Annotated in this window: 45 protein-coding genes and 4 pseudogenes; 22 read left to right on the forward strand and 27 right to left on the reverse strand. The window is 71.1% G+C overall.

Features of this window, described 5'->3' with window-relative positions:
- From DY245_RS05210 to DY245_RS05225, 4 genes are all read left to right on the forward strand, one after another.
- Positions 1–212 (forward strand): NAD-binding protein (locus tag DY245_RS05210; RefSeq protein WP_181923527.1); only part of this gene is annotated, 212 nt, incomplete at its 5' end.
- Positions 213–216: 4 nt separating this feature from the next.
- The gene (locus tag DY245_RS05215) at positions 217–1,332 is read left to right on the forward strand and encodes a thiamine pyrophosphate-binding protein (protein WP_128504001.1); all 1,116 of its coding nucleotides are present in this window, start codon (positions 217–219) and stop codon (positions 1,330–1,332) included.
- A gap of 209 nt (positions 1,333–1,541) precedes the next feature.
- Positions 1,542–2,999 carry a catalase gene (locus tag DY245_RS05220; protein ID WP_128504087.1) on the forward strand — a complete coding sequence of 486 codons (1,458 nt, stop codon included), beginning with the start codon at positions 1,542–1,544 and terminating at the stop codon, positions 2,997–2,999.
- Between the two features lie 518 nt (positions 3,000–3,517).
- The gene (locus DY245_RS05225; protein WP_128504003.1) at positions 3,518–4,261 is read left to right on the forward strand and encodes a hypothetical protein; all 744 of its coding nucleotides are present in this window, start codon (positions 3,518–3,520) and stop codon (positions 4,259–4,261) included.
- On the opposite strand, the gene DY245_RS05230 is transcribed toward DY245_RS05225, so the two are convergent.
- Positions 4,236–5,141 carry a helix-turn-helix transcriptional regulator gene (locus tag DY245_RS05230; RefSeq protein ID WP_128504005.1) on the reverse strand — a complete coding sequence of 302 codons (906 nt, stop codon included), beginning with the start codon at positions 5,139–5,141 and terminating at the stop codon, positions 4,236–4,238. The two genes, DY245_RS05225 and DY245_RS05230, sit on opposite strands and share 26 nt — an antisense overlap.
- Positions 5,142–5,253: 112 nt before the next feature.
- On the opposite strand from DY245_RS05230, the gene DY245_RS05235 reads away from it, so the two are divergent.
- From DY245_RS05235 to DY245_RS05245, 3 genes are all read left to right on the forward strand, one after another.
- Complete coding sequence (locus DY245_RS05235; protein WP_128504007.1) at positions 5,254–5,838, forward strand: short chain dehydrogenase; 585 nt, start codon at positions 5,254–5,256, stop codon at positions 5,836–5,838.
- A 118-nt stretch (positions 5,839–5,956) separates the two neighbouring features.
- Positions 5,957–6,517, forward strand: a complete 561-nt coding sequence (locus DY245_RS05240) for a GNAT family N-acetyltransferase (protein ID WP_244942842.1) — start codon at positions 5,957–5,959, stop codon at positions 6,515–6,517.
- A gap of 65 nt (positions 6,518–6,582) precedes the next feature.
- The gene (locus DY245_RS05245; RefSeq protein ID WP_128504009.1) at positions 6,583–6,963 is read left to right on the forward strand and encodes an MmcQ/YjbR family DNA-binding protein; all 381 of its coding nucleotides are present in this window, start codon (positions 6,583–6,585) and stop codon (positions 6,961–6,963) included.
- Positions 6,964–6,985: 22 nt separating this feature from the next.
- Here DY245_RS05245 and DY245_RS05250 read toward each other — a convergent pair whose 3' ends face one another.
- Entirely contained in the window at positions 6,986–8,026 is a 1,041-nt protein-coding gene (locus tag DY245_RS05250) for a hypothetical protein (RefSeq protein ID WP_128504011.1), read from the reverse strand.
- Positions 8,027–8,160: 134 nt separating this feature from the next.
- Here DY245_RS05250 and DY245_RS45810 point away from each other — a divergent pair, with 134 nt between their 5' ends.
- Positions 8,161–8,403: an NUDIX hydrolase gene (locus DY245_RS45810; protein WP_244942843.1), complete on the forward strand. Its 243-nt coding sequence runs from the start codon at positions 8,161–8,163 to the stop codon at positions 8,401–8,403.
- A 31-nt stretch (positions 8,404–8,434) separates the two neighbouring features.
- Here the strand turns inward: DY245_RS45810 and DY245_RS05260 are convergent, their stop codons facing one another.
- From DY245_RS05260 to DY245_RS45820, 3 genes and pseudogenes are all read right to left on the reverse strand, one after another.
- Positions 8,435–10,075, reverse strand: coding sequence for an AMP-binding protein (locus DY245_RS05260; protein ID WP_128504014.1), 1,641 nt, complete (start codon positions 10,073–10,075; stop codon positions 8,435–8,437).
- Positions 10,072–10,416 (reverse strand): annotated as a pseudogene (locus DY245_RS45815) (AMP-binding enzyme); the annotation flags it as partial. The gene DY245_RS05260 and the pseudogene DY245_RS45815, both read right to left, overlap by 4 nt.
- A 144-nt stretch (positions 10,417–10,560) precedes the next feature.
- Positions 10,561–10,980 (reverse strand): annotated as a pseudogene (locus tag DY245_RS45820) (transposase); the annotation flags it as partial.
- Positions 10,981–11,044: 64 nt separating this feature from the next.
- On the opposite strand from DY245_RS45820, the gene DY245_RS48630 reads away from it, so the two are divergent.
- A complete protein-coding gene (locus DY245_RS48630) occupies positions 11,045–11,389 on the forward strand; it encodes a methylation-associated defense system protein MAD7 family protein (protein ID WP_128504018.1) in 345 nt (114 codons plus the stop codon).
- A 204-nt stretch (positions 11,390–11,593) separates the two neighbouring features.
- Here the strand turns inward: DY245_RS48630 and DY245_RS05275 are convergent, their stop codons facing one another.
- A complete protein-coding gene (locus DY245_RS05275; RefSeq protein WP_128504020.1) occupies positions 11,594–12,037 on the reverse strand; it encodes a MarR family winged helix-turn-helix transcriptional regulator in 444 nt (147 codons plus the stop codon).
- 101 nt (positions 12,038–12,138) lie between these two features.
- Between DY245_RS05275 and DY245_RS05280 the strand changes: the two genes are divergently transcribed.
- The gene (locus DY245_RS05280) at positions 12,139–12,531 is read left to right on the forward strand and encodes a nuclear transport factor 2 family protein (RefSeq protein WP_128504022.1); all 393 of its coding nucleotides are present in this window, start codon (positions 12,139–12,141) and stop codon (positions 12,529–12,531) included.
- Between the two features lie 610 nt (positions 12,532–13,141).
- On the opposite strand, the gene DY245_RS05290 is transcribed toward DY245_RS05280, so the two are convergent.
- Positions 13,142–13,705 carry a CHAP domain-containing protein gene (locus tag DY245_RS05290; RefSeq protein WP_128504026.1) on the reverse strand — a complete coding sequence of 188 codons (564 nt, stop codon included), beginning with the start codon at positions 13,703–13,705 and terminating at the stop codon, positions 13,142–13,144.
- A 1,251-nt stretch (positions 13,706–14,956) separates the two neighbouring features.
- Between DY245_RS05290 and DY245_RS05295 the strand changes: the two genes are divergently transcribed.
- A complete protein-coding gene (locus tag DY245_RS05295) occupies positions 14,957–15,352 on the forward strand; it encodes a hypothetical protein (RefSeq protein WP_128504028.1) in 396 nt (131 codons plus the stop codon).
- Between the two features lie 18 nt (positions 15,353–15,370).
- Positions 15,371–16,018, forward strand: a complete 648-nt coding sequence (locus DY245_RS05300) for a hypothetical protein (RefSeq protein ID WP_128504030.1) — start codon at positions 15,371–15,373, stop codon at positions 16,016–16,018.
- Positions 16,019–16,278: 260 nt separating this feature from the next.
- On the opposite strand, the gene DY245_RS05305 is transcribed toward DY245_RS05300, so the two are convergent.
- The 3 genes from DY245_RS05305 to DY245_RS05315 form a co-directional block, all read right to left on the reverse strand.
- Positions 16,279–17,055: a PE-PPE domain-containing protein gene (locus DY245_RS05305; protein WP_128504032.1), complete on the reverse strand. Its 777-nt coding sequence runs from the start codon at positions 17,053–17,055 to the stop codon at positions 16,279–16,281.
- A gap of 195 nt (positions 17,056–17,250) precedes the next feature.
- Positions 17,251–17,982 carry a DUF6585 family protein gene (locus tag DY245_RS05310; protein WP_128504034.1) on the reverse strand — a complete coding sequence of 244 codons (732 nt, stop codon included), beginning with the start codon at positions 17,980–17,982 and terminating at the stop codon, positions 17,251–17,253.
- A complete protein-coding gene (locus tag DY245_RS05315; RefSeq protein ID WP_128504036.1) occupies positions 17,979–19,049 on the reverse strand; it encodes an AfsR/SARP family transcriptional regulator in 1,071 nt (356 codons plus the stop codon). Before DY245_RS05315 ends, DY245_RS05310 begins: the two co-directional genes overlap by 4 nt.
- A gap of 162 nt (positions 19,050–19,211) precedes the next feature.
- Here DY245_RS05315 and DY245_RS05320 point away from each other — a divergent pair, with 162 nt between their 5' ends.
- The gene (locus DY245_RS05320; RefSeq protein WP_128504038.1) at positions 19,212–21,578 is read left to right on the forward strand and encodes a helix-turn-helix domain-containing protein; all 2,367 of its coding nucleotides are present in this window, start codon (positions 19,212–19,214) and stop codon (positions 21,576–21,578) included.
- Positions 21,579–22,351: 773 nt separating this feature from the next.
- Here DY245_RS05320 and DY245_RS05325 read toward each other — a convergent pair.
- Together DY245_RS05325 and DY245_RS05330 are read right to left on the reverse strand one after the other, a co-directional pair.
- Positions 22,352–23,893 (reverse strand): AMP-binding protein, encoded by a 1,542-nt coding sequence (locus DY245_RS05325; protein WP_128504041.1) that lies wholly within the window; start codon positions 23,891–23,893, stop codon positions 22,352–22,354.
- A gap of 126 nt (positions 23,894–24,019) precedes the next feature.
- Positions 24,020–25,246 (reverse strand): annotated as a pseudogene (locus DY245_RS05330) (AMP-binding protein); the annotation flags it as partial.
- Positions 25,247–25,315: 69 nt separating this feature from the next.
- Here DY245_RS05330 and DY245_RS05335 point away from each other — a divergent pair.
- Positions 25,316–26,254, forward strand: coding sequence for a helix-turn-helix transcriptional regulator (locus DY245_RS05335; RefSeq protein WP_128504045.1), 939 nt, complete (start codon positions 25,316–25,318; stop codon positions 26,252–26,254).
- 45 nt (positions 26,255–26,299) lie between these two features.
- Here the strand turns inward: DY245_RS05335 and dmpI are convergent, their stop codons facing one another.
- The gene (dmpI, locus tag DY245_RS05340; RefSeq protein WP_280524952.1) at positions 26,300–26,503 is read right to left on the reverse strand and encodes a 4-oxalocrotonate tautomerase DmpI; all 204 of its coding nucleotides are present in this window, start codon (positions 26,501–26,503) and stop codon (positions 26,300–26,302) included.
- Positions 26,504–26,656: 153 nt separating this feature from the next.
- Entirely contained in the window at positions 26,657–27,616 is a 960-nt protein-coding gene (locus DY245_RS05345; RefSeq protein WP_128504050.1) for a LysR family transcriptional regulator, read from the reverse strand.
- 90 nt (positions 27,617–27,706) lie between these two features.
- Here DY245_RS05345 and DY245_RS05350 point away from each other — a divergent pair, with 90 nt between their 5' ends.
- Positions 27,707–28,258 (forward strand): GNAT family N-acetyltransferase, encoded by a 552-nt coding sequence (locus DY245_RS05350; protein WP_128504052.1) that lies wholly within the window; start codon positions 27,707–27,709, stop codon positions 28,256–28,258.
- 123 nt (positions 28,259–28,381) lie between these two features.
- Here the strand turns inward: DY245_RS05350 and DY245_RS05355 are convergent.
- The 8 genes and pseudogenes from DY245_RS05355 to DY245_RS05385 all read right to left on the reverse strand — a co-directional run.
- Positions 28,382–29,489, reverse strand: a 1,108-nt coding sequence (locus tag DY245_RS05355; protein ID WP_244942844.1) for a GNAT family N-acetyltransferase, incomplete at its 5' end; no start/stop codon positions are given.
- A 1-nt stretch (position 29,490) separates the two neighbouring features.
- Positions 29,491–29,703: pseudogene (locus DY245_RS48635) on the reverse strand (GNAT family N-acetyltransferase); the annotation flags it as partial.
- A gap of 162 nt (positions 29,704–29,865) precedes the next feature.
- Positions 29,866–31,026 carry a winged helix DNA-binding domain-containing protein gene (locus DY245_RS05360; protein ID WP_128504054.1) on the reverse strand — a complete coding sequence of 387 codons (1,161 nt, stop codon included), beginning with the start codon at positions 31,024–31,026 and terminating at the stop codon, positions 29,866–29,868.
- Positions 31,027–31,082: 56 nt separating this feature from the next.
- The gene (locus DY245_RS05365) at positions 31,083–32,324 is read right to left on the reverse strand and encodes an XdhC family protein (RefSeq protein ID WP_128504056.1); all 1,242 of its coding nucleotides are present in this window, start codon (positions 32,322–32,324) and stop codon (positions 31,083–31,085) included.
- Positions 32,325–32,365: 41 nt separating this feature from the next.
- Positions 32,366–33,853 (reverse strand): NCS2 family permease, encoded by a 1,488-nt coding sequence (locus DY245_RS05370; protein ID WP_128504059.1) that lies wholly within the window; start codon positions 33,851–33,853, stop codon positions 32,366–32,368.
- Positions 33,854–34,098: 245 nt separating this feature from the next.
- A complete protein-coding gene (locus DY245_RS05375) occupies positions 34,099–36,513 on the reverse strand; it encodes a xanthine dehydrogenase family protein molybdopterin-binding subunit (RefSeq protein ID WP_128504061.1) in 2,415 nt (804 codons plus the stop codon).
- Position 36,514: 1 nt separating this feature from the next.
- Entirely contained in the window at positions 36,515–37,114 is a 600-nt protein-coding gene (locus tag DY245_RS05380; protein WP_128504063.1) for a (2Fe-2S)-binding protein, read from the reverse strand.
- Positions 37,105–37,992 carry an FAD binding domain-containing protein gene (locus DY245_RS05385; RefSeq protein WP_128504065.1) on the reverse strand — a complete coding sequence of 296 codons (888 nt, stop codon included), beginning with the start codon at positions 37,990–37,992 and terminating at the stop codon, positions 37,105–37,107. The genes DY245_RS05380 and DY245_RS05385 overlap by 10 nt, the downstream gene beginning before the upstream one ends.
- 277 nt (positions 37,993–38,269) lie before the next feature.
- Here DY245_RS05385 and DY245_RS05395 point away from each other — a divergent pair, with 277 nt between their 5' ends.
- From DY245_RS05395 to DY245_RS05405, 3 genes are all read left to right on the forward strand, one after another.
- On the forward strand, positions 38,270–39,931 hold the full coding sequence (locus DY245_RS05395) for a PucR family transcriptional regulator (RefSeq protein WP_128504070.1): 1,662 nt from the start codon (positions 38,270–38,272) through the stop codon (positions 39,929–39,931).
- 343 nt (positions 39,932–40,274) lie between these two features.
- A complete protein-coding gene (locus DY245_RS05400) occupies positions 40,275–41,129 on the forward strand; it encodes a hypothetical protein (protein ID WP_244942845.1) in 855 nt (284 codons plus the stop codon).
- A 400-nt stretch (positions 41,130–41,529) separates the two neighbouring features.
- Positions 41,530–42,405 carry a hypothetical protein gene (locus DY245_RS05405; protein WP_181923530.1) on the forward strand — a complete coding sequence of 292 codons (876 nt, stop codon included), beginning with the start codon at positions 41,530–41,532 and terminating at the stop codon, positions 42,403–42,405.
- 17 nt (positions 42,406–42,422) lie between these two features.
- Here the strand turns inward: DY245_RS05405 and DY245_RS05410 are convergent, their stop codons facing one another.
- Positions 42,423–43,121 (reverse strand): GntR family transcriptional regulator, encoded by a 699-nt coding sequence (locus tag DY245_RS05410; protein ID WP_128504072.1) that lies wholly within the window; start codon positions 43,119–43,121, stop codon positions 42,423–42,425.
- A 174-nt stretch (positions 43,122–43,295) separates the two neighbouring features.
- Here DY245_RS05410 and DY245_RS05415 point away from each other — a divergent pair, with 174 nt between their 5' ends.
- Positions 43,296–44,135, forward strand: a complete 840-nt coding sequence (locus DY245_RS05415) for a (2Fe-2S)-binding protein (protein WP_128504074.1) — start codon at positions 43,296–43,298, stop codon at positions 44,133–44,135.
- Positions 44,136–44,330: 195 nt separating this feature from the next.
- Positions 44,331–45,422 carry a DUF2637 domain-containing protein gene (locus DY245_RS05420; protein ID WP_128504076.1) on the forward strand — a complete coding sequence of 364 codons (1,092 nt, stop codon included), beginning with the start codon at positions 44,331–44,333 and terminating at the stop codon, positions 45,420–45,422.
- A gap of 40 nt (positions 45,423–45,462) precedes the next feature.
- On the opposite strand, the gene DY245_RS05425 is transcribed toward DY245_RS05420, so the two are convergent.
- The gene (locus DY245_RS05425; RefSeq protein ID WP_128504095.1) at positions 45,463–45,840 is read right to left on the reverse strand and encodes an ATP-binding protein; all 378 of its coding nucleotides are present in this window, start codon (positions 45,838–45,840) and stop codon (positions 45,463–45,465) included.
- Between the two features lie 290 nt (positions 45,841–46,130).
- On the opposite strand from DY245_RS05425, the gene DY245_RS05430 reads away from it, so the two are divergent.
- Positions 46,131–49,268: an alpha-mannosidase gene (locus tag DY245_RS05430; RefSeq protein WP_128504078.1), complete on the forward strand. Its 3,138-nt coding sequence runs from the start codon at positions 46,131–46,133 to the stop codon at positions 49,266–49,268.
- Between the two features lie 14 nt (positions 49,269–49,282).
- Here DY245_RS05430 and DY245_RS05435 read toward each other — a convergent pair whose 3' ends face one another.
- Complete coding sequence (locus DY245_RS05435) at positions 49,283–51,025, reverse strand: pyruvate dehydrogenase (protein WP_128504081.1); 1,743 nt, start codon at positions 51,023–51,025, stop codon at positions 49,283–49,285.
- 90 nt (positions 51,026–51,115) lie between these two features.
- Positions 51,116–52,462, reverse strand: coding sequence for a protein phosphatase 2C domain-containing protein (locus tag DY245_RS05440; RefSeq protein WP_128504083.1), 1,347 nt, complete (start codon positions 52,460–52,462; stop codon positions 51,116–51,118).
- A gap of 544 nt (positions 52,463–53,006) precedes the next feature.
- On the opposite strand from DY245_RS05440, the gene DY245_RS05445 reads away from it, so the two are divergent.
- Entirely contained in the window at positions 53,007–53,489 is a 483-nt protein-coding gene (locus DY245_RS05445; protein WP_128504085.1) for a DUF456 domain-containing protein, read from the forward strand.
- 3 nt (positions 53,490–53,492) lie between these two features.
- Here DY245_RS05445 and DY245_RS05450 read toward each other — a convergent pair.
- Positions 53,493–54,214, reverse strand: a 722-nt coding sequence (locus tag DY245_RS05450) for a DNA-3-methyladenine glycosylase family protein (RefSeq protein ID WP_280524951.1), incomplete at its 5' end; no start/stop codon positions are given.

Below are 54,214 nucleotides of genomic sequence, written 5' to 3' on the forward strand. Positions count from 1 at the left end.
GCGACTTCAAGCCCGGCTTCCGCATCGACCTGCACCACAAGGACATGGGCATCGTCACCGACGCCGCCCGCACCGTCGGCGCCACCCTCCCCGTCGGCACCCTCGTCGCAAGCCTCGTCGCCTCCCTCCGCGCCCAAGGCGACGGCAGCCTCGACCACTCCGCCCTCCTACGCGGCGTCGAACGCCTCTCCGGACACACCACCGAAAGCTGAGTCCATGGCGGCGCAGCGGATTCCCGCCATACAGGCGGCCGTCCAGATCATGAAGGACGAGGGCGTCGATATCGCCTTCGGCTGCCCGGGTGCCGCCCTCCTCCCGCTGTACGCGGCGATGGAGGAGGTTGGCGGCATCGAGCATCTGTCGGTGCGCCATGAAGAGGCCGCCACGCACATGGCTGACGGCTGGGCACGTACGAGCGGGAAGGCCGGTGTCGCCGCGGTGGCCGCGGGTCCGGGGGCGGCGCGGCTGATCACCGGGCTGTACGCGGCCCAGCAGGACGCGGTCCCGCTGGTGTGCATCACCGGTCGGGCGGGGGCCGGCCCACTCCGGCCGGCCGGTCCGCCGCGCCACGAGGCCTACCGGCCGCCGGATCTGCTCCGGCTGGCCGCTCCGGTCACCAAGCGCGCCGAGCGGATCGAGGATCCGGCGCGGATTCCGGGGGCCTTTCGCGAGGCGTTCCGGATCGCGCGGGAGGGCCGTCCCGGCCCGGTGCTGATCGATGTCCCCGCCGATCTGGCCGCGGCGGAGATCGCGTACGACCCCGGGCAGGAGCCCTTGGCCGGTTTCCGGTCCGCACGGTCCGTACGCGGTGGAGCGGTGCGACCGCCTGTCCCGGCGGGCCGCGCCGACCACGCGGATCTCGGCCGCCTGCACATCCCGGGGCCCGGGGCCCTGGCGGAGATCGCCGAGCTCTTCGGGGCGGACTCGTATGTCGTCAGCGGCGCTGCGGGCGTCTGTGCCCGCAGTGGCCCTCCGGGCTGGGAGGTGCCCGCCGCGATCGGTGTCCGCAAGGCGCTGGATGCCCGGGGCGAGCGGGGCGCGGAGGTCGTGGTGGTCATCGACCGGCATGGATTCCCGTTCATGGCCGAGGAGCTGGCGGCCGCGGCCCAGTATGAGGTGCCGTTCGTACTGATCATGCTCACCTCACTCGACCACCATGCGGACTTCACGGACCACGTGAAGCTCGTCGAGGCGTACGGCTGCGCAGGCCGTGATGTCGTCGATCCGGCGGAGCTCCGCTCGGCGGCCGAGTGGGCCCGTAAGGAAGCCGTCTCGACGCGGCGACCGGTCCTCATAGAGGTTCGGGTCGCTATAGAGGTCCGGGTCGCTTAGGGATTCCCGCAAGCTTCCGGGCGGTGGCTGCGCCGACACCTGTCCTGTCGCGCCCAGGCGCGGCCGCCGTCCGGAATACCCACCCGCACACCCACCCCAGGTTTGTTTCAACAAACTGTTGACGTTTGGTCGGAGCTCTTCTTACGCTCCGACATGCGGAAGCCAACTTCCGCGCTCTCGTACGGAAGGTCACCATGTCGAAGCCCACGCTGACGGCGCGCTTTCTCACTACGGAGGCTGGCGCCCCGGTCGCCGACAACCAGAACTCCTCAACCGCCGGCGTCGGCGGCCCGATCATCCTCCAGGACCAGCACCTGCTGGAGAAGCTCGCGCGCTTCAACCGCGAGCGCATCCCGGAGCGTGTCGTGCACGCCCGTGGCTCCGGCGCGTACGGCTACTTCGAGGTGACCGACGACGTCACCGGCTTCACCCGTGCCGACTTCCTGAACACCGTCGGCAAGCGGACCGAGACGTTCATCCGTTTCTCGACCGTCGCCGACAACCTCGGTGGCCCGGACGCGGCCCGTGACCCGCGTGGCTTCGCCCTGAAGTTCTACACGGCAGAGGGTAACTACGACCTCGTCGGCAACAACACCCCGGTGTTCTTCATCAAGGACCCGATCAAGTTCCCCGACTTCATCCACTCGCAAAAGCGCGACCCCTTCACGGGCAAGCAGGAGCCGGACAACGTCTGGGACTTCTGGGCGCACGCCCCCGAGGCCACCCACCAGATCACCTGGCTCATGGGCGACCGCGGTATCCCGGCCTCCTACCGCCATATGAACGGCTACGGCTCGCACACGTACCAGTGGACGAACGCCGAGGGCGAAGCCTTCTTCGTCAAGTACCACTTCAAGACGAATCAGGGCATCCGCTGCCTGAGCAGCGAGCAGGGCGCCGAGCTGGCGGGCAAGGACCCCAACTCGCACCAGACCGACCTGCTGCAGTCCATCGAGCGCGGTGTGTACCCGTCCTGGACGCTGTATGTGCAGATCATGCCGGCGGCCGAGGCGGCGAACTACCGCTTCAACCCGTTCGACCTGACCAAGGTGTGGCCGCACAGCGACTACCCGCTGCAGCGGGTCGGCCGTCTGGTCCTGGACCGCAACCCCGACAACGTCTTCGCCGAGGTCGAGCAGTCGGCCTTCTCGCCGAACAACTTCGTGCCCGGCATCGGCCCGTCCCCGGACAAGATGCTCCAGGGCCGGCTGTTCGCCTACGCCGACGCGCACCGCTACCGCCTGGGCGTCAACCACACCCAGCTGCCGGTGAACGCCCCCAAGGCGACCAAGGCCAACAACTACGGCCGGGACGGTCTGATGGCCACCAACGGCTACGACCGGCACGCCAAGAACTACGAGCCGAACTCCTACGACGGCCCGGCCCAGACGAACGAGGCGCTCTCCGCCCCGCTCGCCGTCTCCGGCTACACCGGCACCCACGAGGCCCCGGCGCACACCAAGGACGACGACTTCTTCCAGGCCGGTGAGCTCTACCGTCTGATGTCAAAGGACGAGAAGAACCGTCTGGTGAACAACATCGCCGGCGGCCTCTCCCAGGTCGGCCGCGACGATGTGATCGAGAAGAACCTCGCCCACTTCCACGCCGCCGACCCGGACTACGGCAAGCGCGTCGAGGCGAAGGTCCGTGAGCTGCGCGAGGACTGACGGGAGGTCGGTTTCCTTGCGCGACCGTACCGGCCGGCCCGTTGAGGGGTGGTCGGCCGGTACGGAGAGGTAGCGCGGGCTCCGCGGTGTGCGGGGAGATTCCAGTGCGGTGGCAGTGCTCGCCCCATAAGGAGGGGCGAGCCGCCTCCCCCGCCGCGGAGCCCGCTTCCTCCCTCGACCCCCACAGACTCCGTCCGACGGTGCGATGTCATGTCGCGCCCAACTCTCGCACTGTCGGACGGGAACCACTGCAGGGCCCGGAATCCGTACGGTCACGGATTCCGGGCCCTGTGTGCGTCGCCCGGTGTGCGTCGCGGGCACGAAGGCGCGCCCTGTGCGCCGTGCGAGGGGACCTTTGTGCGCCGCGGACGCGCCCCTGCATGGGCCCCGGCTCCCCTCGTTTCTCCCCCTGACCCGGCCTGTCACCACAATTCGGCCCCCGGCGCCCTCTTTTGGAGAGAGCATGGGGACACCTGTAGAACCGACCTGCCAGCCGCCCTACCTGCCAGGAGCCGACCATGGCCGACAGCGTGCCGGTGCGGTGCCCCACGTGCCGCCGCGAGAACGCCTTCACCCCGCCCACCTTCCCGTGCGCGTGCGGTGCCCCGCTGACCATGCCCGTGCTGCGCGGCGGGGTGCCCGTCGAGATAGTGCACCGCACCTGGCAGGCCTCCTGGGTGGAGGTGCGCTGCGAGGTGTGCGGACGGCAGGACGAGTGGCCGGCGCCGGAGTCCGGCTGCGCCTGCGGCACGGTCGTCCGGGTCCCCGTCGTCCCCGCGCCCGTCCCGCCGGAGCCCACCTCCCCGTCGCTGGGCGCGCCCGCCCCCAAGCCCGCGCCGGCACAGGCCGCCGACCCTCCGCGCGCCATCCTGCGGCCCGCGTTCCGCCCCGTCACGATCCGTACGGCGCGTGACTGCGTCACCGCCGCCGAGCAGTATCTGAAGTGGCTGGGCTTCGCCGATGCCGCGCGGACGCAGGAGCGCACCGCCTCCGGCGTGGACCTGCGCGGCACGGGTGTGGTCGCCCAGGTCGACCCGACCACCCGCTCCACCAAGCTGCGCGAGATCGAATGCGTCTGGCTCAACGGCCTCAACGACTCGGCCATCGCGGTCTTCTTCTCGCTCGCCGGCTATGCCCGCGACGCCCGGGCCCGCGCCGACGAGCTGCACATCCCGCTGTACGTCATGGATCTCACGGGCACCCCGCAGCCGGTCAACGACCCGGCCGACGAGCTGATCAGGTACGGCGCGGCGGGACGGTGAGCCGGCCGGCCGCGGCTGTCGCGGCCAGCAGCCGCAGGGCAGCGGCCGACGGCGAGCCCGGCTCGGCGTGGTAGATCACCACCCGCTGCCCCGGGTCGTCCGGCAACGTCAGCAGCTCGTCGGTGAGCGTCAGCGGCCCGACGACCGGGTGGCGGTATGCGCGGGTGTGTGTCGCGCAGGTCCGCACCGGATGCGCCGCCCACAGCGTCGCGAACTCCGCGCTCTCCCGGCCGAGTTCGGCGATCAGCCCGGCCGGCCGCGGCGAGTCGGGCCAGCGCCCGGCGATCAGCCGCAGATCGCCCACGGTGTCGCGGAGCTTGCTCTGCCGGTCCGGGTACAGCGCCCGGGTGTGCGGATCGAGGAACATCATCCGGGCGATGTTCGGCCGCTCGGCCGCGCTGCGCTCCGGTGCGTCGAACGGCAGATGCCCGGCGAGCAGCGCATGGCCCGCCCGGTTCCAGGCAAGTACGTCCACGAACCGGCCGAGCACCAGCGCCGGGACGTCCCCCAGCGACTCGATCATGTTCCGTACGGACGGCCGCAGTTGCTCCCCGTCGTCCGCCGCCTCCGGGCGGTCCCCGCCGCGGGCGGGCTGACGTGCAGGCCGGGCCAGCCCGTACAGATGCGCCCGCTCGGTACCGTCCAGCCGCAGCACACGGGCCAGCGCCTCCAGTACGGCGTCCGAGGCGCTGCCGCCGCCGATGCCCTGCTCCAGCCGGGTGTAGTAGCCGACGCTGATCCCTGCCAGCTGTGCCAGCTCCTCACGGCGCAAGCCCGGCACCCTCCGCCGGCCGCCATGGCCGACCAGCCCCATATCGTCCGGTGACAGCCGCGCCCGCCGGCTCCGCAGGAACGCTCCCAACTCCACTGTCCGGTCCATACGTTCAGTGTGCCGGGCGGCGCGCGGCCTGCACCTGGCAGGGGTAGGCACCGCGTTCCTACCCTCAGCAGGGGGCTGGGTGGACGGGCGGCCGCACGGCAGGATCAGCCCCATGAAGATCATCGTGATCGGAGCGACCGGCACCCTCGGCAGCGCCGTGGCCCGGCAACTGGAAGACCACGGCCACCAGGTCGTCCGCGCGGCGCGCCGTGGCCCCGTCCGGGTCGACCTGGAGGACCTGACCTCCGTCGACGCCCTCTTCGCGTCCGTACGGGAGGTGGACGCCGTCATCTGCTGTGCGTCGAGCGGCCGGCTGACCCCGCTGGACTCCCCCTCGGACGCCGACTTCACGGCCGGCCTACAGGGCAAACTCCTCGGCCAGGTCCATCTGGTCCGGCGCGCCCTTCCTCATCTGCGGGACGGCGGCGCCCTCGTCCTCACCAGCGGCACGTTCGAAAAGCCCACACCGGGCGGGGCGTTCGGCGCACTCGTCAACGCCGGCCTGGACGCCTTCGTCAGGGCCGCGGCCATCGAGATGCCACGCGGTCTGCGACTGCACGTGGTCAGCCCCGGCTGGATCGCCGAGACCCTCGCCGGCATGGGCCTGGACCCGTCCGACGGCACACCGGCCGCCGATGTGGCCCGTCGGTACGTCGAGCACATCGACGCTCTCCCCCCGGGAGAACGGCAACCGTGACCATGCTGATCGTGCCGACTCGTGCCGGCCCGTCCGGACCTGCGGTTTTCCGATCCACGGAGAGCGGCACGGCGGAAAACGGGTCGCCGGGCCCGGCCGGACCGGCGACACTGACCCGGTGATCATCCATGGACCGTCGCCCGCCGAACTGCCCGTACTGCGCGATATCGAGCGAGCCGCCGGGGAGCCGTTCCGCGGCCTGGGCATGGCGTCGATCGCGGACGACGAGCCGCCGTCGCTGGAGCAGCTGTCGGGGTTCCTGCGGGCTGGACGACTGCTGGCCGCGTACGAGGAGCGGGAGCCGGCGGGCACGAGCACGAACCGGGACAGGGACACGGCAGGGCCGCCGATCGGCTACCTGCTCTGGGAGCCGGTCGACGGATGCACCCATATCGAGCAGGTGTCGGTCCACCCTGACCATGCCCACCGCCGCATCGGCCGGGCCCTCATCGACCGGGCGGAGCGGGACAGCGGTCCGGGCGCGCTGACGCTGACCACCTTTGCCGAGGTGCCGTGGAACGCGCCGTATTACACCCGGCTCGGCTTCCGGGTGCTCGCCGACGCCGAACTCACACCGGGGCTGCGGGCCATCCGCGCCCATGAGGCGGCGCTGGGGCTGGACCGCTGGCCGAGGGTGTGTATGCGGAGGGAGGCGGGCCGGTCGGACTCCGGGCCGTGACCGGCCGGCCACTGCCCTATCTGACGTTGAGTCAGGTCATGGCTCGGGCCGGACATAATGAGAAGATGATCGACGCGAACGCTCTCCGGTCCGCCTGCCTGGACTTCAACGGCGCGACCGAGGAATTCCCCTTCCCGCGGCACCCGGATGTGTCGACCTTCAAGGTCGGCGGCAAGATCTTCGCACTGTCGACGCTGACGGACCTGCCGCTCACCGTGAGCCTCAAGTGCGAGCCCGAGCTGGCCGAACGGCTGCGCGCGGCGCACCCGGAGGTGGTGCCGGGCTATCACCTCAACAAACGCCACTGGAACACCGTTTCGCTGGACGGCGAGCTGCCCGACCGGCTGATCCTCGACATGATCGAGGATTCCTACGACCTGGTCGTCGCCTCACTGCCGCGCGCACAGCGCCTGTTGCTCGACTGGCCGGGGGAACGTCAGCGCTGAGCGCTTCTCGCGGCAGCCGCCCTCAGCCGGTCTTCAGGCCCAGGCCGTAGAACCTCACGTGGTACGCGTCCATGTACGAGGCCTCGCCGCCGACTATCAGGTCGGCGGGCGTGCGCACCCCCACCGCGCGTGCGGTGGCCACCAGCGTCTCCGCCAGCGCCCGGCCCGACGGCTCACCGGGGCCGCCCGCGTCGATGCGCCACTGCGGGTCATCGTCGTCGGGCCACACCTTCCGGGTTCCGGGGTGTTTGCCGACGGTGCCCCAGCCCAGAGCGGACGGGTCGAAGTCGTCCGGGGCGAAGCATCCGAGCGAGAGCCGGTCGCGGCAGCTCACATCGAACAGGATCGGGGCGCCGCCCTCGGGCAGCTGCCCGTAGACCGGCATCGAGACGGAGGTACCCAGTGCGGTCGTCTCGGCCGGCAGCATGCCCAGGAAGTCGGCGAGCGCGCCGGTCACCGTCTCCCAGCTGCGCGCGTCCCAGCCGCCGGGGAAGCCCAGGCCTCCGTTGGACGGGTCGTTACGGCTGCCGAAGAAGCCGGTGATCGAGTGCTCCTCGCCGATGCCCTGACGCCAGAACCAGTTCTCCACCGGGTCGGTGGGCTGGAGGATCAGCTCGGGACCCGCCTTCCCGGCGCGCAGTTCCAGGGTGTTCGGCCGGTCGCGCCAGCGCAGGAACGGCGTCCCCCACAGCGGTCCGGAGTCGTAGAACGGTCCCAGGCTGCCGTACACCCCCATGATCGATGCCGCGCCGAGCGCCGCGGTCAGTTCGTCCCGCACCGCTCGGAAGGCGGCTGCCTGGCTGCCCGCGTCCGGCTCGGCGAGCCCCACCGGAACGGCCAGTTCGAGATACGCCTCACCCTCGGCGTACCGCTCCTCCATCGCTCCGACCGGGCGCAGCCGCGCGTCGCCCGCGGCACGGCCGGTGCCGATGACCGGCCCACTGGCGGCGTCGGTCCAGGTCCAGCCGAGCCCGGCGACCAGGGCCCGCACTCCCTCCGGGGTCCAGCCACCCGCGTCCGCGCCGGTGAGCCGGCCCGCCAACTCCGCGACACTGTCCACCATTACCGTGTCCCCGTTTCCCCCGTCGGTGCTTCCCCGCTGTTCGTTCACTCCTCCATCCTGCCTGCCGGGTCTGACAATCGCGTGGGGGTGCATTCCGCTCCGCTGCCCGGGGCCGCCCCGCGTAGGCAGCCGCGATGCGTATACCCCGCCAGGCGGCCCGCGTCGCCGTGCTCGCGCCCGACGGCGCGGTCTTCCTCTTCCGGTACGACAACCCCGGCTCCACGGACCCGCTGTGGCCGCCCCGGCTCCCCGGTCCGCTCGCCCCGTGGCGCGGCACGGCCGGCCGCGCCACGGTCCCGGAACCGGTCGATCCGGGGTACGTGCCGAACGCGGCGCCCGGGCCGCACGACCCCGTGCACTCCGGAAAGCGGCTCTGACCCTCGGCAACCCCGGCGGCCCCGCACACCTTCACTGCCGCACGCTGCCCAGCTCCTTCGCCAGCCGCTCGCGCAGCTCGATCTTGCGGACCTTGCCGCTGACCGTCATCGGGAACGCTTCGAGGATGTCGAGGTAGCGCGGCACCTTGAAGTGGGCGAGCCGGGAGCGGCAGTAGCGGGCCAACTCGTCGCGGGTGAGCGGGTCTTCGGGGTCGCGGAGGATGACACAGGCGGCGATCTCCTCGCCGTACTTGTCGTCCGGGACGCCGACGATCTGCACATCGGCGATCTTGGGGTGGGAGTAGAGGAACTCCTCGATCTCGCGCGGGTAGACGTTCTCACCGCCCCTGATGATCATGTCCTTGATGCGGCCGACGATCCGGACATAGCCGTCGTCGTTCATCACCGCGAGGTCGCCGGTGTGCATCCACCGGGCGGCGTCGATGACCTCGGCGGTGCGCTCGGCCTCCTCCCAGTAGCCCAGCATCACGCTGTAGCCGCGGGTGCACAGTTCGCCCGGTGTGCCACGCGGCACGGTCACCCCGCTCGCCGGGTCGACGACCTTGACCTCGATGTGCGGCAGCACCCGTCCGACGGTCGCGGTGCGGCGTTCGAGGTCGTCGTCGCGGCGGGTCTGGGTGGAGACCGGGGAGGTCTCGGTCATGCCGTAGCAGATGGAGACCTCGGCCATGTGCATCTCGGCGACCACCCGCTTCATCACCTCCTCCGGGCAGGGCGAGCCCGCCATGATGCCGGTGCGCAGCGAGGAGAGGTCGTACGAGGCGAAGTCGGGGTGGTTGAGTTCGGCGATGAACATGGTGGGCACGCCGTAGAGCGAGGTGCAGCGCTCGTCCTGGACGGCCCGCAGGGTGGTGGCGGCGTCGAAGGCGGGGGCAGGGATGACGATGCAGGCGCCGTGCGAGGTGATGCCGAGGTTGCCCATGACCATGCCGAAGCAGTGGTAGAAGGGCACCGGCAGACACACCCGGTCGTGTTCGGTGTAGGCGATGGTCTCGGCGACCCAGTAGCCGTTGTTGAGGATGTTGTGGTGGGAGAGGGTGGCGCCCTTGGGGAAGCCGGTGGTGCCCGAGGTGTACTGGATGTTGACCGGGTCGTCGGCGGTCAGGGCCTTTTCGCACTCGGCGAGCCGGGTGTGCGGGACGGCGGCGCCGGCGGCCAGCAGTCCGCCCCAGGTCGGGTCGCCGATGTAGACCACATCGCGCAGCGCCGGGCTCTCGGCGCGCACCTGCTCGATCATCCGGCGGTAGTCGCTGGTCTTGTGGTGGGTGGCGGAGACCAGGACGGTGATACCGGCCTGTTGGAGGACGTACGCCAACTCGTGTACCCGATATGCCGGGTTGACGTTGACGAGAATCGCGCCGATCTTGGCGGTGGCGTACTGGACGAGGACCCATTCGGCGCAGTTGGGCGCCCAGATGCCGACCCGGTCGCCCTTGCCGACGCCCTTGGCGAGCAGGCCGAGGGCCACCTCGTCGACCGCGCGGCCCAGTTCGGTGTAGGTCCAGCGACGGCCGCCGGCCACCTCGACCAGCGCCTCGCGGTCGCCGAACCGGGCGATGGTGCGGGCCAGATCGGCGCCGATGGTGTGCCCGAGCAGCGGCCGCTCGGCGGCCCCGCTGGCGTACGACAGCTCCTTGTGCGACTGGCTCATCGGTGGTTCTCCTCCCAGTACTCGGCACCGCCGTCGCCCTGCGCGATGCGCTCACGCAGTTCGATACGGCGGATCTTGCCGGAGACGGTCTTCGGCAGGTCGGCGAACTCCAGCCGCCGGATGCGCTTGTAGGGGGCCAGGACTTCACGGGAGTGCTCGAAGATCAGCTTTGCGGTCTCCGGGCCGGGCGACCACCCGGCCGTGAGCACGACATACGCCTTGGGCACGGACAGCCGCACCGGATCGGGGGCCGGCACCACAGCGGCCTCGGCGACCGCCTCGCGCTCCAGCAGGGCGCTCTCCAACTCGAACGGTGAGATCTTGTAGTCGGACGCCTTGAACGGACCGCCCTTTTCAGGGGACAGATCTTCACCAATCATCATCCGGGGATCAACCCGTCCCCGGACCTCAAGGGGCGGAAGCAACACTCCGCCCTCCGAGGGTGCCTCCCCCGGCACATCCACCAATGCGTTCATCAGCCGCTCCCAGAAGCCCGACGCCAGCCATCGCTGCCACACACCCGCAGGGTTTCCCGCCGGAGCGGACAAGCCACTCCAAGGACACCCGGTGCGCGCCTTGTACAGCATGGCGTCCAGCGTGCCCCGAGGATCTCGCAGCCGCCTACCCTTTCGATCTACGAAGAGAGGTTCGATCTCCGCCCACGCGTCGTCCGCCAGCAGAGGAACGCGACGAGCACGCTCACGGAACCACGCACTGACGCCGCCATCGCTCCGCACCTTCCTCGGGATCCCGCCCAGGATGATGACCTGGATCTCCAACAGGTCGAGAACCTTGGCCTGTTGCTCCGGTCCCGTGTCGCGCAGCCGGTGCCGGGCCGGTTCGACCAGCTTCTGAAGGTCACGCCCTCGCTGCGCGGCGTCCTCAGCTTCCTGCCGCCACAGCATGGTGTCCTCCAGAAGCTGTACGGTGCGCTGCCGCTCCTTGGCCAACGTGAGGACCGCTTGCTCGATGGCAGCCTTGGCATCCGGGCTCCGCGAGTTCTTCTTCTCCGACGTGGGCCGTGCCACCGGAACGATCACCCCTGGCGCGGGCACCGACGTCGAGACCCAGGCACTGCTGCACCTGGTGGAGCTGGCCGGAGGCCAGATGCAGGACCGGGCGGACAGCGTGGCCCGGGCCGCCGCTGCAGGTGGTCACGGGCGGCTTCACGGGGACGGCCGCGGGCGCCTGACCTTGCCCGCTGCCGTGCCGCTTGGCCTTGAGGACCATCACCCTGCCGTTCCTCGCCGACCAGGATGGCGTCCGGGCCCTGCGTACGATGGCTCGCGACGGCGGGAGACGACGGCATGGTGAGGCCGTGGTACGGAGCCTCTTCGGCCGGCCAACTGGTCAGTTGGGCAGTCACAACCCGGTAGAGAAGTCGGCTCCGGCAAGAACTCCAGACTGTTCACGGGCGGCGTGCGGCCCTTTGGGGTCTTGTCCGGGGGGATGGGCGAAGAGCCCCCTCATGGCTGGGCGAGGCGGATGGTGAGAGTACGGAACTGATCCGTTCGCCTGTCATGTGAACGGGCCTTCGCTTGTGAAGCGGCCCAGGTGGTGGGCGAAGGTTTCGGCTTCGTTTGGTGGCCATGTGGACAGGCTTGTCGTGATGTGGGCAGCCAGACGTGTTCGCAGCTCTTCCACTGCGAGTCGGCCCTGGTCGGTGAGGACGAGCAGGTGTGCCCGTCGGTCGGTGGGGTCTGCCTCGCGGCGGATGAGGCCTGCGGCCTCCAGCCGGGAGGCGCGGCGGGTGACGCCGGAGCGGTCGATTCCGACGTCGGGGGCCAGGTCGGCGGCGCTGCGGGGTCCGGTCCGGGCCAGTTCGCTGAGGACCGGGTACGTCTGTTCGTCCACGCCCTCACCCATGCCCTCGGTGAGCTGTTTGTGCAGCTGTGTGCGCGTGGTGCGCCTGAGCAGGATGGCCAGCGCGTCTGCGATCTCGTGTCCTACTTCGTTCTTCACACCTCCAGAATAGCGTGCGTAGCGCACGCTTCTGCTGCTACAGTGAAGGAGATGCGTGCGAAACGCACGCACTGTTCATTCTTACGCTGAAGGGAAGTCCCATGACTCGTACCGGTATCAAGGCCGCCGTCGCCGACCTGATCTTCAACCGCGACATCACCGTGGAGGAGGCCGCCGACCGTCACTTCACCCCGGAGTACCGCCAGCGCACGGACGGAGAGTGGGCCGACCGTTCCGAGTTCATCGAGCACATCACCCACGTGCGCACCATCGCCGCCGACGGCCACGTCGAGGTTCATGAAGAGCTGCGCGACGGCAGCAGGTACGCCGACCGGCACACCGTCCACATCACGAAGCCGGACGGCTCGACGGTGAGCATGGAGGTGTATGTCTTCGCCGACCTCGCGACCGACGGCCGGTTCAACCGCATCGAGGAGACCACCCTGATGCTCCAGGGCTCCGACACCGATCGCAACATCGGCAGCGCCCGCTAGGTCGCGTCTTCAAATGATCTTGAGTAGTGGATCACGGTCATGTGCTACGTCACCCTGAACTGTCCGATGCAGAGGGGGAGTTCGTCCGGCCGCTGCTGCCCGAGTCCTTGCGGGGGCGGAAACGGCTGGACGATCGCCTGGTGCTCAACGGGTACGGCGGATCCGAAGTGGCGCAGGACGGAAGGGATGCTCTTTCACAGTGATCTGGCGGCCACGAGTGCCCAGTCGGCCGCCGTCACGGGGTGCCGCCTGAGGCTGTCCTGTCCGGCTCTGCTGCGACCGGCGCATGATGTGCCGGCTGAAGTCCCGCCGCCGCAGCTTGTCTCCGCCGACGCCCAACTGGTCACCACGGGCAGACGACGCCGGCTTCGCCTCGCCGGCCACTGGCCCTGGACCAACGTGATCACCAGCGCGCTCGCCCGCCACGCAGCCTTACCCCACCCGGCTGACGAGCAACAACCTCCTGCCTCGACGGCCGGCACGCCCTCCGGAGCCGTGGAAGCCGGCGCCCACCCGGCGCGACAACCGGGCCCGCGGCCTGCCCACCACCGGCGCCACAAGCCGAAACGGCTCGCCGGACGAACCGGCGAACCGTCACGGACAATTGAGGCTAGTTGGTCGGAGAGACGTAGCCGCTGATCTGCATGCCCCAATATGCGCTGTCTCCCACCGCGCCGGGGTATTGGTCGCGGTGGGCGGAGGAGGTTGAAGGATCGTTGGTGACCTCGTTGCCGCCGATGCTCTCGATGGTCCCGTCGTCATTGACCGCCGTGACGATGGCAACGTGATCGGCGTAGCCGTCGCCGTTGTAGTTGAAGACGACTGCGTCACCGACGTGGGGATCCGGATGCAGTCCTGCACCGTACTGTCCGAAGCTGCCGGCCGCCGGGGTCAATCCGTTGACGTTGTAGCCCCCCTGCGCCCAGACCCATGCCGCGAAGTCGGCGCACCAGTTTTCCGGCGAGCCACCTGCGCCCGTACAACTGGAGTTGTACCCTTGTTCGCCCACGCTGTTCGTGTCACAGGCGTGATGGTCGAGGTTCGCGTTCGCGATCGTGACGATGTCGTCGGTCGTGGCCGACGCTGTGCCTGCGGCCAATATGAGGGACGGCACCGCCAGGGCTGCTACCACGATGCCCCTGATGGTTGTGTTACGCGTCTTCCGGGATGTCATGATTTTCCTCTCTGTTTCAGCTGGATTGGACGTAGTCCCGGTGAGTTGGCGCCAGTGATCGGCCGCCGGCGGGGCCTGCTTCAGAGCCCCCGCTCGGCCGGCCCGTCCCGGCTCCGGTCGGCTTGCCGGGCCTGGCGCAGCAGCTCCTGCGACGGACCCTCGACCGGAGCCGGAGCGGCCGCCTCCGCCTTGGTGACCGCCCTTTTGCGTCACCAGACGGCCGGCTCAGCCACCAGCGCGATCAGCGCGGCCCGGAGGATCGGGGCGACGATTGCATGCGGATCCATGGAACGGCTCCCACTCTCAATGGCGGCGCACGTCTCAGTAGTTGCGCGCCGCGACTACGTCAGGCAGGACGTTAGAAACACCCGATGAAGTCGCCGTGAAACGGTGAAGCCGTTACGCCTGCTGGGTCCGCTGGCCCGGGATGCGGCGTCCCCGGCGTCGCCGCTGCCGTCAACGGTGAGCGGCGCCTCCACGAACCGGGGCGGCACGACATCGCCGACCTGATCCTCGGCGGCCTTCCAGTAACGACACGGCGGTGGGAGGTTGGGTGGGCGTCGGAGTGTGACGGGGCGGCAGGGCCTGCCGTGGCGCGGGAAGCGCGGCCTTGCCGGGCGTGGAGGCCGGAGTACCGGTCAGGGCCCGGACCATCAACTCGTGTGCCTGGGCATCACCGGGCACATGCTGCAACGCCACAGCAACGTCGCTCACCGTGGCGTCGCCGTACCCCGCGGACGGCAGGCAACTCGGTAGGTGCAGCCGCAGAGGTACGTCATCGGGCGCCGCGGCAACGGCCGAGCGCATGCTCCGCATCAGGGGAGATTGTGAGGGATTGGGGGGATTCCGCCGCCATGGCCCACATTTTACGGAGCCGACGCGGGCGACTTGCGGGTGCCCTGACTGAACTCCGAAGGCCCCACCCGGCCCACCCCGGTCACTCACGTCCCCTACGACGAGCGCCTCCCTACGCCAATCCCCAACAGTGCCCCGCCGTCTCGAAATGAGCCATGCCGTTCTTCGGCGGCGGTTCGTGCTGAGGGAGCGACTCGTTGGCCGGCCCAGCCGATCCTGGTGGGGGAGCCCCCGTCCATCACGTAGGCCTCCGGTCCCACGCACATCGCGATTTCATCGGCATTTCAGAGCCTCCCGTGATGGTTGGCAGGCAACGTGCCGAACAGTCAGTCGCGCATCCGTGTCCTTGACGCGTATCCGTAGGTGCGCGAACTCAGTGAAGGAACGGGGACCCCGATGGATGATCTGTTGCACAAGCTGGTTTCTGCGGCCCTCACCGGTGTGTTGATTGCCCTGGTGGGAGCTCTGAGCGTGGCTGCACGCAGGCGGAGGGTCGCCCGAGAGGAGGCCGCCGCGCCGGCTCCGGTAGAAGATCGCAGCCAGATGCTGCTGCGTCAGGCCCAGCAGTTGGACGACAGCCGCGATGAGCTGGCCGCTCAGGGCCGGCAGGCGGAAGCGCTGGCGCAGGCCAGGGAGGCAGCCGCTCTCTGGCGTGAGCTCACCCGGGTCCGGCCAGGGCGCTTCCAAGCGGAACGGCGGGCGGCGCTGGGGCGTCTGAGTGAACTGCTGGCCGCCATGGGGCAGGGGGACCAGGCAGCGCAAGTCCGCCAGGAAGCCACCGGACTTTCTTGACAGAGCGAGGGGACCGCAATGCCCGCCGCCATCTGGACCGGCCGCAATGCATATCCGGAGAAGGTTGCCGCCGACATGGCCGCAGCCCTGGGGGACGAACTCGGCCTTGCAGAGCCGCCGTTGGCCGTGACCTTGCCGGCCGAGAGCACCGGTGTACCCGTCGGCAGCCTGTTACCGCCACGCGAGCGATTCAGCGGAATGCCCGCGCCAACACGCTGCTGCATCTACGTCGACGCCCTGGCACCCAGGGCCTTCGAACTGCGTGCCTCGGTCATGGGCGGGCGCTCGGGGATCCGCCGAAGCCTCGGACTGGGCCACCTCCTCTATGCAGTGCCCCTGGCGCCGCGGGTTCCCTCCCGCATCGAACTCGGTCTCGGTGCAGCCCGTGGCTCCGTCCCCGCACGCTTCGACGGAGACGCCGCGATCACGGACTGCCTGAACCGGGACGCCCAGCTGCTCGACCTGGCCCATGCACTGACGCCCGCCACGGCCGGGCCCGACCGGCAGCACACCTGGCAGGTGGCATGCCGACTGACGATCGATCCACGCCCACACGGTTCGGTTCTGTTCGTCCAGACCCTGCACCGCCCCACCATCCGGGCCTGGTCCCTCGGTGCCCACACCGTGCTGGACTTCGCCGCCCGCGCCGAAACGGCGCTCGGGTAGCGCCATGCGCGAGCGGCATCCATCACGGAGGAAAGGACAGCGCCAGGACGTCGGGTGTGGACCACTCGGCGCCACGGGCGCGCCCTCGGTTGCATCAGAGGGATGTGCAGGTCCTCCGAGGTGCCCCCGATGCGATGGCCCAGAGGACGGCGGACTGGTCCACCCCGTAGGACGCGCACGTCCCCGAGCGGACGTTCCCCACGCGAACGGTCCGACCGGGCTGCGCCGGTCGGACCGTTACCGTTACCCCGCATATCCGGTTACGAGGACTTGACGCGCCCGTCAGGCTCGTACCAGACGACTCCGTCACCGCCGTCGTGGCCGATGGTCTGCGTCATGACGTTGCCGTCCTGCCAGTACTTGGGGTGCTGGTTCAGGAAACCGGGGATGGACTGGAGCGAGGTGGCGTCGCAGGCCAGGTCGGTGCGGATGCAGAACCGTTGTACCGGGACGCCGTCGAACTTCGCCGGGCCGGCGCCCGTGGAAGTGAATCCCAAGGCGCTCCAACCCTGCGGAACCCGGGCCCAGATGCCGGTATCGGGCTGCATGGGGTCGGAATACAGCATGCCGTTCACCTGCGAGCGGGGTATGTCAGTGCCGCCCTTGGCTATCGTCTGAAGCACCTGGTCGGCCGCTTGCGCGCCCTGGGAGTAGCCGACGATCGTGAAGCGGGCGCCCGGATCGCGGTGGTAGGTGTCCTCGGCGGTGGCCAGCAGATTGCGGTACCCCTCGCGCACGCTGGCGTCGAAGCTCGGTGCGTTGACGTCCGGAACGTTGTGGCCGTTGAGCCAGGGTCCGGCGCTCGCCGGATAGCAGACCGGCACCGGGATACCACCGTTGAGGTGCTTGTTGGCGAATGCATAGGTGCTGGTGCAGTCGGGTGCGTCCGCCGCCGAGCCCGTGCCGCCGACCTCCAAGTAGTAGTGATGCACCGGATCGGCGTGGGCAACGGTGGGTGCGGCAGCAGTGACGGTCACCACGGCTGCCGTCGCACCGACAGCGCCGATCGCCTTCTTCCATCTGCGGGCCAGGGTCATCGCTCTGCTTCTCCTCCAGTCGGGACGGCACACAACTGCTGTGCTCGGCCGAGACGTTAGCCACGGCCGGTGGAATGGCGATGAAACGACGACGAGTGCGCTGACGGCGCCGTATCGGGAGGTGGAGGCTGGACATCGCCCATCGGGCCCGTGCCTTGTCTCGTCGCCGTGGCAGCCCTCAGGATCGGCTCATCGTCATGGACGCATGCCGTCTGTTCGAAGGCGTTCAACGAGTGCGCAGAAGAGGAAGAGATTCGGGGTAGTGGACGTCGTTGGCATGAGGGTGTGCCAATTGCCGTCGGTGTTGAGCCTGATGGCCCCCGTCGTGATGTCGATCTGCCGCACCTGCGGCCATCGCGCGGACACCGTTCCCGACCCGACCTGCTCCCTGGTCAGCCAGACGTCCCCGAAGGCCAGTCGCTCGCCCCTTTCGAGTGCGGCCAGTGCCCGGGGCAGTTGGGCATGGGTGACGGCCCGCTGGATCGCGGGCCCCCATTCCTCCGCGCCGCTGTCCTGCGGCCTGCCGAGCAACACGACCCGCTCCCCTTCGACGTCGGTGAGCGCGTAGGTGCGAGTGGTGCGGAGGACGCGGGCGGCCGAGTCGTGCGGGTGCTGGGTGCTCTTCTGCAACACCGAGGTGGTGTCGTAGCGGACCACGTGGATCCGCCCGTTGACGGCAATCGTCAGCCCGTGCTCGTACAGGTCCAGTCGTGCGTCCGCGCCCGTCCTCGTCGCGGAAGGCCGACCGTACCGGGCGAAGGCCAGCAGGCCCCGGAGCCACCGGACCGGCACGGCATATGCGTGGGGTGTGTGCGCGGTACCCACGTAGGTGGCACGTCGCCTGCCGATGTGCTCGCGGCCGGCCGCTGCGGAGATCCTCGCCAGCAGCAGCTCCTCACCGCGCGAGCGCGGCGTCGGGCGGGTCACAGCCTGGTGCGGGCGAGGCCGAGCCCGGTGTCGTGCCCGCTCAGGATCATCTGGTGCGTCCGCCGCAGCATTTGGCCCGGAGGCACCCCCAGGTCGTCGGCCAGACGGCGGCGGGTGCGATCGAACACGGTCAACGCGTCGGCCTGTCGGCCGCTACGGTACAGCGCGCGCATGAGCATCGCGGCGACCGGTTCGTTCAGGGGCTGCGCCGCGGCCAAGGCCCACAGCTCGGCGACCACCTCGGCGTGCCGGCCCAGCCGCAGCTGCCAGTCCAGCTTCCGCTGCGCGAGGGCGATCCTGCGCTCGGTGAGCCGCAGCCGCTCCAGCTCGGCGAACGGCCCGGGCAGGCCGGACAGGAGCTCCCCGCGGAACAGGTCCAGCGCCTGGGAGCAGATGCGGACCGCCTCGGCCAGTTCACCGGCTCGCTCAGCCGTCCCGGCCGCGGTGACCCGTTCCTCCATGCGCGCCACGTCCACCTCGACCGAGCCGGGAGTCAGCCGGTAGCCACACCGGTCACTCTGGATCACCGGGTCCGGACCGTCCCCCATGCGCAGGATCCTGCGCAGTCGGTAGATGTACACCGGCACCACGTTCGTCATCGGTGGCTCCATCCCCCACACTCCGTCGAGCAGTTCCTGCTGGCTGACCGTCCGGTCCGGACACAGCACCAGCGTTGCCAGCACGGCTTGCTGACGGAGGTGCCCCAGGTCCACGGGCTGTCCGTCGAGCCATGCCTGCAGCGGTCCGAGCACGGAGATCCGCAACTGCGGTGCGCGCGCCCGGCGGACGACGGTCCGCGGTACCGGGCTTGCCGCCTGCCTGCGGGGTCCGTGGCTCGGGGCGACAAGGCCGCAGTCGAAGGCGTGGACGATGGCGGCGGCTCGGTCGCGCAGCCCGAGTTTGCCGAGGACCCGCGCGAGGTGTCCGGCCACAGCGTCCTCGGGCATGGCGAGGGCGGAGGCGATCTCGGCGTCCCTCAGGCCACAGCCGACCGCATAGAGCACCTCGCGCTCCTGATGCGTGAGCGTGGTGACGGTCGGTTGGCCGGTGGTTGCGGTCGTCGGCATCGCGGCTCCCTGGGCTCCGGACGGATCGGTCTGGCGGATGCCTCGACGCTGGCCCCGGCACCGGTCAACGGACAGGCCAACAGACCGGCCGTATCCGGCCGGTGGCCGCGCTAGAGTCCCTCACCTGGGGAAAGACGAGATGGCGGGGGAAGGCCATGACCTGTGACCAGTGAGTTCAACGTGCTGTTACGGCAACTGCGGCACAAGGCGGAGATGACTCAGGAGGCCCTGGCGGAGCGCGCAGGAGTGGGCGTGCGCACCATCCGCGGGTTGGAGACCGGCGAGCGCGCCGACCCCAGGGTGACCACCGTGCGGCTGCTGGCCGATGCCCTCGGGCTGAGCCCCGAGGAACGCGAGGAGCTGTTGGCGGCCGCCATCCGCCGGACCGGGGAGGGGAACCAGCCGGACGACTCGGCCGACCGTGTCGAACCGGCGCGGGGGCAGCCGGGCTCGGTGTTGCACGAAACCCTGGCTGACGTCGCCGAGCAGCTCGCGCAGGCGGCGGCTGCCCGCTGGCAGCGCGAGGAGGAGCAGCGGCAGGTCCACGATCCCTACCCGCTGCCGGTGCGCTGGCGACCGGTTCCCGAGGAGCTGATTGACCACTGGGCCAACATCCGCCGCCTGCCCGCCGGGGCTACGCCCGGTCCGCTGGACCTGAGTGGGCGACTGGACGAGATCGTGGGCGTGTACCGGCGGATCCCGTCCGGGCGGCTGGTGGTGCTGGGCCGGTCCGGCTCCGGGAAGACGATTCTCGCCGTGCGGTTCGTTCTCGACCACCTGAAGTCGAGGGCCCGCACCGAAGCCGTACCGGTGATCTTCAGCATCGGCTCGTGGGATCCCACCGCCATCACGTTCCGGGACTGGCTGACCGCGCAACTGACGCGCGATCACCCCGGTCTTGCCGCCCCGGGGCCCGGCGGGTCGAGCTTGGCCGCCGTACTGGTCGAGACCGGCCGAGTGCTCCCCGTGCTGGACGGTTTCGACGAGATCGCCAGCGGTCTGCGCCGTCCCGCGCTGGAGGCACTCAACGCCACCACCATGCCGCTGCTGCTGACGAGCCGTCCGTCCGAGTACGCCGCGGCCGTGGCGGAGACCGACGTGCTCACCTCCGCCGCTGCGGTGGATCTGACCGATCTCACCCCGGGCGACCTGGCCGACTACCTGCCGCGCACCACGCGCAAGGCCCGCGGCGGGGTCCCCGCGGCGACCGCCTGGGACCCGGTGTTGCGCGAGCTGCGCGAGGGGGCGCACAGCCAGGGCGGTGCCAATCTCGCTGCGGTGCTGACCACTCCGCTGATGGTCACGCTGGCCCGCGCCGTCTACAGCGATACCCCCGGCAACGACCCGGCCTCGCTCCTGGATACCAGGCGATTCGGCAGCCCTGAGAAGCTGGAGGACCACCTCCTCGACAACTTCACCGCCACGGTCTACCGCCCGCTGCCCGAGCACCGCCCGGGCAGAAGGCCGCGTCGCACCTACGACCCCGAACGCGCCCAGTACTGGCTCGGCTACCTCGCCCACCATCTGACCCGGCTCGACACCCCCAACCTGGAGTGGTGGCGGCTCGGTTGCGGGCTTCGTCGCGCCACGCGCACGCTGGTGACCGCGCTGGTGATCAGTCTGACCATCGGGCTCGTCGACTGTGTCGTAGGCACCCTCTTCGACTCCCTCGAATTCCAGCTCACGGACGGGATGGTGGCAGGGCTCTTCTCCGGACTCATGTTCGGGATCGCGTACTGGTTCCTGGTGGCGGCCAAGGATGCGCCGGTGCAGCCATCCGGCGTGCGCATGCGGCTGTCCGGCAGGGACATGCGGATATTCCGCAAGGAAAGCAAGACCAGACGGAGAGCCCTCGCCCGACTCGGGATCGGGTTGCTGTGCGGGCTCGTCTTCGGCGTCGCCTACGGCTTCGCACGCGGAGTGCTCAACGGCGTCCTCGCCCACGTCAGCCTCCCGACCTACCTGGTCATCGGCCTCGACGACGGCATCATCTACGGACTTGTGTTCGCGCTGGGAGCCGGCCCCGCCTTCGGCCTCCTGACTCTCCTCGAAACCCCTCTCGACATCCGATCCGCCGTCAATCCGGTCAGCCTGCTGCGCACGAACTGCCGCACAGTCACCACCCAATTCCTCGTCTGGGCCCCAGCCTTCGGACTCCTGGTCGGCTTTGGATCCGGGGTGGTGGTCCAGCCCATGCCGGCAATCCTGGGCCCACTCGTCTGGAATCTCACGGCCTCGCTCAAACTCGGCGTCATCAGCGGGCTCGGAGGCGCCCTCGGCTACGCGCTCAGCCTGACCGCCTGGGGCCAGTGGGCGGTCTTCGCCCGGATCTGGCTGCCGCTGACCGGCCGGCTGCCCTGGTCGGTCGTCACCTTCCTTGAGGACGCCTACCAGCGGGGTGTGCTCCGCCAGGCCGGTGCGGTCTACCAGTTCCGCCACGCCCGCCTCCAACACCACCTCGCCCGCGCCTACCGGGCGCCCCGCGTCCCGGAACAGCCGACCGGACAGGGGAGCGCCGTGCCCGCGTGATAGCGGTGATCTCCGTCGCTCACGTCGATTTCATCCATGAAAGCAGTGCCGAGATGGGCCCCGCCCGCCAGGCGCTGGTATACGCCCCACAAGGGGCGACCGACCTGAAGCCCGGGCGGCCGTCCCGGACATCTCCGATCTCCTGCCCGGCGAGCCGGCTTCCGGGCCGCGGAGAGCGCCCCCTGAGGGGCGCTCCGTGCCGTCTGCCGCGGTGGCGGGGCGATGTCGCATGATGGCGCCCGGCCGCCGCACGCTCCGCCCTGATTTCCCGGCGCTGTTCGTCAGGTACTGGGAGCTTCCGTGTTCCGCCGCCGGGCGGCCGTGGCCGAGCAAGTCGGCTTTGGACGCGCCGCCCAGGGCTCGCGCTGGCGGCTACGGCAAGGGCAATTCGTCCCGCGTCACCGGCATGTGCATATGGTTCGCATCCCCACCGTCACCGTGGCGCAAATGCGCAGGTCGGCGCTCCGTGTCCGGCCAGGCATGTCGTGTGGCAACCACCCCGGCTCGAACCTACGCCGCGGCTATCCCTGTAGCTGGATGACCTCCTGGACCACGAGCTCTCCCCCGGACACCGGCGGGGCTCCCCGTTCCCATGGTGGGTTCCCCACCACGAGTTCGAGCCTGCGCAGAACAGGCCAGTTCGGAGAAGACGCAATCGCCGCAATGTGCCAAAGACTGAGCCGGCCCAGGCACGCAGGACCTCGACGACGATAGTCAGGCCCCCAACGTGTCCCTTTCGTTGGCCTCCGCGCCCGCTGCCTGCGGCCGGCCAGTCAGTTGACTCCCCGCTCAAGCTCGGACCAGTACGGCTGCCGGAGCTTGAACTTCTGGATCTTGCCTGTGGCCGTGCGGGGGATCGCGTCGCGGAATTCGACGGACGTCGGGGCCTTGTAGCCGGCCAAGTGCTGCTTGCAGTGGGCGATGATGTCGGACTCCTGAGCCGTCGCGCCCTCGGCGAGGACCACGAGGGCTTTGATCGTCTCGCCCCATTTTTCGTGCGGTACGCCGATGACGGCGACCTCGGCGACTGCCGGGTGGCTGAAGATCGTGTCCTCCACCTCGATGGACGACACGTTCTCACCGCCGGTGATGATGACGTCCTTCTTGCGGTCGGAGATCGTCAGATGGCCGTCGGTCTCGTTGAGGGTGCCGCCGTCGCCGGTGTGGAACCAGCCGTCCTCAAGAGCCGCCGACGTCTCCTCCGGCTTGTCCCAGTACCCGTCGAGCACCGTATTCGAGCGGGCCAGGACCTCGCCGGAGTCCGAGATCTTCAGCTTGACGCCGAGCGCGGGCAGACCCGCGTGGGACAGGTTGCGTGCCCGCTCCTCGGCGGAAAGGTCTGCGTCGCCGGGCTGGGTCCGGTTGAAGGTGAGGAGTGGCGAGGTTTCGGTGAGGCCGTAGATCTGCGTGAACTCCCAGCCCAGTTCCTCACCCACCCGTTGGATCATCTTGGTCGGTGGCGGCGCCCCCGCGCAGATGATGCGTACGCGGTCGCGGCCCGGGATCTCGCCCTCCCACGTCGCTGCCGCATCGAGCACCATGTTCCAGACGGCCGGGGCACCGCACATGAGGGTGACCCCGTGCTCGTCGACGCGTCGGAGGATCTCGGTGCCGTCGACCTTGCGCAGCACCACCTGCTTCACGCCCAGGCCCGCCATCACATACGGCATTCCCCAGCCGTTGCAGTGGAACATCGGCAGGGTGTGCAGGTAGACATCGCGCTCCCACACCCGCGTGTGCAGGCCGAAGGTCATGCCGTTGACCCAGATGTTGCGGTGGGTCAGTTGCACGCCCTTGGGACGGGCGGTGGTACCCGAGGTGTAGTTGATGGTCGCGGTGGCGTCCTCGTCCGGGTGGGACCAGGGGCGAGGCTCGACACCGAACCGCATCAGCTCGGTCTCGGTCTGCTCGCCGAGAACGAAGCGGTGGCGCACCTTGACGTCGGACAGTGCGGCGTCGAGTTCCGGGTCGACGAGGAGGACCGAGGCCCCGCTCTGCGCCACCATGTAATCGACCTCTTCCGGCTTGAGGCGGAAGTTCACCGGCACACAGATACGGCCGCTCATGGGCACCGCGAACAGCAGCTCCAGCATGCGTGCGGAGTTGTGGCCGGCCACCGCCACCCGCTCGCCCTCGCCGACCCCGAGAGCGTCCAGCCCCGCCTGCCAGGCACGGACCCGTTCAGCGAACCGCCCGTAGGTCGATACGGGCACCGGCGGGGCGGGCTGATGCGGCTCGTCGACCACGCCCGGGCTGTTGCGGAAGCCCAGGTCGGCGCGGTCGAGGAAGTCCGCGATCGTCATCGGTGTCCGCATGTTCTCTCCTGTGCTCGGATGGATCCGGTGCGACGTGCCTCGAAGCTGAAAGGGAGTCTGGCAGGTGCTGGGCTGAAGGAGTTGAAGCTACGGATTCTGCGACGGCAACGGTCAAGCAGTCAGCCGCATTTGGAAGGGAATGCCCCCTGATTCGGACGCCTTGAAGACATCGTCGGCGCGCCCGATGTAGGTGATCCGGCCGTCCTTGTCGCGGGAGCCGATGTCGCCGGTGCGGTAGTAGCCGCCGGCCATCGCCTCCGCGGTGCGTACCGGGTCTCCGTGGTAGCCGGTCATCAGGCCGACCGGTTGTGTGCGCAGGTCGAGGGCGAGCTCGCCCTCGTCGGCCGGTGCGCCGCTGACCGGGTCGAGCAGGACGACGTCGAAGCCGGGGGTGGGCCGGCCCATGGAGCCCGGTTTGACGGTCTGGTCGGGGGTGTTGGCCACTTGGACGGCGGTCTCGGTCTGCCCGAAGCCGTCGCGGATCGTGACGCCCCAGGACTGCCGCACCTGCTCGATGATCTCCGGGTTGAGCGGTTCCCCGGCCGCGACGATCTCGCGCGGCGGGTGGCGGAGCGCCGACAGATCGGCCTGGATGAGCATCCGCCAGACGGTGGGCGGGGCGCAGAAGCTGGTGACCTGTGCCCGGTCCATCTCGGTCATCAGCCGGGCCGCGTCGAAGCGGGTGTAGTTGTGGATGAAGACGGTGGCCTCGGCGTTCCAGGGCGCGAAGAGGTGGGACCAGGCGTGCTTGGCCCATCCGGGCGAGGAGATGTTCAGATGCACATCGCCGGGTCGCAGCCCGATCCCGTACATCGTCGCGAGGTGGCCGACGGGGTAGGACGCATGGGTGTGTTCGACGAGTGTGGGGCGGGCGGTGGTGCCGGAGGTGAAGTAGAACATCAGCGTGTCGTCGGCCCGGGTGGGCCCGCCCGGCAGGAAGGTGTCGGGGCCGTCGTAGGCCTCTTCGTACGGCAGCCGGCCGGGACGCGCGCCGCCGACCGCGATCCGGGTGCAGTCGCCCGGTACGGAGGCGAACTTGTCGGTGTCGGCGGCGCGTACGACGACATGCCGGGCCCGGCCGCGGTCGATACGGTCGGTGAGATCGGCGGGGCCGAGCAGCGGGGTCTCGCGGCCGTCCTCCTCGACGATGTGCAGCGCGGTGCGGTCGTTGCCGCGGGCGATGATGTCGAACCGGTCCAGCACCCAGTTGAAATACTCGGGGCGGGGCCGGCGGAAGGCCGCGCGGGCCGCGTCATGGTCCTCCCGGTGCCGGAGCAGAAGGTCCCGCGCCGCCCGGAATGCCTCGGTGGCCGCCGGTGCGCGGCCCGTCGCACCGGTTTCCGCGTCCGTCATATGTCCTCCTCATTGCCGCACCGCTACCTGCCATCGTGTAATCAGTGGCGCAGGTCTCACCACCCCCTAATGGGGGGAAGCGGAGGTTTCGGCGTGCGGCTCGACTCGGGGGCGAAGGATGCGGTGGACGTACGGGCGGCGCTGTCGCGGCTGCGGCGGACCAGCGGTCTGCCGGTGGCGTTCGGCGGTCTGCCGGCCGGTACGGGCCGCTACCGCATCAAGGAGCTGTCGGGTACGGAGACCACGGTACTGAGCGGTCTGGACATCCTGCAGGGCAACGGGCTGGGCGGTAAGGCCGTGGCGCTGTCCCGGCCGCTCGCGGTGACCGACTACAGCATCTCCTCGGTGATCAGCCATGAGTACGACGCGGCGGTGGCCGCCGAGGGGCTGCGGTCGGTGCTCGCGGTACCGGTGATCGTCCGGCGCCGGGTGCGCGGGGTGCTGTACGGGGCGCTGCGCCGGCCGGTGCGGCTCGGCGACCGGCCGTTGTCGGCCGCGATGGAGGCGGCGCGGGAGCTGGAGCAGGCGCTGCTCCTCCAGGACGAGGCGGCGCAGCTGCTGTCATTGGTGCTCCCCCATGCCTCAAGGGCACGGGAGGTACCCCCATCGACCGCCGCCGACCCGGCGATGTGGGAGGAGGTCCGGGAGGCGCACGGCGAGCTGCGCGCGCTGTCGCAGCGGGTCGCCGATCCGCTGCTGCGGCAGGAGATGCTGGCGGTGTGCAGCCGGCTCGCGGCGGCCTCGTCGCGGCGGACGGGCGGGGCGGGCCCCGGGGGCGCCGCTGCCCATGCCCTTGCGGCACGGGGGGAGGGTCCTGTGCTGTCGCCGCGCGAGGTGGACGTACTGGCCTGTGTGGCGTCGGGTGCGACGAACGCGGTGGTGGCCGAGCGGCTGGGGCTGCGCCCGGAGACGGTCAAGAGCTATCTCCGGTCGTCCATGCGGAAGTTGGGGGCGCACACCCGTCTGCAGGCGGTGATCGCGGCGCGCCGGGCGGGGCTGCTCCCGTAGGGCGGTGGGCCGGCCCTCCCCCGTGAAGGCCGGCCCGCCCGTCGTCTACTTGTCGGCGATCAGCTTGCCCGCCGCGCCCCAGCTGTCGGTGGGCACCTCCTGGATCCAGACCTGGACGGTCTCGGCGGGGATCTTGTACGCGTCGACGAACGCGTCGGTGATCTGCTTGACCAGCTCCCGCTTGAGCTCGACGCTGCGCGGGCCCTGCTGGACGGTGACGATCGGCATGGCTGAACTCCCTTGTCGGATATGGCCGTACGGGAACGGGAAGATCAGGGAATTCCCCGTGTTCCCCGGCCGGGGACTCCCCGGGATCTCCCGGGTTTCCGGTGGTTCACCGGCGTGCCCTCAGTCCATCGCGAACGGGCCGTGCGACCAAGAAGCGGATCGCGCACACAGCGATCACCGATCGAGATCGAGCCTCTCGCCGTCCGTCGCGGCGCAGGCCCGCAGCAGCAGATCCAGCCCGGCGGGCGGGTCGGTACGGCGCACCGCGAGATACGCCGTCAGCTCCATGCCCGGGTTGCGGAACGGCAGGAAGGCGACCCGGGGGGTACTGAGCCGGCGGGCGTGCGAGGCGTAGACGACGGTCCACAGCCCGTCCGCCGGGCCGGCGGCGCCGATCGCGGTCAGGGTGTCGTCCAGCGAGCCGTAGCGGGGCCCCGGTACGGGGGTGAAGCCGGCGCCGTGGCAGGCGTTGACGACCAGGTCGACCAGGGCGCGGTTGTTGCGCCGCTCGGTCAGCACCAGCGGGACGGCTTCGAGATCGGCGAGCGTGATCGTGCCCGGTGCGGCGGGCACGGGGGTCCCTCCCCTGCCCTTGGGGCCGGCGAGAGGGTGCCGGGCCGGGACGACCGCCACCAGCGGGTCCTGCCACAGCGGGACGAAGTTCAGGCCCTCCCGGCCGCCGCCGTCCGGATCGCCCCGGAGGAACGCCGCATCCAGCTCACGGGAGGCGACCTGGTCGAGCCGCTGCTGGGCGCGCGCGGACACCAGCTCCACCCGGATCTCCGGGGCGAGGCCGGCCAGCGCGTCGAGCACCCGGTCCAGGTGCGCGCCCAGGCCGGTGCTCGTCCCCAGGCGCAGGGTGCCGGCGCGGTGCGCGGTCAGCTCCGCGACGACGGTGCGGGCGCGCTCCTCGGCGGCGAGCAGCGCCCGTGCCTCCGGCAGGAAGCGCTCGCCGACGGCGGTGAGGCGCACATGGCGCGCCGAACGGTCGAACAGCTCGACCTTCAACTCCCGCTCCAGCCGCCTGATCTGCTGGCTGACCGCCGACTGCACGATGTGCAGCCGCTCCGCCGCCCGCCCGAAATGCAGCTCCTGCGCGACCATGACGAAGTACCGCACCTGCCGCAGTTCCACGCCTCCCCCTTCCCGGCCCGCTCGGGCCGGCACCCCGCGGACCGGTCAATTCGATTGCCGTACGGCCCGTGGCCCCGACATCATCCCTCCATGATCGATGCCTCCGCGCTGTCCGAGAAGCCGGTGCTCACCGGCGCCCGTATCCGGTTGGCTCCGTTGTCGATACGGCATGCGGCCGCCTTTCACCACACCTTCCTGGACCCCGAGACCCGCCGGCTGACCGGCACCCATCACGACTGGACGCTGCGGGAGCTGCAGGACTGGTGCGCCGGGAGCGCCGACCGCGAGGACCGGCTGGACCTCGCCATCGAGGACCGGGAGAGCGGTGACTACTTGGGCGAGCTGGCGCTGAGCCAGATCGACCCGGACAACGCCCACGGCAGTTTCCGAATCTCCCTCACCCAGGACGCGACCGGCCACGGCATCGGCAGCGAAGCCATCCGTCTGCTCCTCGGCTACGCCTTCGACCGGGTCGGCCTGCACCGCGTCCAGCTGGAGGTCTTCGCCTTCAACGAGCGCGCCCGGCGGGCGTACGAGAAGTGCGGCTTCGAGGTGGAGGGCCGGATGCGGGAGGCCCTGTTCTGGGACGGTGAGTGGCATGACGTGTTCGTGATGGCGGCGCTGCGGCCGCGGCGGGCCTGAGCGGCGGGCGTCCGGGGTCCGGGCCGCGACCGCCGCTCAGCACCTCACTCCGGGGAGTTTGGTGGTTCTCTCACTGGTGAACTCAGTAGTTCTCGTGTGAACTCAGTAATTCCCCGCGTGAACTCAGTAGTTCTCCCCCGTGAAGGGCAGCCACTCGGTCTCCAGCGCGGCGTCCAGGCGGCGGACCGCGCCCGGGGTGTGCTCGGTGGCCAGACCGGCCTGTACGAGGTTGCGCAGACGGGCGCCGCCCAGGTAGCAGGTGGCCAACTCCCGTACGTCCAGGGCGATATCGGGCGCCTCGGTGGTGGACGTCCAGGTGGCTCCGTCGGGTCCCGCGGTCAGGCGGAAGCGGCCCGCGTTGGCGGGCAGGGCGGGATCGCCCAGGTCGATGACGAGGTCGACGGGGGACGCCCAGGAGCGGGCGGTCAGGGCGGCGCGGACGTCCACGAGCCGGACCCACAGCGAGGGTTCCTGGCCGGTGACGCGGACCTGGTCGCGGTCGGCGACGAGGTGCAGCAGCGGGTCGTCGGCGGGGCGGGCCTCCACCACCACGGTCGTGGTGAGGTCGATCGAGGCGAGGTAGGACCACAGGGCGGCGGCGGCCGGTGCGGATTCCGCCTCCAGCTCCTCGACGGCGACCCTGCCGGGCCGGCCCTCGCCCGCGCCGCGGGTGCGGTAGACCGCATAGCCGCCGGGGACCTCGCCGGGCGCGCCCAGCACCACGACGCGTACCGCGCCGAAGCCGTCCTGCTCGGCATTCATCCGGGCGCCGTTGAGGTCCAGCACCTGTTTGCGCCACCACTCCTCGTCGCGGGTGAACCGGCCGGCGCGGTGGGCCAGGCTCGCGTCGTAGCGCGGCGCGAGCACCGCGGGCGCGTCGGCCGGGTCGATCAGCCGCAGCGGGCGGCGGTCGGGGGCGATGCGCAGGGCGAGCGGCCGGGACGAGTCGATCTCGATGCCGTACGCCTCGGTGGCGGCGCCGAAGCCGAAGCGGCCGTAGATGGCGCTCTCGGACGCCCAGAGGCAGGCCAGCGGCTGCCCTTCGGCGGCGCAGCGGCGCCATAGCTCGTCCATCATCGCGGTGAGCGCTCCGCGGCGCCGGTGCGTGGGGGCGACGGAGACGAAGTCCACGGCTGCGCAAGGGAGTTGGCCACCCGGGACGGAGAGGGTGAGGCGGTGCGCGGCGGCCAGACCGGCCAGCCGCTCGCCGTCGTACACACCGATCCGGGCGNGAGGCGGTGCGCGGCGGCCAGACCGGCCAGCCGCTCGCCGTCGTACACACCGATCCGGGCGCAGGCCTCCAGCAGCTCCCGGTGATACCGGCGGGTGTTGTCGCCGGGCTTCAGATGGAAGGCGAGATAGGCCAGGTCCAGGGCCTGGTCGAGGCCGGCCTCGGGGATGTCCCGGATGTCCGTGCTCGGGCGGGCGTGGTCGTTGCTTGTCACCCGGGGACGCTAACCCGGCGCGCGGCGACCCTTCATCCCGTTTTTGACGCCGCCCGTTTCCCTCGCCTGTCTGTGAGCGCCCGTCCGTCACGGCCTGTTGCGTCCCGGTCCGTTGCGTCAAGGCCCTTTGCACCACGGCCCGTTGCGTCACGGCCTGCTATGTCACGGCGTCGCGCCCTTGGCGACCCGGCCGTAGCGGATGTCGTACGAGGCGTCCGGGGCGGTCATCCGCAGCACCCCGGCCGCCTCGTCCTCCACCGCGGCGCGCTCGGCGCCGGTCAGCGGGGCGAAGGCCTCGATGGTCAGCTGAGCGGCGCCGCCCGCCGTATCGATCCGCCACAGGCCGCGGACGGTGCCGTCGACGAGCAGGACACGGTGGGCGACATTGCGGTCCCAGGTGCGGCCCTGGTACTCGGGCGCGATGATGCGGGCGCGGTCGGCATGCGAGAGCGTGAGGTTGTCGAACTCCGGAAGGAAGCGGACCGGCGCTTCGGTGTCCGGGTGCGGCAGCGGCGCGTCGGGCAGATCGAACAGCTCCACCCCGCTCTCGTCGCGGAAGGTGCGCAGCCGCGGCCGCAGCGGGGCGATCACTTCGCGCAGCCGGGTCAGCCCGCACCAGGTCTGCATGTCCTTGACGGAGGCCGGGCCGAATGCGGCCAGGTAGCGCAACAGGACGGCGGCCAGGGCTTCTTGAGGATCCTCGGCGGCCGGGCCCGGCTCCGCCGCGGGCCGCGGCGCCCCGGCCAGCCAGGTGTCAAGGGTGGTGTGCGCGGCCGGTCCGCTGCGTCCCCACAGAGCCCGCGGGGTGACCTGCACCAGCGGGAGCATCTGGCGGGCCGCCATGGACAGCGACCGGTGGTCGTGCTGCGGCCAGTCCTCCTGGAGCCGCTGCCCCAGCTCCTGGAAGGTCAGTGGTCGCTGCTCGACGAGCGTACGGGCTGCCGCGGCCAGCCGGTCCAGATCGACGCCGGCCAGTGTTGTGGCGAAGTTGCCGCGCAGGGTGCGGTCGTGCACCGGCTGGTGGAGCGGGCGCAGCAGCCGGGCGTCACGGGCGCTGACCAGGTGGATGGTGGAGCGCATCGCCGAGATACGGACGGCCTGCCGGGTCTCCAGCAGACCGGACAGCTCCTGCGGCCGGAAATCGGCCAGCCGGGCGGCCAGCGCGTAATACGGCGGGCGGGGCGCCTGGGCCTGCAGGCCGACCAGCCACTCCACGGCGTCGAGGACGGCCATCTCGCCACGGCGGAGCAGGAGTTGGCGGTCCAGGGTGGCCCGGCCCAGGGCGCGGGCGGTGAGCACGGGAGCGGTGCGGCGCTGCGTCATGCCGACGACAGTACGGGCCCTTGCGGACGAACCGTGTCCGCAAGGGCCCGGTCGCCTCAGGCCACCGACCCGATCCGCCCCACCGGCCGCGCCGCGTCATGGTGGATGGGCGTGTGTGCTCCGGTCAGCGGGATACCGGTGCCGCCGCGGCGGTTGGCGACGATCTCGGCGGCGATGGAGAGCGCGGTCTCCTCCGGGGTGCGGGCGCCGAGGTCGAGGCCGATGGGCGAGCGCAGGCGGTTGAGTTCGAGCTCGGTGAGGCCGACGTCGCGCAGGCGCTGCTGGCGGTCCAGGTGGGTGCGGCGCGAGCCCATGGCGCCCACGTAGGCGACCGGGAGCTTGAGCGCGCGCTCCAGCAGCGGTACGTCGAACTTGGCGTCGTGGGTGAGGACGCACAGCACGGTGCGGGAGTCGAGTTCCTGGGAGTCGAGGTAGCGGTGCGGCCAGTCGACGACGATCTCGTCGGCGTCCGGGAAGCGGGTCCGGGTGGCGAAGACGGGCCGGGCGTCGCAGACCGTGACGTGGTAGTTGAGGAACTTGCCGACCCTGACCAGGGCGGCGGCGAAGTCGATGGCACCGAAGACGATCATGCGGGGCGCGGGGGCGGAGGACTCCACGAGGAGGACGACCTGCCGGCCGCACCGCGAGCCGCTCCGCAGCGCTCCGCCTTCGCCCTCCGATTCTTCCTCGGATGCGGAGCCCTCGCCGATCTCCACCGTCGTGGTGCGTCCGGCATCCAGCAGGGCGCGGGCTCCCTCGATCGCGGTGCGGTCGAGCGCGGGATGGCCGCCGAGGGTGCCGGTGTGGCTGCCGTCGGGGCGGACGAGCAGGGCGCGGCCGAGGAGTTCGGCGGGGCCCTGGATGATCCGGGCGAGCGCCGCCGCCTCCCCGGTGGCGGCGGCGGCCAGCCCGGCGGCGAGCGTGTCGGCGGTGCTGCCCACCCACTCCCCCGCCGATCCGCTGTCGCCTGCGGATCGCGGGACGCTCGTCCGTACCGGTTGGACGAGGATGTCGATGATGCCGCCGCAGGTCAGGCCCACGGCGAAGGCATCCTCGTCGCTGTAGCCGAAGCGCTCCAGGACCGGTTCACCGGTCCGCAGCGCCTCCTGGCACAGGTCGTACACCGCCCCCTCCACGCATCCGCCGGAGACCGACCCGATGGCCGTGCCGTCACTGTCGACGGCAAGGGCGGCTCCGGGCTGGCGGGGCGCGCTGCCATTGGTGGCCACCACGGTGGCCACCGCGAACTCGCGGCCCTGCTCGACCCACCGATGAAGCTCTTCGGCGATGTCCAGCATGTCGGTCTCCTTACGGATAACGGATGGGTGGAAGCGGCGGATCAGTGGTGCATACCCAGCCAGCTCTCGATCGGGTTGAGCGAGAAGTAGGCCAGGAACACCAGGGAGAGCACCCACATCAGCCAGCCGGGCTCGCGCCACTTGCCCTGGACGGCCTTGATCGCGACATGCGCGACCACGCCGGCCGCGATGCCCGCGGTGATGGAGTACGTGAACGGCATGAGGACCGTCGTCAGGAACACCGGGATCGAGGTCGCCGGGTCGTCCCAGTTGATGTGCTTGGCGTTGGTCAGCATCATCGAGCCGATCACCACCAGCGCGGCGGCCGCCACCTGGGTCGGGATGACCTGGGCCAGCGGGGTGAAGAAGAGGCAGAGCGCGAAGCCGAGGCCGGTGATGACGCTGGCGAAGCCGGTGCGCGCGCCGTCGCCGACACCCGCGGTGGACTCCACGAACACGGTCTGGCCGGAGGCGCCGGTGAGGCCGCCCATGATCCCGCCCGCACCGTCGATGGCCAGGGCCTTGTTCAGACCGGGCATCTTGCCGTCCTTGTCGGCGAGGTTGGCCTGCTGGCCGATGCCGATGATCGTGCCCATGGCATCGAAGAAGCCGGCCAGCACGAGTGTGAAGACGATGACACCGATGGTGATCCCGCCGACGTTGCCCAGGCCGCTGAAGGACACATGGCCCAGCAGTCCGAAGTCGGGGTTGGAGACGACGGAACCGGAGATCACCGGGGCGTTGCGGCCGCCCCAGTCCTTGACGCTCAGCCCGGCGAGCTGGTGGACGACCGCGGCGAAGAGCGTGCCGCCGACGATACCGATCAGGATCGCACCGGGGACCTTGCGGACCTGGAGCAGGAAGATCAGCAGCACGGTGAAGGCGAAGCACAGCACCGGCCAGCCGGTGAGCATGTCGGCGGTGCCGAGCTGGATCGGCTTGGCGCCGGCGAGACCGCCCGGGCCGGGCATGGAGGTCACAAAGCCCGCCTGGACGAGGCCGATGAGGCAGACGAACAGACCGATACCCATGGTGATCGCGTGCTTGAGCGGCAACGGGATGGCGTTCATGATCAGTTCACGCAGGCCGGTGACGACCAGCAGAACGATCACGGCACCGTAGATGACGCACATCGCCCAGGCGTTGTCCCAGGTCATGGTGGGGGCGACCTGGAAGGACATCACGGCGGAAACGCTCAGGCCGGCCGCCAGCGCGAGAGGGACATTGCCGAGGAAGCCCATGACGATCGTGGTGACGGCGGCGGCGAGCGCGGTCGCCGTGGTCACCTGGTCGGCATTGAGCGTGGCGCCGGTGATGTCCTTCGTCGTGGTCAGGATCACCGGGTTCAGGAGGATGATGTACGCCATCGCCATGAAGGTGGTGACGCCGCCACGCACCTCCCGGCCGACCGTCGACCCTCTGTCGGATATGTGGAAGTACCGGTCGAGCCAGGACCGGCCGGCGGGCTGACGCGAGCCGTCGCCCGCGTCTTCCGCCGTGGTCCTCGGCTCAGTGGACTGCTGGGTCATGGTGCCTTACTCCCAAGGTTCACAGGGGCACTCGCATCGCAGTGCGAGATTTGGGATGAAACTTCGGCTGCACGACCCGGGGGACGGCCCGAGGCGAACGTGGGGACTGACTGCGTACGAGGCAGCAGCAACTGCGTGGTGCGAGGGGGGAAACTCCGGGCGATACGCGGAGGAGGACGGACAGGGGCACCCCTGACACGCACCGCCCGGAGCCGGTGTCCGGGGGATCGCCCCCGGACGGCTCACTATGTGCCGGTGAGGTGTTCGGGACGCACCGGCGTCTTGTTGAGTTCCAGCCCGGTCGCGTTCCGGATCGCCGCGAGGACGGCCGGAGTGGACGACAGGGTCGGGGCCTCGCCGATGCCGCGCAGCCCGTACGGGGCGTGCTCGTCGGCGAGTTCGAGCACATCGACCGGGATGGTCGGGGTGTCGAGAATCGTGGGGATGAGGTAGTCCGTGAAGGAGGGGTTGCGCACCTTCGCGGTCTTGGGGTCGACGATGATCTCCTCCATGACCGCCACGCCCAGGCCCTGGGTGGTACCACCCTGGATCTGGCCGACGACGGACAGCGGGTTGAGCGCCTTGCCGACGTCCTGGGCGCAGGCCAGCTCGATGACCTTGACCAGGCCGAGTTCGGTGTCCACCTCGACGACCGCGCGGTGTGCGGCGAAGGAGTACTGGACGTGGCCGTTGCCCTGGCCGGTGTGCAGGTCGAACGCCTCGGTGGGGCGGTGGCGCCACTCCAGCTCCAGCTCGACGGCCTCGCTCTCAAGCACATCGACCAGATCCGCGAGGACCTCGCCGCCGTCGGTGACGACCTTGCCGCCCTCCAGGAGGAGTTCGGCCGTCGCCCAGGCCGGGTGGTACGAGCCGAACTTGCGCCGGCCGATCTCCAGGACCGCCTCGCGGACGTGCTCACAGGTGTTCTTGACCGCACCGCCGGTGACGTACGTCTGACGGGACGCCGAGGTCGATCCGGCGGAGCCGACCTGGGTGTCGGCCGGGTGGATGGTCACCTGTGTGACGCCGAGCTCGGTGCGGGCGATCTGTGCGTGGACGGTGACGCCGCCCTGGCCGACCTCTGCCATCGCGGTGTGCACGGTCGCGACCGGCTCACCGTTGATGACCTCCATGCGCACCTTGGCGGTGGAGTAGTCGTCGAAGCCCTCGGAGAAGCCGACGTTCTTGATGCCGACGGCGTAGCCGATGCCGCGGACCACGCCTTCGCCGTGGGTGGTGTTGGACAGACCGCCGGGCAGCGCCCGGACATCGGCGCCCTCACCGGCCGCCAGCCACTGCTGCTCCGGGGGAAGCGGCATCGCCTTGATACGGCGCAGCAGTTCGGCGACCGGGGCCGGCGAGTCGACCGGCTGGCCGGTCGGCATGATCGTGCCCTGCTCCATGGCGTTCATCTGGCGGAACTCGACCGGGTCGATGCCCAGCTTCGCCGCCAGCTTGTCCATCTGGGCCTCGTAGGCGAAGCACGCCTGGACCGCGCCGAAGCCGCGCATGGCGCCGCAGGGCGGGTTGTTGGTGTACAGCGCGATGGCCTCGATGTCGACGTCGTCGATCACGTACGGGCCGACCGACAGGGAGGAGGCGTTGCCGACGACCGCCGGGGAGGCCGACGCGTAGGCGCCGCCGTCCAGGACGATCCTGCACTTCATGTGCGTGAGCTTGCCGTCCTTGGTGGCGCCGTGCTCGTAGTAGAGCTTGGCCGGGTGCCGGTGGACGTGGCCGAAGAAGGACTCGAACCGGTTGTAGACGATCTTGACCGGCTTGCCGGTGCGGAGCGCCAGGAGGCAGGCGTGGATCTGCATCGACAGGTCCTCGCGGCCACCGAAGGCACCGCCGACGCCGGAGAGCGTCATCCGCACCTTCTCCTCGGGCAGGCCGAGGACCGGGGCGATCTGGCGGAGGTCCGAGTGCAGCCACTGGGTGGCGACGTAGAGCTCCACGCCGCCGTCCTCGGACGGCACGGCGAGGCCGGACTCCGGGCCGAGGAAGGCCTGGTCCTGCATGCCGAAGGTGTACTCGCCCTCGACGATCACGTCGGCCCGCTTCCGGGCCTCCGCCACGTTGCCGCGGATGATCGGCTGGCGGTGCACGATGTTCGGGTGCGCGACATGACCGATGTGGTGGTCGTCGCGGCCCTCGTGGACCAGGATCGCGTCGGGGGCGGTCGCGGACGCCTCGTCCGTGATGAGCGGCAGCTCGACGTACTCGATCTTGATCTTGGCGGCGGCGCGGCGGGCGGTCTCCGGGTGGTCGGCGGCGACCAGGGCCACCGGCTCGCCGTGGTGGCGGACCTTCTTGTGCGCGAGAACCGGGGTGTCCTGAATCTCCAGGCCGTAGTTCTTCATCTCGGTCGGCAGGTCGTCGTAGGTCAGCACCGCGTAGACACCCGGCGTCGCCAGGGCCTGGGAGGTGTCGATCGACCTGATCTCGGCGTGCGCGACGGTGGAGCGGAGCGTCTGGCCCCACAGCATGTCCTCGTGCCACATGTCCGAGGAGTACGCGAACTCGCCGGTCACCTTGAGGGTGCCGTCGGGCCGCAGCGTGGACTCGCCGATGCCGGCCTTGGTCTTGCCGCCCTGCGTGAGGTTGGTGGGTGTACGGGCCGGAGCGGTGGCGGCTCGTGGTGTAGGTGTGCCGGCCATGTCAGGCCCCCTGTCCTGCGGTCTGGCCCTCGCCGCGGGCGGCCGCGAGCCGGACCGCGTCGAGGATCTTCTCGTAGCCCGTGCAGCGGCACAGGTTGCCCGACAGCGCCTCGCGGATATCGGCGTCCGACGGGGAGGCGTTGCGCTCCAGCAGTTCGTCCGCGGCGACCAGCAGGCCCGGGGTGCAAAAACCGCACTGGACCGCGCCGGCGTCGATGAACGCCTGCTGGATCGGGGAGAGTTCGGTGTTCTCGCCGGTCTGCGAGTCGGCGGGCCTGGCTTCCCACTGCTTGGCCGCGTCGATGCTCGTACCGCAGGCTCCGCTGCCGCAACTGCCGTGCTCGGCGCGCTGCTTGGCGTAGTCCGCCAGGCCCTCGACGGTCACCACCTCGTGGCCCTCGACCTGACCTGCGGCGACCAGGCAGGAACAGACCGGCACGCCGTCCAGACGGACCGTGCACGAACCGCATTCGCCCTGCTCACAGGCGTTCTTGGAACCCGGCAGGCCCATCCGCTCGCGGAGGACGTACAGCAGGCTCTCGCCTTCCCAGACATCGTCGGCCTCCTGCTGGCGGCCGTTGACGGTGAATGTCACGCGCACTGTGCGCTCCTCTCGTTGCCGCGGTAGGACTCCCAGGTCCAGCCGAGGGTGCGGCGCGCCATGATGCCGACCGCGTGCCGGCGGTACTTGGCGCTGCCGCGTACATCGTCGATCGGGTTGCAGGCGCCCGAGGCGAGCTGCGCGAACTGCTTGGCGACGGACGGCGGGATGGGGCTGCCGGACTCCCAGAAGCCGCCCTCGTCCAGCGCCGCGGCGAGGAAGTCCTCGGCCTCCTTGGCCCGTACGGGAGTGGGTGCGGCGGAGCCGATGCCGGTGCGCACCGTACGGGTCTCGGGGTGCAGTGCGATACCGAAGGCGCACACCGCGATCACCATGGCGTTGCGGGTGCCGACCTTGGAGAACTGCTGCGGGCCGTCGGCCTTGGGCAGATGCACCGAGCGGATCAGCTCGTCGGGCTCCATCGCATTGCGCTTGACGCCGACGTAGAAGTCGTCGATCGGGATCATGCGGCGGCCGCGCAGGGATTCCACCTCGACCTCGCAGCCGGAGGCGAGCAGCGCGGGGTGCGCGTCGCCGGCCGGGGAGGCGGTGCCGAGGTTGCCGCCGACGCCGCCCCGGTTGCGGATCTGCGGGGAGGCGACGGTGTGCGACGCCAGCGCCAGGCCCGGGAGTTCGGCCCGCAGATTCTCCATGATCTTGGTGTAGGAGACCGAGGCGCCCAGGCGTACGGTCTTCTCTCCGACCTCCCACTCGCTCAGGTCACCGATACGGTTCAGGTCGAGCAGGTACTCGGGGCGGCGGTGGTCGAAGTTGATCTCGACCATCACGTCCGTGCCGCCCGCGATGGGCACAGCGGTGGGGTGCTCGGCCTTAGCGGCGAGCGCCTCCTCCCAGCTGGCGGGGCGAAGGAAGTCCATGGGTGGCCTCTTCTACGAATTCTACGAATCGGTCATTCGCTGCTCATGGTGAGGACCTGGGGCCCTGGGGCCCTGGTCGCCATCGAGCTGTTCATGTCTTGTTAACGCTGTTGGACTCAGTGAACGCGCCCTGCACCCACCCGGTGCAGTCACCGAAACCATGAAGCGGTTGGCTGGCCAAGCCACCCGTCTTGTAGATTCGAACGAAAGACGAGGCTCTGAAACCTCGCGGCATTCCACCGGCAACACCAGACAGCAAAGAACGGCGGGCGAGGTCATGCGGCTCCGCGCACTCCTGGACACCCACACCTTGGGCCTTCGGCTGCTCGGCGGCGAGGACGAGCTGGACCGCACTGTACGCGGCGTGATGACCACCGATCTGCGTGATCCCAGCCGCTACCTCTCCGGCGGCGAACTCGTGCTCACCGGCCTGGCCTGGCGCCGCGAGCCGGAGGACTCCGAGCGGTTCGTCCGCATCCTGGCCGCGGCCGGCGTCGCCGGGCTCGCGGCCGGCGAGGCGGAGCTCGGCGCGATCCCGGACGATCTCGTGCAGGCCTGCCGCCGGCACCGGCTGCCGCTGTTCTCGGTCGAGGAGGCGGTCTCGTTCGCCTCCATCACCGAGCATGTCGTCCGCCAGGTCTCCGGCGAGCGGGCCGGGGACCTGGCCGCCGTGGTCGACCGCCACCGCCGTCTGATGACCTCGGGCCCCACAGGTGGCGGTCCGGAGGTGGTCCTGGACCTGCTCGGCTCCGACCTCGATCTGCGGGCCTGGGTGCTCTCCCCCACCGGCCGGCAGATCGCCGGCTCCACCCTCGCGGACTCCGGGCCCGAGCTGTCCGGTGAGCTGGCCGCCCGGCTCGCCGGTGAGCATCTGGCGGCCGCCCGCACCGGCCGCCGCGGCCCGCACCGCACCACCCTGGGAGGAACCACCTTCTCGCTCTTCCCGATCCGCCACGAGGGCCGTGACCTGCGCCAGACGCTGCTGAGCGACTGGCTGCTGGCCGTCGAGGCGGACGCCGGCGACTGGCCCGAGGAGCGCCTGGACCTGCTGCACGGGGTCACCCAGCTGATCGCCGTCGAACGCGACCGGCGCGATGCCGCCCGTACGGTCCGCCGACGGCTCGCCCAGGAGGTGCTGGAGCTCGTCCAGACCGGCGCGCCGCCCGCCGAGATCGCGGCCCGGCTGCGGGTGGCGGCCCCGGTGCTGCTGCCCGGTCTGGGCAGCGCCCCGCACTGGCAGATCGTGGTGGCCAGGGTCGAGTGGGAGGACGGCGACATCCCCGGCGGGCCGGTCGCGCAGAGCCTGCTGGAGGAGATGCTGGTCGACCCCGGCACCTTCGGCCCCGAGCCCTCCGACCGCATCGCCGTGGCACAGACCGGCGACGACGCGGTGGCGCTGGTGCCGCTGCCCGTCCCGGACGAGTCCGGGGACTCCTCGGCGACCGGTCTGCACGCCAATGAGCTGCTCTCCGTCGTTCAGGAGCCGCTCAGCCGCGGCCTGGCGGACGACGGGCGGCTGACCGTCGGCGTCAGCGCCTCGGTGCACTCGGCGGAGGGGCTGCGCGGCGCCCTGGAGGAGGCCCGGCACGCCCGACGGGTCGCCGCCGCCCGCCCGGGCCGGGTCTGCGCCGCCGGGCACGAGGAGCTGGCCTCGCACGTCCTGCTGCTGCCGTTCGTGCCCGACGACGTCCGCCGGGCCTTCACCGCCCGCCTGCTGGACCCGCTGCGCGACTACGACCGCCGCCACCGCGCCGAGCTGATCCCCACGCTGGAGGCGTTCTTGGACTGCGACGGCTCCTGGACCCGCTGCGCCACCCGTCTCCACCTGCACGTCAACACGCTCCGCTACCGGGTGGGCCGGATCGAGCAGCTCACCGGCCGCGATCTGTCCCGCCTGGAGGACAAGCTCGACTTCTTCCTCGCGCTGCGGATGAGCTGACCGCCGGGCGCGCCGCGGATCCCGTCGCCGGGCGGCGGGCCGTCCGGCGGCGCGCCACCGGTGCCCGGGTCCGGCCGCCGCGACTCCGCGCTCCCGCATCGGCCATTCGGGGTAACCCGATCGGGCGTCATCCCGTCAACTGCGCTTGGCGGCACGCCGACCGGCCGCGCCACGACACGCCCGATCAGGGCCACTGCGCCCACCCGAAACGCCCATCCGGCGATTGTGAAATCATTCACCCACCCCCTTGGCCGCACGACGGAGTTCGTGCTGAGATTCGCCCACGGCTTCCAATTTCCAGCTCAATGGCGCGCTCGGGGAGGGCAATGTGGCGGATACCGCCATGCCAGAGTCAGCGGATCCCGCGGATCCGGTCAGTTCCAAGGATCCGGTGCCGATCTCGGTACCGGGGCCGGCACCCGCACCGGAGGTACCGGCAGCCAGAGCGGTCGAGGGGGACGATCCCCTCGACCGTGCCGTTTGGCGGCTGCGCTCCCGCGGCTGTTGGGACGACGCGGCCGCGCTGCTGGAGCCACACTCCGTCCATCACGCCCCCTCCGCGCTGCGCCGCGCCGCGCTCCTGGTGGAGCGCTGCATGTTCACCGCCACCGGCTGGGCCGAGGCCGAGGACGCGCTGCGCACCGCCGAGGCGCTGGCCGGTGACGACGACGAGCGGGGCGGCGCGGCCTGCGAGCGCGGTCATCTGGCATATGCCGCCACGGTCCTCGGCGTACGGGACCGGGCCGACGAGGCACGCTCGGCGCTGGGCCGGGCCGCCGCGCTGCTCGCCCCCGCCTCGGCCGGCCGCCCGCTGCTGGACTTCCGCCGCGGGCTGATGGCCGAGCACATCGCCGACAGCCCGGATTCGGCGCGCGCCGCCTACCGCCGCGCACACGCCGGCGCCACCGCGCACGGCGATATCCTGCTGCTGTCCTTCACCTGGCGCCATCTGGCCGGACTCGCCCTGCGTGACGGTGAGTTGGCGGAGGCCAGGCACGGTTTCGCCGAGTCGTTGCGGATCCGCGAGGAGCTGGGTTTCCTCGTCGGCACGGCGCCGGCGCTCGCGGCGCTGGCCGACGCCGCCCCGGACGCCGACGCGGAACGGCTGCGCGCCGAGGCGGCCCGGCTGTTCCGCCTCATGGGCGGCGTCCCCACCTGGCTCGCCGACCATCTCTCCACGGCCTCGGCGGCGACCTAGGCGCGGCCGGACCGGACCGGCGACGAGGGCACACATCACGGTCGGCCACCAACGGGGCACGCCCCGTTGGTGGCCGACCGTCGTCGCGCCCGCGGCCACTCGCCGTCAACCCCCCGTCCTCAGCCATGCGGGCCCCCGCACCGATTGGCCGGATCCGGACTGCCCTGGCGGGGGATCGGCCGGGGCGCACCGGTTACCGCACCCCCCGGGCTTCGACGCGACGAGCGAAGCATGAGGTGGGACCATGGGCGAAGGCCACGGGGCAGCGGCGCCTCTCCACGCCCCACAGGCCCCGAGAATGGCCGCAAGTCGCACTGTGAGGCGCCGGTGGGGACTGGATGCTGGTCCGTGACCAGCTGGGCCCCCCACCCATTGACGGAGCCTTTTCAGGAGGCGATCCATGGCAGCAGGAGTGACCAAGACGACCGCTGGAACCGACTGGGGCAAGGCGGATTTCGAGGCGATCTACAACTGCCCTGATCCGCGCCGGTACTTCACCACACTGCAACCACTGGACTACCAGATTCCGCACCACGGCCAAGCGGTGTTCCGCGTCGTGGCCGAGGCCCTGCGGCGGCGCCGGAGCGACCGCCCACCACTGCACGTCGTCGACCTCTGCTGCTCATACGGGGTCAACGCCGCGCTGCTCAACCACCGGCTGTCCCTCACCGACCTCTACGGGCGCTACGCCGTACAGCGCCCCGAATTCCCGACGACCCGTCAACTCATGGAGGAGGATCGAACATTCTTCGCCAGCCGGCTGCGTGCCGAACCCTTCCGGGTGACCGGCATCGACTCGGCGGACCGGGCCGTCGACTATGCGCGCACGGTCGGTCTGCTCGACCACGGCTTCGCGGAGAACCTGGAGCTGGACGACCCGAGCCCGGCGATGCGGCGCACACTGGCCGGAGCCGATCTGATCACCGTCACCGGCGGCGTCGGCTATATCTCCGCGCGCACCTTCGGCCGGCTCTTCGACTGTGTGTCGTCGCCGCCCTGGGTCGCGGCGTTCGTGCTCCGCGAGGTGAACTACCGGCCGGTCTCCGCGCTGCTGGCCCGCGCCGGCCTGGTGACCGAGAAGCTCACCACCCGTACGTTCCGCCAGCGGCGGTTCGCCGACGGTGGTGAGCGGCGGTCGGCGTTCGAGGCGCTGGCCGGGCGCGGTCTGACCGTCACCGGCAAGGAAGCCGACGGCTTCTACCACGCCGATCTGTATCTCTCCCGGCCCGCCGCCGATATCGCGGCGCTGCCACTGGTGGAGCTGCTGCCGGGCTGAGCCGGCCGCCCGCGGGGTCAGTGCGGGTGGCGCGTCGCCGAGACATGCTCACGGGCGATCCGCTCGACGACCGCGTACTCCTGGGCGATCAGCGCATCGAGCAGCGCGGTGTGCTCCGAGGCGTCCGCCAGCAGCTCGGCCGTACGCAGCCGGGAGCCGCCGGCCGCCGGCCACTGGGCACGGCGCAGCAGATCGCCGGTGACCTCGGTGAGCCGGCGGTTGCCGGTGAGCGAGATCAAGGCGTCGTGGAAGGCATGGTCGGCCTCGGCGTAACCGACCCGGTCCCCGCGGGCGGCGGCGCTCACGCCCGCCGCGGCGAGCGGGCGCAGCGTCTCCCAGCGCTCCGGGGGCAGCGCCCGGGCCAGCCGGACGATCGCGGGCACCTCCAGCATGGCGCGGACCTCGGCCAGCTCGGCGAGGTCACGGGAGCTGCGCTCGGCGACCCGGAAGCCGCGGTTGGGGACGACCTCGACGGCGCCCTCGCCCGCGAGCTGCTGCATGGCCTCGCGGACCGGGGTCGCGGAGACGCCGTAGCGCTCGGCGAGCGCGGGCGCGGAGTAGACCTCGCCCGGGGTCAGCTCCCCGCCGACCAGCGCGTGGCGCAGCGCGGCCAGCACCTGGCCGCGGACCGAGTGCCGCCGGAGCGCCGCGGGACCGGCCTGCGCGGGCACCCATGCCCGTGCGAGCGGCTCCTGTTCCGCCGTGCCCTGCTCCATGACGGTTCCTCCTGACGTCCCCAGCACCATAGGCGGCCTTGGCCACAGTTCAAATCCGGGAGCCGGTCCCGCAGCCGGCGAGGGCTGCCAGGACTGGCTTCAGGCGGGGGCGGGTACAGTCTTCGGATAAGGTAAGGCTTACCTGCTTACGCTCGCGATTCGGTGGTCTCCCGCATGACTTCTGCCCTCGCCGCCCCGCCCGCGACCCACCCCGTCGCCGCCGCCTACGCCCGGCTCTCCGAGGTCTTCCCAGGTCTGCAGGTGACCGCCTGGGACGCGGCACCGCCCACCGGCGACGGCTGGGTGTGCGCGGCCGGGCTCGCGGCCGGCGGTGAGACCCTGGACACCTTTCTCGCCTGGGACGACGCACAGATCGTCCGCGACTACGGACAGCGCGCCCGGCCGGACGTGATCGCCGGCTTCGCGCTGCACCGCTACGCCTGGCCCGCCTGTCTGCTGATCACCATCCCCTGGTTCCTGCACCGCCGGGTCCCGTACCTGCCTGTACAGGACGTCTCCTTCCAGCGCGAGCTGGGCCGGATGGCGGTCCGCGTCAGCTCGTTCGGATGCCTTCCGGACGATCCGGCGGCGGCGCTGCCCGGCGCCCGGGTGGTACGGGACGAGGAGGCGCTGCGCGCCGAGGTGCGGTCGGCGGTGGCCGCGCATCTCGGGCCCGTACTGGAGGGCTTCCGCAGCCGGATGCGGCGCGGCCCGCGGGCGCTGTGGGGCATGGCGTCCGACGAGATCGTCGAGGGGCTCTGGTATCTGGGGCATCTGCTGGGCGAGGAGCCGCGCGCGGTGGCCGCATTGCAGCGGCTGCTGCCGGGCGCCACCGCCCCGTATGTGGGGAGCGCGGGGTTCCGGTCGCTGACCGGGCCGGACGGCGCGATGCTGCCGACCCGGGACCGCGCCAGCTGCTGCATGTTGTACACCCTGCGCCCCGAGGACACCTGCGTCACCTGCCCGCGCACCTGCGACGAGGACCGCATCAAGCGCCTCACCGCAACCAGCTGACCCCCACACCACCCGTTCGGGTCACTGAATTCGAACTCAACTCAGCGTCAACACAAGGCAGTTCGAGGCCGCGGTCGCTATCTGCGGGTCCCCGCCCCTCCTTGGCGTTCTCTTGCTCCGAAACCCCCTGTGGGAGGGCTGGATTCCGCCAGGATGTCGCGCGAAATCGCGTATCCGAGGCAAGGGGTCCCCAGAATGAGAACGACCGCTATATCGCTGGATTGGCTGATTCCCGGCGCCCTGATGCTCGTCGGCGTGACGGCGGCCGCGGCCCTGGTGCTGCGCGGCAAACGCGCCGCCGCCCGGTCCGCCACCGACGACTCCTGGGAGCGCAGCGAGGAGCGCCGCCGCCGCAAGGAGGCCGTCTTCGCCTCCGCCTCCTATCTGCTGCTGTTCTGCTGTGCGGCGGTCGCCGCCGCGCTGTCGTTCCACGGTCTGGTCGGCTTCGGTGTGCAGAACCTCAACCTCACCGGGGGCTGGGAGTATCTGGTGCCGTTCGGCCTCGACGGCGCGGCGATGTTCTGCTCCGTCCTCGCGGTGCGGGAGGCCAGCCACGGTGACGCCGCGCTCGGCTCCCGGATGCTGGTGTGGACGTTCGCGGGCGCCGCGGCCTGGTTCAACTGGGTGCACGCGCCGCGCGGCCTGGACCACGCGGGCGCACCGCAGTTCTTCGCCGGGATGTCGCTGTCGGCCGCGGTCCTCTTCGACCGGGCGCTGAAGCAGACCCGCCGGGCGGCGCTGCGCGAGCAGGGCCTGGTGCCCCGCCCGCTGCCGCAGATCCGTATCGTCCGCTGGCTGCGGGCTCCCCGCGAGACCTTCGCGGCCTGGTCGCTGATGCTGCTGGAGGGCGTACGGACGCTGGACGAGGCGGTCGAGGAGGTCCGTGAGGACCGGCGCGAGAAGGAGCTGAACCGGCTTCGCCGGCGCGAGAAGGGCAAGCTCGACCGGGCGCGGATCAAGGCCATCAACCGGCAGCACCGCACCTGGGGCATCGGCCGTACCGGCGCCCGGCAACTGACGGTCGCTCAGGCCACTGCGGCACCCGCGGAGATGGCCGGCCCGGACTCCGCGATAGCCGGCGACCCCGCACCGCTGACCACGGCGGAGCTGTCCGTACGCGCCCGCCCCGCCCTCAAGGCCCTGTCGGGCGCCGACCCCGATGCCACCGACGGCGCGATCGGGACCCGCCGGACCGTGGACCTCACGACCGAGGACGACACCCAGACGCTGCCCCGTCTGGACTCCCTCGAAGAGAAACTCGCCGAGATCGAACGGCAATTCGGCTGACCGGTGGCGGACCGCGCCGACCGACACCCCTGCATTCGGGTCAGGCCGGTCCGCCGCCCAGCTCGAACCACACGCACTTGCCGAACCCCTCGGAGCGTATGCCCCACGCGTCGGCCAGCGAGCGCACCAGCATCAGCCCCCTGCCCGACGTCCCTTCCGTGCTCGCCGCACGCGGCTCGGGGCGCCCGGGCGCAAGATCGCGGACCTCCACCCTCAGCCGGTCGCCGACCCTGGCCGTGACGACGGCGCCGCCCTCCGTATGCACCAGGGCGTTGGTGACCAATTCGCTGGTGAGCAGCGTCGCGACCTCCGCGAGCTCCCCGCTGCCCGGCGCTGCCCAGCGGCTCAGCAGCTGCCGTAACTCCCGGCGCACCTCGCCGACCGCGCGCAGATCTGCATGCCGCACCTTCCGCTCCAGGACGCCCGGCGCTCGCGCGGCGATCCCCCCGCCGCGGGCCCCTTCGGCCGACTCCTGCCTTCTGTCCCGTTCCTCGCGCCGCACAGGCTGACGCATTCTCTCCCCCGCCCCCCACGAACCTCGGCGCCCGGTCTCGAACAGCCTCACGGTCAGCATGCCCATCGGATCAGCCGCCATGCTTCCGCTTGCGCGGCCGCTCGCCGGCGGCCCGCGCGCCGGGTGGGCCGGGCCGGGACCGAGTGGGTATGCCTGACCCGATGCGTGGGCGAGTACGAGCGTGAGGAGCCGCTGTGCACGACGACCGACTGCTGGTGGAGGGGCGCCTGGAGCGGGCGCTGGGGCAGTTCATCAGGCCCGCGCAGTACGCGGCGCGGGTGCCGCTGCGGCTCACCGTCTGGCATGCGCCGGGTGAACCCCGGCCGGTGGGTGAGGCCTTGCGGGCCGCGTACGAGCCGTTCGCGGCCGGCGAACTCTGGGGGCCGCCGTGGTCGACGAGCTGGTTCCGGCTGGCCGGCGAGGTGCCGCAGGAGTGGGCGGGCCGGCGGGTGGAGGCCGTCATCGACCCCGGCTTCAGCGGCGACGGGCCCGGCTTCCAGGCCGAGGGGCTGGTGTACGACGCCGACGGGGTACCCGTCAAGGGCATCCATCCGCGCAACCGGCACATCCCCGTCGGCTCCCCGGTCCACGGCGGTGAGGAGGTGCGGCTGCTGCTGGAGGCCGCCGCGAACCCGGCCGTGCTGCGGGACTTTCGCCCCACCGACCTCGGCGACGTACGGACCGCGGGGGACCGTCCGCTGTACCGCTTCGCCTCGGCGGATCTCGCGGTGCTCGACGAGACCGTCTGGCAGCTGATCCTCGATATCGAGGTGCTGTCGGAGCTGATGTACGAGCTGCCCGTCGACCGCCCGCGCCGGCACGAGATCCTGCGTGCCCTGGAAGACATGCTGGACGCGCTCGATCTGCACGATGTCGGCGGCACGGCGGCCGCGGCACGGGCCCACCTGGCGGACGTACTGACCCGCCCGGCCTCCGCGAGCGCCCATCGCCTGTCCGCCACCGGGCATGCGCATATCGACTCGGCCTGGCTGTGGCCGCTGCGCGAGACCGTGCGCAAGGCCTCCCGCACCTTCGCCAATGTCACCCACCTCGCCAAGGAGTACCCGGAGTTGGTGTTCGCCTGCTCCCAGGCGCAGCAGTACGCCTGGGTCAAGGAGCACCAGCCGCGCATCTGGGAACGCATCAAAGCGGCGGTGCGGGACGGCAACTGGGCGCCGGTCGGTTCGATGTGGGTGGAGTCCGACGCCAATATGCCCGGCGGTGAGGCGCTGGCCCGCCAGCTCGTCCACGGCAAACGCTTCTTCCTGGACGAACTGGGGGTGGAGACCGAGGAGATCTGGCTGCCGGACTCCTTCGGCTACACCGCCGCCTTCCCGCAGCTGGCGCGGCTGGCCGGCGCGAAGTGGTTCCTGACCCAGAAGCTGTCGTGGAACCAGACCGACAAGATGCCGCACCACACCTTCTGGTGGGAGGGCATCGACGGCACCCGCGTCTTCACCCACTTCCCCCCGGTCGACACCTACAACTCCCGTCTGCACGCCGGCGAACTCGCCCACGCGGAACGGAACTTCGCCGACAAGGGCCGCGCCACCCGCTCCCTGGTGCCCTTCGGCTGGGGCGACGGCGGTGGCGGCCCGACCCGCGAGATGCTGGAGCGGGCCCGCCGGCTGCGCTCCCTGGAGGGCTCACCGCGCGTCGAGATCGAGCCACCGGCCCGCTTCTTCGAGGCGGCCCACGAGGAGTACGGAGCGGCAGCCCCGGTCTGGTCGGGCGAGCTGTATCTGCAGTTCCACCGCGGTACGTACACCTCGCAGGCGAAGACCAAACAGGGCAACCGGCGCAGTGAACATCTGCTGCGCGAGGCGGAGTTGTGGGCGGCGACGGCGGCGGTGCGGACCGCGGCACGGGCGGGCGGCGGCGCCGCGTACGCCTACCCGTACGACGCGCTCGACCGGCTCTGGAAGACCGTACTGCTGCACCAGTTCCACGACATCCTGCCGGGCTCGTCGATCGCCTGGGTGCACCGCGAGGCCCGGGACACCTACGCGGCCGTCGCGGCCGAGCTGACGGAGATCATCGAGACGGCGATCGGGGCGCTGGGAGGGGACGGGGCGGCCGGGGTGCCGGCGGTGTTCAACGCCTCGCCCTACGACCGGGACGAGATCGTCGAGCTGCCGGCGCGGGCCACGGAGGCGGGGCCGGATGAGCCGGCCGCCGTCCCGGTCCATGTCCCCGCGCTCGGTTCGGCCACCGTCCGCCCGCCCGGCCCGGACTCCCCCACGCCGCCGCCCCCGCCCGTACGGGCGGGCACCGAGGCCGACGGCACCCTCACCCTCGACAACGGGCTGCTCCGCGTCCGCCTCGACACCGACGGCCTGCTGACCTCCGTACGCGATCTGCACACCGGACGGGAGGCCCTGGCGCCGGGCGCGCGCGGCAATCTGCTGCAACTGCACCCCGACCACCCCAACAAGTACGACGCCTGGGACCTCGACCGGCACTACCGCAACCGGCACACCGATCTGACCGACGCCGAGTCCGTCGAGCTCACCGCGGCCGGACCGCTGTCCGCCACGGTGCGGGTGACCAGGGCGTTCGGCGCATCCCGGATCACCCAGGAGCTGACCCTGCGCGCGGGCTCACACCGCCTCGACATCACCACCGACATCGACTGGCACGAGTCGGAGAAGGTCCTCAAGGCCGCCTTCCCGCTGGATGTGCACGCCGAACGCTCCACCGCCGAGGTGCAGTTCGGGCATGTGCACCGCCCCACGCACACCAACACCAGCTGGGACGCGGCGCGTTTCGAGATCTGCGCACACCGCTGGCTACGGGTCGCCGAGCCTGGCTACGGCGTCGCACTGCTCAACGACTCGACCTACGGCCATGACGTCACCCGTACACCGCACGCCGAGGGCCTGGGCACGACCGTACGGCTGACCCTGCTGCGCGCACCGCACAGCCCCGACCCCGAGACCGACCAGGGCGCCCATCGCTTCACCTACGCGCTGCTGCCGGGCGCCGAGGTCGGCGACGCGGTCGCCGAGGGCCTGGCGCTCAACCTCCCGCTCAGGACCGCCGGCGCACCACCGGTCCCCCCGCTGATCCGCGTCGACCACCCGGCCCTCACCGTCGAATCGGTCAAGCTCGCCGAGGACCGCAGCGGCGATGTGGTGGTGCGCCTGTACGAGTCCCGGGGCGGCCGCGCGACCGGCATCCTCTCCCCCGGCTTCCCCCTCGAACGAGCCATGGTGACCGACCTGTTGGAACGCCCGCTGCACGACGAGAAGGAAGGGCCGACATCGGAGGTGACACTCGAACTGCGCCCGTTCCAGATCCTGACGCTGCGGCTCGTGCCCCAGCGCCGTTAGCCGCCCGGCGGGTCTCACATCCGCGGAATGTTCCGCAGGTTGGACCGTGCCATCTGCAGCATCCGGCCGACCCCGCCGTCCAGCACGATCTTGCCGGCCGACAGCGCGAAGCCGGACACCATCTCCGCGCTGATCTTCGGTGGGATCGACAGGGCGTTGGGGTCGGTGACGACGTCGACCAGCGCCGGGCCCTTGTGCTTGAAGGCGTCGCGCAGTGCGCCGCGCAGCTGTTTGGGCTTCTCCACGCGTACGCCGTGTGCGCCGGCCGCGCGGGCGATGGCCGCGAAGTCCGGGTTGTGGTTGGTGGTGCCGTACGAGGGGAGGCCGGAGACCAGCATCTCCAGTTCCACCATGCCGAGCGAGGAGTTGTTGAACAGCACCACCTTCACCGGCAGGTCGTACTGGACCAGGGTGAGGAAGTCGCCCATCAGCATGGTGAACCCGCCGTCGCCGGACATCGAGACGACCTGGCGGCCACGGTCGATGAACTGGGCGCCGATCGCCTGCGGCAGCGCGTTGGCCATCGAGCCGTGGCTGAACGAACCGATCACCCGGCGGCGGCCGTTGGGGCTGAGATAGCGGGCCGCCCAGACATTGCACATACCGGTGTCGACCGTGAAGATCGCGTCATCGGCGGCCTCCTCGTCCAGGACGGAGGCGACATATTCGGGGTGGATCGGGGTGTGCTTCTCCACCTTGCGGGTGTAGGCCTTGACCACACCTTCCAGCGCATCGGCATGCTTCTTCAGCATCCGGTCCAGGAACTTGCGGTTCGTCTTCGGCCGGACCTTGGGGATCAGACAGCGCAGCGTCTCGCGGACATCGCCCCAGACGCCGAGGTCGAGCTTGGAGCGACGGCCCAGGTGCTCGGGCCGTACATCGACCTGGACGATCTTGACGTCGTCGGGCAGAAACGCGTTGTAGGGGAAGTCCGTGCCGAGCAGGAGCAGCAGATCGCACTCATGGGTGGCCTCGTAGGCCGCGCCGTAGCCGAGCAGTCCGCTCATCCCCACGTCGTACGGGTTGTCGTACTGGATCCACTCCTTGCCCCGCAGCGCATGCCCGACCGGCGACTTCACCCGCTCGGCGAACTCCATCACCTCGGCGTGCGCACCCGCCGTGCCGCTGCCGCAGAACAGCGTGACCTTGCCGGCCTCGTCGATCATCCGGGCCAGCTTGTCGATCTCGTCGTCACCGGGGCGTACGGACGGGCGCGCGGTGACCAGAGCATGCTCGATGGCGCGCTCGGGGGCCTGCTCGGCGGCGATATCGCCGGGGAGGGAGACGACCGAGACCCCGCTCTGCCCGATGGCGTGCTGGATCGCGGTCTGGAGCACCCGCGGCATCTGCTTGGTGCTGGAGATCAGTTCGCTGTAGTGGCTGCACTCGGCGAACAGCCGGTCGGGGTGGGTCTCCTGGAAGAAGCTGGTGCCGATCTCGCTGGAGGGGATGTGGGAGGCCAGGGCGAGGACCGGGGCCATGGAGCGGTGCGCGTCGAAGAGCCCGTTGATCAGGTGCAGATTGCCGGGGCCGCAGGAGCCGGCGCAGGCGGCGAGCTTGCCGGTGAGCTGGGCCTCCGCCCCGGCGGCGAAGGCCGCGACCTCCTCGTGCCGGACCTGGATCCAGTCGATCGCGGAGTTGCGTCGGATGGCGTCCACGACCGGGTTCAGGCTGTCGCCGACGACGCCGTAGAGCCGCTGCACCCCCGCCCGCGCCAAGATGTCCACGAACTGCTCGGCCACGGTCTGCTTCGCCATGTCGCTGTCGCTCCTTCGACGGGATGCGGGTCGGGCGGCTTCCTTCCCATGAACCCACGGCGGGCGGGGGCGCGCCTCCGCTGCCCGGCGCTACGCCTCCCATACCCCGACGGCCGTGCGGTCCTTCGTGTGGCCCTTGACCCGTAGTTGTGCGGTGGCGAGGAAGTCCACCAGGCCCGGTGGTTCGGGTGCCTTCCAACAGGCGGCCAGTCGGGCGGCGAAGGCGGGCTCCTCCTGGAGCGGCTCCGCCAGGCCGGCGCTGCACAGCAGCAGGGTGTCCCCCGGACGGGCGAAGGCCGCCCGGAAGAGGAAGGGCGCCGGCCGCGCCGGGCTCCCGGCCGTGTACGGGCCGTGCGGCAGGCCGGGGGCGGAGCGGGGCGGTCCGCCGTCGGAGCCCGGTGCGTCGCCCGTGTCGTGGTCGGCCGTGGCGTGGTCGGCCGTGGCGGGCTCCAGGTCCTGCCAGGCACCGTCGCGCAGCCGGAAGAGGCCGCCCGCGCCGACACCGAAGAACACCCGGGTGCGGCAGTCCGGGTCGGCGGGCAGCAGCAGACAGCGCAGCGCGGCCGTGTACCGCTCCGGCGCGGCGCCCAGCTCCCGCGCCCGGCCGCGCAGCTTGCCGTAGCTGCGGTCGGTGAGCCGCTGCAGCCCGGATTTGAGGGCGTCCCGATGGTCCGTACGGATGTCCTCCGCCAGTTGGGTGTAACTGCGGCCGACCGCGCCGCCGATCCACGCGCAGGCGTCGCGGGCGGCGCGGTGGGCTCCCTCGGCGGCCGGCGGAGGGGTGGCGACGGCGACCAGGATCAGGGCCTGCCGGCCGGCGCCGAAGCGGGCGGTGAGCAGCGCATCGCGGCGTACGTCACCGCGGTAGCGGGCGGAGTCGCCGCGCTGTGAGGCGGCGCGCAGGGTCAGCGAGCCGTAGCGGGCGCCGTCCAGCGCGGTGTCGGGTACGAGATCGTCGAGCGCGCCGGGGTCGGCGGCGGGCAGCGCGCCCGGCTCAGGGTCATAGGTGGGCGGCCGGTCACCGACGAAGCCGGCGGTACGGGACGGTGGGGTGTCCGATGGAGTGCTCGGTGCGGTGTCCGGTGAGGTGTCCGATGCGGTGTCCGATGGGGCGTCCGGTGAGGTATCGCGCGAGGCCGGGCCGGTGGCCGGGAGCGGGATCGGCGGTGAGGGTGTGGGCGGTGGGGCCGCCGGCCGTACGGGCGGCTCCCACGGCTTCGGCTCGGCCGGCGGCCCCACCGCCCGCAGCGCCGACTCGACCCGGTCGTCAAGGGTGTCCGCGGCATGGGACGGACCGGCATCCGACGGCCCGGCAGTTCGCACCCCCGCGCGGCCCGCGACGCCCCCTGCCGCGCCCTGGCCGCCGCCCTCACCATCGCCGTACAACTGCCGCCACCAGTCGTCCTCGTGACCGCGTCGTGCCCGCTGCTGGTTCATGCGGCGCATTGTCCCCAGCGGGCCGCTGCCGAAACAGGGCGCGAAGAAGCGGGTCCGCCGGGCGGCCGGCCCCCGGCAGGTGGCCGCCCGGCGGGGTTCAGCGGTCGGCGCAGGTCATAGGCGCGGACGGTCTGGCCGTGGAGTAGGGCGGTGCGGCCTTGGTGAGGGCTCCGGGGGTGTCACCTCCGGTTCGAGAGGTGAGCGGAAGGTGCAGGTGGGCGAAGTGGCCTGGGGGCGCGGCCGGTTGCGGTCGGAGGCGGGGATCTGCTCGGTGTCCTGCCGGAGTTCGTAGCGGATCGCGGTGGTCGGCCGCCGTGCCCACCGCGTGCCGGTCGGCGCGTACGGCGGCGAGGTTCTTGTCGCGTACGCGGTAGGTGTGGCCGGAGGTGGCCGGGCCGCGCTCGGAGAAGGCGGGGTGGTAGTCGTACGGTGCGGCACCCGCCGCTCACCGGGCGCACTTGCTCCGTTCGTCCCGTCGGCAAGCGGTTCCGGGCCGCTTCCGGCACTCTTGGGCCATGAGAGAGCGCAGCGTACGAGCCGTCACATGAGCGTGTGGCAGCTGGTCGCGGTCGGCCTGGTGATGCTGCTGGGGCTGCTCGGGGTGCTGGTGCCGGGCATCCCCGGGCCGTTGATCGTGTGGGCGGGTGTGCTGTGGTGGACGCTGTCCGAGAAGTCCTCCCTCGCGTGGGGGCTGCTGATCGGTGCCACCGCCGTCCTGCTGCTCAACCAGGCGGTGAAATGGCTGCTGCCGGCCCGCAATCTGCGTGCCGCGGGCGCGCCCTACCGCACGCTGTTCCTGGCGGGGGTGGCCGGCATCGTGGGCTTTTTCGTGATCCCGGTCATCGGGGGGCTGCTGGGCGCCGTCGGCGGCCTCTATCTGCTGGAGCGGCTCCGGCTCGGCAGCCATGGCGATGCCTGGGCCTCGACCCGTACGGTCATGCGCGCCATCGGTCTGAGCGTGCTGATCGAGCTGTTCGTCTGTCTGCTGGTCTTCGGCGCCTGGGCCGGGGCCGTTTTCGCGGGCTGAGGGTCATCCGGCCCGGCCGGCCGCGGCGTACGCGGGCAGCCCGGCCGTCCCGGGCATCTCGCCCGCCGGGAGCAGCCCGGCGTTCCAGAGGTGGTGGAGGGCGTACGCGCCCCAGGGCCGCCACCTGCCGGCCATGCCCGCCTCCGGGGCCGTCCGGGGCTCCGGCTCCGTCTGCGTCCCCACATCCGGGTCGCCGAGCGCCCGCATCCTGATGTACGCGGCGGCCCGCGGGCCGACTCCTGGCAGTGCGGCCAGCGCCCGTTCCGCGCTGTTGCGGTCCGCGCCCGCGTCCAGCGCGATCGTGCCGTCGGCGAGCGCGCCGCACAGCGTCCGCACCGGCTCCTCGACCTCGGCGCCGGTCAGTGCGGCGGGCGCCGGGAAGAGGTGGGTGAGGTGGCCGTCCGCCACGTCCAGCGGCTTTCCGTACGCCCGGACCAGCGCGGCGGCGCGCTCCGGCGAGCCGCCGAGCACGGTCCGTACGGCCAGCTCCTCGGGGTCCGCGGCGCCCGGCGAGCGCAGCCCCGGGCGCTCGGCCACCAGCGGCCCGAGCAGCGGATCCGCGCCGAGCCGCTCGGCGACGGCGTACGGGTCGGCGTCCAGGTCGAACAGCCGGCGCATCCGCTGCACGGCCGTCGACAGGTCCCGCAGATCGGTCAGCCGCAGCCGGCACTCCAGCCAGCCGCCGTCCGCGCCGCGCGCCGCCGGGCACACCAGGCCCGCCGACG

Origin of the sequence: Streptomyces inhibens, assembly GCF_003389455.1 — a bacterium.
Classification (GTDB): Bacteria; Actinomycetota; Actinomycetes; order Streptomycetales; family Streptomycetaceae; genus Streptomyces; species Streptomyces inhibens.

Excerpts from the sequence above, each read along its gene's own strand:
- DY245_RS05375 (WP_128504061.1), bottom strand. The coding sequence starts at position 36,513 with ATGGCCGGCACACCTACACCACGAGCCGCCACCGCTCCGGCCCGTACA.
- DY245_RS05250 (WP_128504011.1), bottom strand. The coding sequence starts at position 8,026 with ATGGTGGACAGTGTCGCGGAGTTGGCGGGCCGGCTCACCGGCGCGGAC.
- DY245_RS48630 (WP_128504018.1), top strand. The coding sequence starts at position 11,045 with ATGGCAGCCTTGGCATCCGGGCTCCGCGAGTTCTTCTTCTCCGACGTG.
- DY245_RS05385 (WP_128504065.1), bottom strand. The coding sequence starts at position 37,992 with ATGGACTTCCTTCGCCCCGCCAGCTGGGAGGAGGCGCTCGCCGCTAAG.
- DY245_RS05325 (WP_128504041.1), bottom strand. The coding sequence starts at position 23,893 with ATGCGGACACCGATGACGATCGCGGACTTCCTCGACCGCGCCGACCTG.
- DY245_RS05260 (WP_128504014.1), bottom strand. The coding sequence starts at position 10,075 with ATGAGCCAGTCGCACAAGGAGCTGTCGTACGCCAGCGGGGCCGCCGAG.
- DY245_RS05400 (WP_244942845.1), top strand. The coding sequence starts at position 40,275 with ATGCCAGAGTCAGCGGATCCCGCGGATCCGGTCAGTTCCAAGGATCCG.
- DY245_RS05290 (WP_128504026.1), bottom strand. The coding sequence starts at position 13,705 with ATGACATCCCGGAAGACGCGTAACACAACCATCAGGGGCATCGTGGTA.
- DY245_RS05415 (WP_128504074.1), top strand. The coding sequence starts at position 43,296 with ATGACTTCTGCCCTCGCCGCCCCGCCCGCGACCCACCCCGTCGCCGCC.
- DY245_RS05215 (WP_128504001.1), top strand. The coding sequence starts at position 217 with ATGGCGGCGCAGCGGATTCCCGCCATACAGGCGGCCGTCCAGATCATG.
- DY245_RS05410 (WP_128504072.1), bottom strand. The coding sequence starts at position 43,121 with ATGGAGCAGGGCACGGCGGAACAGGAGCCGCTCGCACGGGCATGGGTG.
- DY245_RS05445 (WP_128504085.1), top strand. The coding sequence starts at position 53,007 with ATGAGCGTGTGGCAGCTGGTCGCGGTCGGCCTGGTGATGCTGCTGGGG.
- DY245_RS05245 (WP_128504009.1), top strand. The coding sequence starts at position 6,583 with ATGATCGACGCGAACGCTCTCCGGTCCGCCTGCCTGGACTTCAACGGC.
- DY245_RS05315 (WP_128504036.1), bottom strand. The coding sequence starts at position 19,049 with ATGCCGACGACCGCAACCACCGGCCAACCGACCGTCACCACGCTCACG.
- DY245_RS05335 (WP_128504045.1), top strand. The coding sequence starts at position 25,316 with ATGGGGGGAAGCGGAGGTTTCGGCGTGCGGCTCGACTCGGGGGCGAAG.
- DY245_RS05405 (WP_181923530.1), top strand. The coding sequence starts at position 41,530 with ATGGCAGCAGGAGTGACCAAGACGACCGCTGGAACCGACTGGGGCAAG.
- DY245_RS05230 (WP_128504005.1), bottom strand. The coding sequence starts at position 5,141 with ATGGACCGGACAGTGGAGTTGGGAGCGTTCCTGCGGAGCCGGCGGGCG.
- DY245_RS45810 (WP_244942843.1), top strand. The coding sequence starts at position 8,161 with ATGCGTATACCCCGCCAGGCGGCCCGCGTCGCCGTGCTCGCGCCCGAC.
- DY245_RS05360 (WP_128504054.1), bottom strand. The coding sequence starts at position 31,026 with ATGACGCAGCGCCGCACCGCTCCCGTGCTCACCGCCCGCGCCCTGGGC.
- DY245_RS05420 (WP_128504076.1), top strand. The coding sequence starts at position 44,331 with ATGAGAACGACCGCTATATCGCTGGATTGGCTGATTCCCGGCGCCCTG.
- DY245_RS05365 (WP_128504056.1), bottom strand. The coding sequence starts at position 32,324 with ATGCTGGACATCGCCGAAGAGCTTCATCGGTGGGTCGAGCAGGGCCGC.
- DY245_RS05435 (WP_128504081.1), bottom strand. The coding sequence starts at position 51,025 with ATGGCGAAGCAGACCGTGGCCGAGCAGTTCGTGGACATCTTGGCGCGG.
- DY245_RS05235 (WP_128504007.1), top strand. The coding sequence starts at position 5,254 with ATGAAGATCATCGTGATCGGAGCGACCGGCACCCTCGGCAGCGCCGTG.
- DY245_RS05305 (WP_128504032.1), bottom strand. The coding sequence starts at position 17,055 with ATGACCCTGGCCCGCAGATGGAAGAAGGCGATCGGCGCTGTCGGTGCG.
- DY245_RS05280 (WP_128504022.1), top strand. The coding sequence starts at position 12,139 with ATGACTCGTACCGGTATCAAGGCCGCCGTCGCCGACCTGATCTTCAAC.
- DY245_RS05370 (WP_128504059.1), bottom strand. The coding sequence starts at position 33,853 with ATGACCCAGCAGTCCACTGAGCCGAGGACCACGGCGGAAGACGCGGGC.
- DY245_RS05350 (WP_128504052.1), top strand. The coding sequence starts at position 27,707 with ATGATCGATGCCTCCGCGCTGTCCGAGAAGCCGGTGCTCACCGGCGCC.
- DY245_RS05295 (WP_128504028.1), top strand. The coding sequence starts at position 14,957 with ATGGATGATCTGTTGCACAAGCTGGTTTCTGCGGCCCTCACCGGTGTG.
- DY245_RS05225 (WP_128504003.1), top strand. The coding sequence starts at position 3,518 with ATGGCCGACAGCGTGCCGGTGCGGTGCCCCACGTGCCGCCGCGAGAAC.
- DY245_RS05395 (WP_128504070.1), top strand. The coding sequence starts at position 38,270 with ATGCGGCTCCGCGCACTCCTGGACACCCACACCTTGGGCCTTCGGCTG.
- DY245_RS05300 (WP_128504030.1), top strand. The coding sequence starts at position 15,371 with ATGCCCGCCGCCATCTGGACCGGCCGCAATGCATATCCGGAGAAGGTT.
- DY245_RS05440 (WP_128504083.1), bottom strand. The coding sequence starts at position 52,462 with ATGAACCAGCAGCGGGCACGACGCGGTCACGAGGACGACTGGTGGCGG.